This window comes from Phocaeicola massiliensis B84634 = Timone 84634 = DSM 17679 = JCM 13223 (assembly GCF_000382445.1).
Classification (GTDB): Bacteria; Bacteroidota; Bacteroidia; order Bacteroidales; family Bacteroidaceae; genus Phocaeicola; species Phocaeicola massiliensis.
Genome location: NZ_KB905472.1, coordinates 60,983 through 118,653 on the forward strand (window position 1 = coordinate 60,983; position 57,671 = coordinate 118,653).

Consider the following 57,671-nt stretch of genomic DNA (forward strand, 5'->3'; position numbering starts at 1 on the left):
AGTCTTGCACTTCTATTTCCGGGAAGAAACCTTTGGAATGTAGATGTAAATGGGAATGCTCTTGAGGAATGGAAGGCTTTTCCTCAAGAAAAAAAATGAAGCAAGTCTCTTGAGAGACATGGTTAACCAGGTCAAAATAGTCAAGCAGGCCTGCAGGAAGGAACAAGCTCAACATCTCCAGTGGAGTGGCAGGGGGGTGAAGGTTCTGTTTCATGCCACAAAGATAGTGTTTTTAACTAATTCCCCCAAGTTTTCAAACTGAGCCCTAAGTTATCCGAAAGTGCCCCCAAAGTGTAACAAAAAGTAATTGCTATAAATGAAAAGGAGCTAAGTCATTGACTTAACTCCTTGATATTTACCAGTCGGGGTGACTGGATTCGAACCAGCGACCACACGCCCCCCAGACGCGTACTCTAACCGGGCTGAGCTACACCCCGAATTGCGGATGCAAAGGTACGGCTTTCTTTTAAAATAGCAAATCTTTCGGCACTTTTTTTTAGAATAAAAAGCATTTTGTTTTATTGAATCCTATGTATCAGTTAGTTATTGTTTAGCTTTAAATCATACTTGATTACATGGATTCACGGTAAAAATCGAGCATGTCCATGATTTCTTCCTTTGTGGCCGACTGGTTGATTTGAATGTCGCCCACGTCGGACAATAAAGTAAAGTTGATTCTGTCGGCAATATTCTTCTTGTCATGTGTCATGAACTCATAAAGTCGGTCATAATGTTTGCAGTCGAATTCCAGTTTGCCATAATGCTCTTTGATGAATTGGAGGGTCTGGCGCAACTTGTCTTTGGGAAAACCTGTCTTGACGTGCGAGAAATATAGTTCGCAGACCATTCCCCAGGCAACAGCATAGCCGTGTAATACCGGATGATTGATTTCCAAAGCAAAACTTTCAAAAGCATGCCCCACTGTATGTCCCAAATTCAAAGCCTTGCGTATTCCGGTTTCATATGGATCGCATTCGACAATCTTCTCTTTGATTTGAACGGATTTGGCAACCAGTTTTTGCAATGCTTTATAATCTGTTTTGTTGAAGTCGAAATTCAATAATTCAGCCCAATGTTCCGGGGTGCTGATAAGTCCGTGTTTCAACATTTCTGCATAACCGGAAAGCAGATTGTGTAAATCCAACGACTTTAAGAATTCACTGTCTATCAGTACAGATTCAGCCGGAGAGAAGACACCGATTTCATTTTTTAACCCATTGAAATTAATGCCGGTTTTTCCTCCCACGGAGGCATCTACCATGGCAAGTAAAGTGGTGGGGACATTGATATATTTAATGCCGCGCTTGAATGTTGAGGCTGCAAAACCACCCAAATCAGTCACCATTCCTCCGCCCAGGTTGACAAGCAGTGAATGGCGTGTAGCTCCTCGGTCGCCTAATTGTTTCCACACATAGGCCAAGGTGTCGAGGTTCTTATGGACATCTTCTGCGCCGATGCAAATCAGTTGCGCATCTTTCATGAAGCCGGCTTCTTGAATGAGCGGTATGCAGAGTTTGCGGGTATGCTCGTCAACCAGAATGAATAATTTGTCATACGTGCATTGGCTGATGGCATCAGCTAAATTCTCGTTTATACTGTGGCAGATAATAACCTTTTGTTTACTCATAACTTTTATATTTGCCTGCAAATTTAGGTAAAAAAGCAAAAAGATAGGCGTAGTTTGCTTGCAAATAATTACTTTTGTACGTTAAATGCTAAAATAATGAAAGGAATTCTACCCACTTATTGCAGAACCATGGGATATACTCTTTTAATCCTGTGTGTGTTCCTGCCATTGATGATGTTTATGTTTGGAATGATAAACGACAGTAACTTGTTGTTTACCAAAGCTTCTGTGAAGTTACTTATCTGGTTTTCTCTTTTCATGATATTTCTGGCAAAGGTGAAAAACGAGAATGAGGAAACAGCTAAAATCCGTGTTAAGGCCATTTGTTATGCCATTTATCTTTTAGGCATTTATTATATAGTGATGCTTGTCAGGGGAGTCTATGATGGAAACCTTGAAGAAGCCGATAATTCTATTGCTATTGTTTATATGGCTTTCAATGTACTTTGTCTGGAGTTTGGCATTCAAAAGAGTAAGGTAGACAAGCTTTTTAAAAAATAATCTTCTTTTCCGTTAAACCTTTTGAGTGTGGAAGTGTCCAAAGGACATTAGGCATTAAATCTCATTAGGAAAATAGAAAGATGAAGAAATTGATACTTTTGTTGCTACTGGTGTGTACCGGTACAACTCTCTCTTGGGCCCAGGGCAGCAAACGGGTCACGGTAAGCGGAACTGTAGTTGATGGAGATGACAAGAGTCCGATAGCACAGGCTACCGTACAGTTACTTTCTTTGCCGGATAGTACAATGGCAGTAGGAAATGTTACCAATAATAATGGTGTCTTCTCTGTGGCGGCTCGCCCCGGAAAATATGTTTTGAAGATTTCCTTTGTCGGTTATCTGACTCAGGAGAAGCCGTTGCAATTGACTGCCGGCAAGCCTTCTGTTAATGTAGGCACGGTGACTTTGCCCACAGATGATATTATGTTGGGTGAGGCGATTGTGGTGGCTGAGGCTCCTCAAGTTACCATTTCGGAAGATACAATCGGGTATAATGCATCCGCATATCGAACTCCCGAAGGAGCTATGCTGGAAGAATTGGTGAAGAAACTGCCCGGAGCCGAGGTTGATGAAGATGGAAATATCAAAATCAATGGTAAGGAGGTGAAGAAAATCATGGTGGATGGTAAGGAGTTCTTTGGCGGTGATGTGAAGACCGGATTGAAGAACTTGCCTGTCGATATGGTTGATAAATTGAAGACATATGATAAGAAATCTGATTTGGCACGTATTACCGGTATTGATGATGGTGAAGAGGAAACGGTACTGGACTTGACTGTCAAGAAGGGAATGAACCAGGGTTGGTTTGGAAATGTCGATTTGGCAGGAGGTACCGAAGACCGCTATATGGGACGTGCTATGATAAACCGTTTTTATGATAAAACTCAATTTTCTATTATCGGTTCTGCCAATAATGTGAACGACCAAGGATTTTCGGGTGGAGGCGGCGGTCCTCGCTGGAGACGTAATAACGGGCTGAATGCCACAAAAATGTTGGGCGCAAACTTTGCTACGGAAACGTCCAAATTGGAATTGGGGGGTAGTATGCGCTATAACTATCGTGATGCAGATATCATCAGCAGCGGTTATTCTCAACGTTTCTTGCAGAGCGGCAATTCTTATTCAAACACGAATTCAAACAATCGTAACAAAGTAAGTGATTTTAATGCGGATTTCCGTATGGAATGGAAACCCGATTCAATGACGAATATCATCTTTCGTCCTAACGTCTCTTATAATAAGACCGATGGGGCTACAATGAAAGAATCAGGTACTTTCAATGATGACCCTTATAATTATATTGCCAATCCAAACGATTATCTTAATTTTAATGATATGGATGGCAGTGATCCGTTACGCGACATTCGCGTCAATGCGACCAATGAACATGGCTTGTCGGATACTAAGAGTCTGTCTGCCAATGCGACTTTACAGGTGAACCGCAAGCTGAACAATAAAGGACGTAACATCACTTTCCGGGGGTCGTTTGGTTATGGCGATAACGACAATGATCAATATACCCAGTCGGAGACTCGTTATTATCAAATACATAATTATTTGGGAGGAGACTCTATCCAATATCGTAATCAATATATAACGATGCCGACCAAGAATTACAACTATACGGCACAGTTGACGTATAGCGAACCGATTGCTCGGGCTACTTTTCTGCAGTTCAGTTATCGTTTTCAATACAAAAATACTACGAGCGATAAGTCTACTTATGATTTGCAAGGTTTTCCTTGGGAAATCGGTGACGGACTGCCCGAAGGGTATGAAGCTGCGTATGTGGATAGTTTAAGCAAGGATGCCGAGTATAAATACTTTAACCATGATGTTTCTTTGGGTTTGCGTTTCATCCGCGAAAAGTATCAGATGAGTGTGGGAATGTCTTTGCAGCCGCAGAATACCAAACTTTCTTATAAAAAAGGAGCGTATATGGTAGATACCACTCGTACGGTCTTTAATTTTGCTCCGAATCTGGACTTCCGCTATCGTTTCTCTAAAGTGAGTCAGTTGCGTATCACTTATCGCGGACGCAGCAGTCAGCCGAGTATGGAAAACTTGTTGCCGATTGTTGATAACTCAAATCCGCTGAATATCCGTGTCGGTAACCCCGGCTTGAAACCTTCGTTTGCACATACCATGCGCGCATTTTATAATACATATAATGCTGAAAGACAACGTGGAATGGTGGCACACTTGATGTTTACCGCTACGCAGAACAGTATCAGTAACAGTACGCAGTATGATATGGAAACCGGTCGGACCATTGTTACTCCGCAGAACATTAATGGTAACTGGAATGCTTTCGGTATGTTCGGCTTCAATACCGCGCTGAAGAACAAGAAATTCACTATCAACTCTTTTGCACGTGCCAATTACCAGAATCAGGTGGCTTATCTTTATAATAAGGATACAAAGATGGATGACAAGAACACGACTACCGGTTTAACTCTGGCAGAGAATCTGAACGGTTCGTATCGTAACGACTGGTTTGAATTTTCTTTGAACGGTTCTATCGAATATACGGCAGAGCGCAGCAAATTACGCCCGGAAAACAATCAGAACCCTTATACATTTTCTTATGGAGCAAGTACTAATGTCACTCTTCCCTGGCAAATGACTTTGTCCACCAATATCACTAATCAGTCAAGAAGAGGATATAATGATGCCAGTTATAATAATAATGAGTTGATATGGAACGCTCAGATAGCACAAAACTTGCTTAAAGGGGCTGCAACTATTAGTTTTGAAATGTATGACATTTTGAAACAACAGAGCAATATCAGCCGTTCATTGTCTGCCGATATGCGTTCGGTTACAGAATACAATAGTATCAATAGCTACTGTATGCTTCATTTTATTTATCGTTTGAATATCTTTGGAAGTAAGGGGGCACGCGATAAAATGATGAACAGCAGACGAGGCTTCGGAGGTCCGGGATTTGGTCCCGGCGGACATAGAGGACGCCCATTCTAAAATAAGCATGGAAGAATCTTTTCCCAATCTATATTGTTATAGGTTGGGATTTTTTTTATATGTTTGCTGACGTGTAAATTAGAGTTATGATAGAATGGAGCATATTTAATGAAATATTTACTGTTGCTTTTAACCTGCTTTACTTCTTGATTATTATTGGCACTATTATGATAGTGGTGCTTGATAATCGTAATCCGGTTAAAACAATGGCGTGGGTACTTGTGCTTTTTTTCCTTCCGATTGTCGGACTTATCTTCTATTTCTTTTTTGGTCGGAGCACACGTAAGGAAAAGCTGATTGGCCGTAAAGGGTTTACCCGTCTGATTAAGCGTCCGATGGCAGAATATCAGGCTCAGAAAGCTTTTAAATGTCCTGAAGATCAGCACCAATTGATGCACTTCTTCAGAAATGTGAATAATGCCTTGCCCTTTGAAGGTAACAAAACGGAGGTCTATACAGACGGGTTGTCTATGCTGCAATCATTGATGAAAGCAATCAGTAAGGCAAAGCATCATATTCATTTAGAGTTCTATATATTCGAAGATGACCCTGTGGGCAGGTTGTTGCGTGATTTATTGATTGATAAGGCTCGTGAAGGAGTTGAAATCCGTCTGTTGTATGATGATGTAGGCTGCTGGAAAGTTCCTCATCTCTTTTATGATGAGATGAGAGGTGCCGGTATTGAGGCACGTGGTTTTCTGAAGGTTCGCTTCCCTGTTTTTACGAGCAAGGTGAATTATCGTAATCACCGTAAGATAGTGGTGATTGACGGGAAAGTTGCCTTTACGGGAGGAATGAACATTGCTTTGCGTTACATGAAGGGTTTTCAATGGGGGATTTGGCGTGATACACATATTAAGATAGAGGGGAAAGCTGTGTATGGGTTGCAAACGGCTTTTTTGACAGACTGGTATGTGGTGGATCGTACCCTGATTACTTCTTCCCGCTATTTTCCCGAGATGGATAGTTATGGCAATGCTTTGATGCAGATTGTGACTTCCGATCCGGTAGGGGAGTGGCGGGACATTATGCAGGGACTGTTGATAGCCATCAGCAGTTCACGCAAATATTTTTATATCCAGACTCCTTATCTGCTGCCTACCGAACCTATATTGATGGCTCTGAAAACGGCTGCCCTTGCCGGTGTGGACATTCGCATCATGATACCGGAGCGTGCTGATACGCGCTTGACTCATTTGGCTTCTCTTTCTTATTTGGACGATATGATGTGTGCCGGTGTGAAGATATATCTCTATCAGAAGGGTTTTCTTCATTCCAAATTGATAGTGAGTGACGATACTCTTTCTACAGTTGGCTCTACCAATATGGACTTCCGAAGCTTTGAACATAACTTTGAGGTCAATGCTTTTATGTATGATCGTATCTCTGCACTAATTCTGAAAGAGATTTTCTTGAAAGACCAAAAGGACGCCTTCCTATTGCAGAGAAAACAATGGATAAAGCGTCCGTGGTATCAAAAGGTACAAGAATCTACTATTCGGCTTCTGGCACCGTTGCTCTAAAAAAGGAGAAATTGACGCTGCCGTATATGCGGCGTTCAATGAAATGAGGATCATCCTCAAAGTTTTGATCTTTTCCGTGTTCCAATACCAACAAGCCGTTTTCCTTTAGCAGACCGTTTTCGAAAATATGGCTGGGAATACTTTGCAAGTCTTTTAATGCATAGGGGGGATCGGCAAAGATGAAGTCAAATTGTTCACTGCATTTCTCTATGAACTTAAAGGCATCTGCACGGACAGGAAAACACTTATCGGTTTTTACTTCACGCATGACTTGAGAAATGAAAGACAGGTGTTGAGGGTCTTTTTCTACCGAGATTACTTTGTCGCAACCGCGAGAGACTAACTCGATGCTGATACTTCCTGTCCCGGCGAAAAGATCAAGTGCAGTTACTCCATCTTCAAAGTCAAAATAGTTATTACTTAGTACGTTAAACAGATTCTCTTTTGCGAAGTCTGTTGTAGGGCGTGCTTTGAAACTGTTGGGCACGTCAAATCGGCGTCGTTTGTATATTCCACTAATTACTCGCATAAAATTAGAGTTTGCATATCAAAAGGTATATCTTCAATTTTGCTTATCTCAGAACGGTTGAACTCAGCTTTCGGATTAATGATAAATACTTGGCGCAGATACTTGCGCAATCCGGTCAACAATCCTTCTTTGTCTTTAAATTTTCCGGTCAGTTGCAATTCATCTTTTTCTTGATTGTAGCCCAACTGTTGCCATATGTATAATAGGTAATATATACAGTCGGCTGTTTGTTTGCAAGGAAATGAGTTTATTAATAATAGTTTGCTTTTGTCATAGCAGTATACTTCTACCAAATGTTTGCGGACGTGAGCATAGAGCTTTTTACTATTGCCCAATCTGCTTTTTTGCGCAAAGTATTCTGTCAGCGGACTGACCGTTGAGAAGAAACGTGCGGTGGGGAAGTGTTCTGTCAACAATTGATGGGCATGTTTGTCCATGGCAAACAGAATCACTACATTGCTTTTGCCCAATACATTGCATAGCACAATCTCATTATTAACCTTTGGAAAATTATGATAAAATAATGTATCTATCTGTTCGTCTTCGAATAAATCAAAAGGAACAGGAGTGAATCGGGGAGAGTCTACCAAAATGTTTATCCGTTTATAAGGATACTTTAATGCTTCTGTACTTGTTAGCATCTCTTTGATATTGGCAGTCATGGAACAGGAAGCATTGACCGTATAAGAGTCGAAACAGAAGCTGTTCTCTCCCAACGGATTGTAGATAGAAAAAGAAAATCCATCCGCACTGAGGCGGATGGATAATGTATATTGTTCCGATTTGGTAAAATCGATACGTTCAGTCATTCTTATTCCCAGTTACCTGCGTTGTTGTTAGGCTGTTCGATATCACCAACTCTCAAACCGCAGTATTTGCCAAGTTTGCTCTGAAGGTCTTTCAAGTTAGCCAATTCCTGTGCATTCAAACCGCTTAGATATGTTTCATATGGAGTTTGTGCCTGGAATAAGTGCAAAGGAGCACCTGATTTGGTAGTATCGTTGCGGATAGCCATTTCAAATTGTGCACCGTTTCCGAAAGGTACATATCTCATAGAGTCTGCGTTGAAGCCTGCACCATAAATAGTGTCGGTTACAGCCACCCACATCGTATCACGTTTGAAGTTCATCAAACCTTCTTTTTCTACTTCTTTCCAGTTACCTGTTTTCTTTGCCTTGTTGATAATAGCCATAGCTTTCTTTTCAGTCATACCGGCTTCCAATTGAGCATCAGATAAAACTCCTTCTTTCTTTACGAATGGAAGTTTTGCTGTTTTAACAAAATCAATCAAAGTATCAAAGCTGGCAGTATATGCGCCTGCATGTAAATTACGGTATTCCAACTGTGCTTTACGGATGTCGATCAAGCGGGCAATAACTTGTTTTTCTCTAGCTTTTTTAGTGTTGTCAAAGTTGATCGGTCCCACGATGCTACCATAGCATACATAGATTAAACCGATAACGCAGGCAGCCAATACAATATTAATAACTGTTTTCATGATAAATATGTGTTTTTTTTAGTTTATATTCGCATCGCAAAAATAAAATAAATAAATCTAATAACGCACAGTTCGGAGAACTTTTTATTACGCAATTATGATTAATAATTATTTAGTGCAGCAAATTAAGGGAAATTTTCTATATAAACCAACTTTAGAACAAGAAAAAGCTGTTAAATCTTTAGCAGATTTTCTTTTTTCCCGCCAACAGGATTCGGTTTTTCTTTTAAAAGGGTATGCCGGAACCGGAAAGACGTCTCTCATCGGGGCATTGGTCAAGACTTTGGATCAGTTGCAACAGAAGTGTGTTTTGCTGGCTCCCACCGGTAGAGCCGCAAAAGTATTTTCACATTATGCTAAACATTCTGCTTTCACGATTCATAAGAAGATTTACCGTCAGCGCAACTATTCTAATGACATGGACAACTTCTCTTTGGATGACAATCTGCATCAGCAAACTTTGTTCATTGTCGATGAGGCGTCGATGATAGCTAATGATGGTTTGTCGGGGGCAGCTTTCGGAACGGGACGTCTTTTGGACGACCTTATCCAATATGTATATGCCGGTACAGGGTGCCGGTTGATGCTGATTGGCGATACGGCACAGCTTCCTCCGGTGGGCGAAGAACAAAGTCCGGCGCTTTCTCCGGATGTGTTGAAAGGTTATGGTTTGGAGGTGTATGAAGCGCAACTCACTGAGGTGGTTCGCCAGATGCACGATTCAGGTATTTTGTGGAATGCCACGGAGTTACGTCGTTATATTTCGGAAGAAGTGTTCTTTGCGCTTCCTTCCATCCGTGTCGATGGCTTCCCGGATATTCGTATTATTCCGGGGAATGAACTGATAGAGGCTATCAATGACAGTTATGACCATGCTGGGATGGACGAAACCATTGTGGTATGTCGCTCTAATAAGCGGGCTAATATTTATAACAGGGGGATTCGTAACATGATTCTCTATCGTGAGGATGAATTGAACAGTGGTGATTTATTGATGGTGGCAAAGAATAATTATTTCTGGACGGAGCAGTGCAAGGAGATAGACTTTATTGCGAATGGCGATATTGCCGTAGTGCGTCGGGTACGTCGGGTGCGTGAAGCATACGGTTTTCGTTTTGCAGATGTTGTGTTGGCGTTTCCTGATTATGGTGATGTGGAATTGGAGGTTAAGCTATTGCTCGATACTCTCCATACCGATACTCCGGCGTTGCCTAAAGAACAGAACGACAAGCTTTTCTATGCGGTGCTGGAGGATTATGCCGATATCACCGTCAAGCGGGAGCGGATGAAGAAGATGAAGGCTGACCCTCATTACAATGCCCTGCAAGTGAAATATGCTTATGCGGTGACATGCCATAAAGCGCAAGGCGGACAGTGGAAACGTGTCTTCCTCGACCAAGGGTATATGACGGAGGATATGTTGACGCCCGATTATTTTCGTTGGCTTTACACAGCCTTTACCCGTGCCACCGAAACCCTTTATCTGGTGAACTGGCCGAAGGAGCAGATGGAATAGGGAAGGGAACGAAGTGAAGGACCTGGTTACATCTACTTTATGCTTCCGGATTCTTCATTTCATTCAGAATGACAATAACACCAGACTGGTGAAAAGCCTCCCCGCTATTGTCAACATTTATGAATTTATCAATATCCCGTATTTTGCGTAATGCCGGGTGTCTCGGTTATTATTAATGAAGGCAACGGCAACAGGAGCTGATAATCTTTTATGTTCAGTAGTTCTTTGGCTGCTCCCATGCGCTTGAGGAAAGAGAAGCATCCGAAAGTCTGCCCCATTATATTGACTCCTTTTTCCAGCAGACGCGCTCTTATTTCATCGGCTTTATCACTGCCTTTCCATTCTCTGTCCAGCTTCTTCATGGCATCGGAAGCCTTTGCCACCTGATTGTTTGCCAGTAATAGTTCCACCCGCAATGCGTTTTGGTTGGCAATGCGATAGATGAGATGATAAGGTCCTTCAAAGTATTTCTTGTAAAGCGGCTTGTCAAGCATCGGAGATTCGTTATTGCTGATTTTCCACAGATAAGCACTGAGGTATGTATTGCTGTCTATTTTAGCAAAATGCTTGGATGCGTTGGTGTAGTCCTTTATCTCCGCATACATGGTTGCCATGAGCAGTTGGGCGGCGACAAAGGAAACCGGATGGCTCTCCGGCTTGGTTTGTGCGGCATCCGGTGGCAGTGCGTCTGCATATTTTTCCAAAGCTTCTAATTGCTTGGCATAGATAAATTTGACCGGGGTGCGTGTTACATGGTTGCCGTAATCGATATCATTGAAATTGTCGGGAGTGACGTATGGCACGTCTCCAAACAATTGCGTGAGACTTTGATATATCAGCGACTGAATGGTATAGGCAGTTCCCACGTATGGTTTCACGTCATAATCATAGGTTTTGCTTGTCAATATATGAATCATATAATTGCATTGACGGATAGTAGCGTAGGCGGCAGTCCATATTTCGTACACTTCGCTGTCTGTGGGAACCAGCGTAGTGGGATAGTCGGGAATGGGGCCGATGGCACCACAGAAGTTGGCTTCCCATACGCACTCCGTTTGCAGGAAGTCGCGCAGATATTTATTAACCTGCTCCAACAGCTGGATGCATTGTTGTTTGGATGGGGTAAGTTCTTCTTCTGTAATTTCGAAGTCATCCGGTTTGTCTTGTTTGTCGAGTATGCCGTCTCCATTCCGGTCTACAAACTTCCAAAATTCCGGGAAATCGGATTTGAAGTCATATGCTTTGTAGAAAGAATCCAATTGTTTGTAGACATTGGTGTATTTCAGGCTCTGCTGTCCGTCGCGGATGCTTTCTTTGATATCTTCATTATCAATGCGGCCGTCCGGAGCGAAATCTTTGTCCCATTCCGTGAAGAAAGTATCTAATAATTCTTCGTCTACGGAAGTTAAGAGGATGTTGGAAACGGCAGCCATCATGGAGGCCGGGGCATTGTATTGGCTGAAAGAAGCCCGAGTGGGGTCAATGCTGAGCATGGACACATATATATCGCTGATGCTGAAAGCGGTCAATACTTCTTTCAGGGCTTGTTCCGATGCATTCCGGTAGATATCGGTTATCGTGTGGCTCATTTCGTTATAGCCCGCAGCTTTTTTCAGCAGGGTGCAGATGCGGGCTGCTGTCAGTTGGGTGAATATATTGACATTAGTAGCCGGAAGTTTTATGTATCGGTTGATGGAGCGTTCCTCGTCATCGTGATTAATCACATGGTTGATGGCGCGCAAAGTGGTTTTGTGTTCCGAGCGCCTTCCCTTGGTCCCGTTAAAGAAGTTGCCGGTGACTTGTACTTCGAAGTAAAGACTTTCTTGGAACTTCATATTGCCGCTTGCAGAGAAAAGGCCATAGTCGGTTTCCACTTTACCGCCATATGCTTGTTCTTCTATGTGAGCCAAACTTTTATCTAGCGGAAATACTGTTAGAGTGCTGTTGTGGTCGAAAGCTCCTAATTCGGCATAGCCTTCCACATGATAGGTGATGGAAGGAGGTAGCGGGTCGGGGTCGATACTGTCTTCATTTTTACTGTCGTTGCAAGCGGTGAGGGTGCAAAGTGAGAGGAATAGGACTAAGTGTGAGTACTGTTTTTTCATCATATTGTTTAATGTTTTGTGTTGCTGGTAAATGAATATTTTCAAAAGTAGTAAGTTTTGGGCATATATCAAGAGAAATATTGGATTTTCTTTTGTATAAAAAAAGGTCCCGGTATTGACTTTTTAGTCAAATACCAGGACTGTTCATCATATTTAATATGGATGGATTTTTATTGGATTACAGTGCGGCCAATTCAATGACTTTGTCAACAGCTGTATTCAAGCCATCGGCATTTTTACCGCCGGCTGTTGCAAAGTGAGGCTGACCACCGCCACCGCCTTGGATTAACTTGGCAGCTTCGCGAACCAACTTGCCTGCGTTCTGTCCGGCTTTCACCAGATCATCACTAATCATTACTGTCAGCATTGGTTTGTTATTGTCGACACTACCGATAACCACAAACAAGTTGGCGGGAATTTCACCTTTCAACTGGAATGCAATATCTTTCACTACATCGGCAGACATCGGGATAACAGCTTTTACCACTTTTACACCGTTCACTTCTTTGGCATTAGCTACTAATCTGGCTTTCACTTCAGCAGCTTTTTCTTTCATGAACTCGTCTACCTGCTTCTTTAAACCGGCGTTTTCGTCAATATACTTACGGATAGCAACTTTCAGGTCGGGAGCATTGTTGAACAATGCTTTCAGGTCGTTCAGTGTATCTTGAACGGCATCCATCAACTCTTCTACTTTGGCACCGGTAATAGCTTCGATGCGGCGCACTCCGGCAGCGACCGAGCTTTCGCTGATGATACGGACCATACCAATTTTGCCGGTGGCTGATACGTGTGTACCTCCACAGAACTCGATAGAATTGCCAAACTGAACAACGCGAACTTCGTCACCATACTTTTCACCAAACAAGGCGATTGCTCCCAGTTCTTTAGCCTTTTCGATTGGTAGGTTGCGGTATTCGGTCAAAGGAATATTTTCACGAATCTTGGTATTGACCAAATGTTCTACTTCACGGAGCTGTTCGTCTGTCACCTTCTGGAAGTGAGAGAAGTCGAAACGCAAAGATTCGGGAGTTACCAAAGAACCTTTCTGTTCTACATGCGTACCCAATACTTGGCGCAATGCTTCATCCAGCAAGTGAGTACAAGAGTGGTTGGCTGCTGAAGCGGCACGTTTCTCTGTGTCTACACACGCCATCATAGGAGCCTCGATATGTTCAGGCAATTTTTTGGTAATATGAATCGGAAGATTATTTTCCTTCTTAGTATCGATTATTTCGATAGTCTCGAATTCGCTTACGATAACACCTGTGTCGCCTACCTGACCACCACTTTCTGCATAGAACGGAGTATCACTTAATACAATCTGATAAAGTGTCTGGTTTTTCTGTTTTACCTGGCGGTAGCGCAAAATGCTGGTTTCGTATTCGGTAAAATCGTAACCTACAAAATTGGTTTCACCTTCTTTTACAGTAATCCAGTCACCTGTTTCAACGGCAGCAGCATTACGTGCACGTTCTTTCTGTTTCTGCATTTCTGCATTGAATTCCTCTTCGTTTACAGTCATGCCATTTTCGCGAAGAATAAGTTCAGTTAAGTCAAGTGGAAAGCCAAAAGTGTCATACAAGGTGAAGGCATCCACACCACTAATTTCTTTTTTTCCGGAAGCCTGGGTGTCAGCCATGGTTTTGTCGAGCAGGCGGATACCGGTTTCCAATGTGCGTAGGAATGATTCTTCTTCTTCTTTGATTACTTTTTCTATTAGTGTTTTTTGAGCATTTAATTCGGGATAAGCTTCGCCCATGTTCTCAATCAGGACGGGCAACAGCTTGTACATAAATGCTTGTTTCTGACCTAAGAAAGTATAACCATAACGAACGGCACGGCGGAGGATACGGCGGATCACATAACCTGCCTTGGCATTGCTCGGTAATTGACCGTCGGTGATAGAGAATGCAATGGTACGGATGTGGTCGGCGATAACCCGCATGGCGATATCCTTTTGGTTATCCTGACCGTAAGCAGTGCCTGCCATTTCAGCAATTGCTTTGATGATAGGCTGGAATACATCAGTGTCATAGTTTGAAGTCTTGCCCTGAAGGGTACGGACCAAACGTTCGAATCCCATACCGGTATCAATCACCTTTGCGGGAAGGCCTTCCAATGAACCGTCAGCCTTACGGTTGAACTGCATGAATACAAGGTTCCAAATTTCAATCACTTGTGGATGATCCTTGTTTACCAGTTGATTGCCGGGAAGTTGAGCTTTTTCTTCTTCCGAACGTGAATCGATATGAATTTCGGAACAGGGGCCGCAAGGTCCGGTATCACCCATTTCCCAAAAGTTATCGTGCTTGTTTCCATTCAGAATATGATCTTTCGGTAAGAACTGTTCCCAATATCCGGCCGCTTCGTTATCACGCTCCAATCCTTCTTCGGGGCTTCCTTCGAATACGGTAGCATACAAATCTTTAGGGTCTATTTTCAATACATCTACCAAATATTCCCATGCCCAACTGATAGCTTCTTTCTTGAAGTAATCTCCGAAAGACCAGTTACCCAGCATTTCGAACATGGTGTGATGATAGGTGTCGTGTCCAACTTCTTCCAGGTCATTGTGTTTTCCGCTTACGCGCAAACATTTTTGTGAGTCCGCCACTCTTTTGTTCTTGGCAGGGTGGTTGCCCAAAATAATGTCTTTGAACTGGTTCATACCTGCATTGGTGAACATTAATGTGGGGTCATCTTTAATGACCATTGGAGCCGATGGGACGATTTGGTGTCCTTTCGACTCGAAAAAGCTTTTGAAAGAATCTCTAATTTCTTTAGCTGTCATCATGTCGCTATATAGTCTTCTAGTTAATATTCTCAAAAAGGATTTGCAAAGATAATTGGTTTTATTATTTTTGTCGACAAGAATTGTGCAAAATATTGATGTGTTGTGCATTAAAAACTTCAAAAAGCAGAAATAGATGCGTAAAGTCTACTATATTTATAATCCTAAAACCAGAACTTACGACCGTATTTACCCCACAGTGAGGCAACGTGCCATAAGCATCTTGCGCCGTTTGTTTGTGGGGATGGGTCTGGGGGCAGGCAGTTTTATCATTCTATTGTTCATTTTTGGTTCACCTTCCGAAAAGGAACTTCGTATAGAGAATGCACGTTTGCTGGCGCAGTATAATGTATTGTCTCATCGTTTGGACGAGGCGCTGGGAGTGATGCAGGATATCCAGCAGCGTGATGACAACTTGTATCGGGTGGTGTTGCAGGCCGATCCTGTTTCGGATGCGATTCGTAAAGCAGGTTATGGAGGAACGAATCGTTATGAGCAGTTGATGGATATGGCAAATGCCGAGCTGGTAATGAATACCACTCAAAAGATGGATATGTTGAATCGCCAACTTTATATTCAGTCGAAATCTTTTGATGAGGTGGTGGATTTGTGTAAAGGACACGATGAAATGTTAAAGTGTATTCCGGCTATTATGCCGGTATCCAATAAGAATTTAAAGAAAACAGCTTCGGGGTATGGTACACGTATCGACCCTATTTACAATACGCCTAAGTTTCATGCCGGAATGGACTTTTCTGCCAATATCGGTACACCCGTATATGCCACCGGAGACGGTAAAGTGATAAAGGCAGGGTGGGAGACCGGTTATGGAAATTTGATTCAGGTCGATCACGGATTCGGCTATGTGACTTGGTATGCACATCTGAGTAAATATAAAGTTCGTCCGGGCCAGAAAGTGGTGCGTGGCGAAGTAATTGGCGAAGTGGGGAATACAGGAAAGAGCACGGGACCTCATTTGCATTATGAGGTGCATGTGAAGGGTAAAGTGCAGAATCCGGTGAATTATTATTTCATGGATTTGAGTGCGGAAGATTATGATAAGATGGTGCAGATAGCTGCTAATCATGGTAAGGTTTTCGACTGATTTATGATTTGCAGTGTGTGCTAAATAAATTCTTGATAAAATGGCATATAATCCGAATAAAGAGCTAAAGCTTTACTACTCAATAGGTGAGGTGGCAAAGATGTTTAATGTTAACGAATCGCTATTGCGTTTTTGGGAGAAAGAATTTCCATTCATTACTCCCAAAAAAGCAGGGGGGAATGTGCGTCAGTATCGTAAAGAGGATATTGAGAATATTCGTTTAGTGTATCATTTGGTGAAGGAGAAAGGACTTACGCTTCAGGGAGCTAAGCAGAAATTGAAGGTAAGCAAAGATACATCTATCCGTACAACGGAGATTATCGACCGTTTGTTGCTTGTGCGCGAGGAACTGGCAAGTATGCGAAAAGAATTAGATTATCTGACATAATACTCCTGCCATTTATCAAACAGCCATTATTATCCATACACCGTAGGGAAGCCGGTTTAGTTTCCCTACAGTGACGAAATATGATATTATACACAATACCTAATTAGGTAGATCTTCAAATTTCTCGATGCGTGTGACTGTCTTCACTTCACTGATTTTCCGTAAGTTTGTAGAGATGGTTCTTACATCATCTACATCATGCACAAACAATTGGATTCTTCCTTCAAAAATACCATCGTTTGTTTCTATAGTCAACTTATGAATATTTACATTCAGTTGCTGGGAAATTATTTCTGTGACTTTATTTAGTAGTCCTATGTGGTCTATTCCTTTGATATATAGATTGACGGGGAAATATAGAGACTTGCCTGTTTCCCATTGAACAGCCAAAAGTCTGTTACCATAGCTGCTTTTTAGTTTGGTAGCTAAAGGACATTGACGTTTGTGAATGATGATTCGATTATTGTCATCAATATATCCCAATACGTCATCTCCCGGAATAGGCTTACAACATTCGGCTATTACATAGTTCTTTTGAATAGCTTCAGGAGTAAGCTTCAGGATTTTTTTACTGTCAATCTTTTGTATCGGCTCTTTTTCTTCGGACTTATCCTTATTACTCTTGTTGCCACCGAAAGCAAAAGAAATGTATTTTTTCCAATTGCTTGTGGCAGGCTTGTCTTTTAACTCGTTTTTATCGTTATCGCCTGGAATAATGGTTTTGAAACCAATGGCGGAGAACAACTCTTCCTGTGTTCTTAGGTTGTGTAAAGTGCAGAGTTTCTGTATATTGTCGGGAGTAAATTCCAATCCTTCTTTATTGAAGAAGTCACGTAGTATTTCTTCTCCGCTTTGTTGCATGCCGCGTTGCTCACGCTTCAATATGGCCATAATTTTGGCTTTAGCCTTAGCTGTGGTAGCAAAGTTAATCCATGACGGTTGGACGTGCTGTGACTTAGAAGTCAGAATTTCCACCTGGTCTCCACTTTGCAGCTTGTGGCTGAGGGGTACCAGTTTATGATTCACTTTAGCACCGATGCAGTGGCTTCCCAGAAAAGTATGGATAGAGAATGCAAAATCCAGTGCCGTACAGTTTTGCGGCATCGTTTTTATTTCTCCTTTCGGAGTAAAAACAAAGATTTCGGATGCGAATAGATTTAATTTGATGGTGTCTAGAAAATCCATAGCGTCCGGTTGCGGGTCATCTAGAATTTCTTTGATGGTACGTAACCATTTTTCTAGTTCACCTTCGTCTTCGCTGCCTCCTCCTTCTTTATATTTCCAATGTGCGGCAAAGCCTTGTTCGGCAACGTCGTTCATACGTTCGCTGCGTATCTGCACTTCAATCCACTGCCCTTTATTGCTCATCAGCGTGACGTGTAGAGCTTGATATCCGTTGGATTTTGGGTGGCTTACCCAATCACGCAGGCGGTCGGGGTGTGGCTTGTAAATTTTGGAAACCGACACATATATATTAAAGCACTCATTGAGTTCTTCTTCGGGATCTTTGGGGGTGAAGATAATGCGGACAGCGAGTATATCATAAATTTCTTCGAACGTGATATGCTTAGTCTGCATTTTGTTCCAAATGGAGTAAGGAGACTTGACTCGCGCCATCAGTCGGTAACTGATGCCCATTTTGTCCAGTCGCTCACGGATAGGAGCCGTAAATTCACGAAAAACCTCTTCACGTTCCGCCTGTGTTTCTTGCAGTTTCGCTTCAATTTGAGCGTATTCTTCGGGATGTTCATATCGGAAACTGAGATCTTCCAATTCTGTCTTTATTTTGTTAAGACCCAAACGGTTGGCAAGCGGAGCATAGATATATAAGGTCTCACCGGCTATTTTATATTGCTTGTTGGGTAACATTGACCCCAATGTGCGCATATTATGGAGTCGGTCGGCTATCTTGATAAGGATGACACGGATGTCATCACTCATGGTCAACAGCAGTTTTTTGAAATTCTCTGCTTGAGCCGAAGCTCTGTCACCGAATATGCCGCCGGATATTTTAGTTAGTCCATCTACGATTTGGGCAATCTTCGAGCCGAACAGGTTCTCAATATCTTCTACTGTGTAGTCGGTATCTTCAACTACATCATGTAACAAGGCCGAACAAATAGAGGTGGAACCTAGTCCGATTTCAGTACACACAATTTTGGCAACTGCTATCGGGTGCATGATATAAGGTTCACCCGAACGTCGTTTTACTCCTTTGTGGGCTTGCTTGGCAAAATTGAATGCCTTTGTGATGATTTCTACCTTCTTTCTATGTTTGGTTGCGAGATAACTGTCCAAAAGTTCTTGAAAACCTTGGTTTATCATCTCTTCGTCAGCTTGTTCCTGAAGTTGTTTTTCATCCGTCATATCTGCCTCCTATATAATCTATAATGCAAAAATATACAAAAAACATCTTTATGCAAGCGATTTCGGTAAATCTATCGTGTTAAATCGTTCTTTTTTACTAATTAGCGTATTCTCAATGATTTTCCAGCTCTGATATTATTGCCTTTTATATTGTTAAGACGTCTCAGTTGGTTGACGGAAACATGGTATTTGGCTGCAATTCCTCCCAACGTATCACCGGATTTGATTTTATGATACACAGCTCCTTTGGATGAAGTGCGGATGCCGGTGTTGTCTTTGATGGCTACGGCTTTCCTCTTTTTTAGATATTCGTTTGCCTTATATGCAAAGATGCTGTCCTGACGGTCAATAAAACTACTGACTGTATTGTTGGGCAGACGCAGTACGCATAATTCGCTGTTGCCGGGAATGATATCCTTTTTATATTGTGGATTCAGGCTGCGTAATTGGTCAATGTTGAGGTTGCAGACTTCTGCTACTTGTTGCAGATGAAGGTCTTTATGGATATGGATAGTATCTGTTGCCGATGGGAGCTGAGTTTCCATCGGGCAAATATCATGTTCGCAATAATAGGTCATAATATAGTTGGCTGCAATAAAAGCAGGTACATATCCTCTGGTTTCTTTAGGTAAGTAATTATAGATAGTCCAATAGTCTGTTGCACCGCCGGCACGTCGTATTGCTTTGTTGATGGTACCCGGACCGCAATTGTAGGCAGCTAATACGAGGTTCCAGTCCTGATAGATGGCATAAAGATCTTTTAGATAACGTGCGGCAGCCCAAGTCGATTTGATAGGATCGCGCCTTTCATCTATCAAGCTATTGTTTTTCAGTCCGTATATTTTTCCTGTTCCCAACATGAACTGCCACAAGCCGGTAGCTCCCTGCCGGGAAACTGCTACGGGATTTAGTGCAGATTCAATAATTGGAAGATATTTTAATTCCATGGGAAGATCATATAAATCAAGTGCTTCTTCAAAAATAGGCATATAGAAGTTTGCCGCTGCCAGCATAAAAGAGACTTTATTGCGCAGACGGCTGGCATACATATCTATAAATTTTCTAACGGCTTCATTGTAAGGCATTTCTATGATAGACGGAATACGAGACAAACGATCCATATAAATAGAATCGCTGACAATGGGGTTGACTGAAGTCATTTTACAGTTCTCGCCCATACTGATGTAATTCTTTGACTGCCAATCCCAAAAGAGGCTGTCCATTTCTGACTGCATACTTTCAGGAATGTCGATTACTTCTTCTTTTCCTGTTGTTTGTGAGTGAACAGTGATACTTTGTGTTTGTGCACTGATTCCTGTCGTTCCTATAAGTGCGAATAAGCCAATTAAAAAGTTTTTCATGCAATTTAAAATTTGAGGCTGCATTGTAAACCGATTGCATTACCACCGATTTTATTGCGACCATCGTTAAAAATAACAGGTTCAATCTTGAGACCCAAGTCTTTTGAAATATCAAAATCCGAAAGTTCGGCATCTACATAAGCGTCTATCACAGACAATAGGTATACACCGATAAACGCGAATATACTTAAGTCGCGTTGGCGGCGATATAGGTCTTTCCTTTTTCTGAAAATTTCCTTGTATCGTTCTTCCTGACCGGAAATATCCGCATTGGGCGGAAGAAAATCTTCATAGCTTTTTGTATTGGGATCATCGTCCATGATATCAAGATATGCCTGTGAGTAATCTTTGTACATTTTGCCATTCCAACTCAGCGCATAGGCACAGCCCATAAACCCGCCGTATACGATAGGCAGTTTCCAATATTTCCTATTGTAAATCTGTCCTCCTCCCGGGATAATCAAAGCCAACCATGTAGCACGGTTCGAATTGGGAATAAATCTTTTCTTTTCCGTTGGAAGTGCGTTCTGTATGGAGTCGTTTTTCTTTGCCAGCAGTGCGGTGTCGACCGGAGCTTCCAACTTCTCTATTTCTTTTTGGTTCAGTATAGCCAAACTGTCGGTCGTTATACTATCTGTAGCCAGACTGTCTGTGATTGCTTGCTGTTTGAGAGCCAGCGAATCTACACGTACTCCCATTCGGCGTTGACGTGCTTTTTGTCCGTAAACATCCGTACTCCCGGTCCATAACAGACACAAGAGCAAAAGAGACAGTAGTTTATATGTAGATATTCTTTTTTCCAATGTCGTAATAACGCTTTATTCTTTCTTCTTTAGCAAATCAAATATTTCCATGATACGCTCCAAATCTTCTTCATTATTAAAAGGAATGCTGATTTTGCCTTTTCCTTTAGTTGTACATGATAACTGTACTTTTGAACCGAAGAAACCGCATAAATGGTTTTGCAGGATAACATACTCCTCCGAAAGTTTACTGCCTTTCGGCTTTATTTTCTTGCCACCGCTGTCTATGGTCTCACCGCTTGTCAGTGCTTTTACTATTTCTTCCACTTTGCGTACCGAATACCCCTGTGTCTGTATTTCATTAAATATTCGTATTTGGGTTTTAGGGTCATCTAATGCCAGCAATGCGCGGGCGTGTCCCATGTCTATTTCGCGGTTCTTTAACGCTACCTGAATCTGTGCCGGTAGTTTTAACAGGCGAAGATAGTTGGCTATCGTAGTACGTTTCTTGCCGACACGCTCACTCAGCCGTTCCTGTGTCAGCTCATATTGTTCCAATAAATGCTGATAAGCCAAGGCTATTTCCAATGAATTCAAATCCTCCCGCTGGATATTTTCAATTAATGCCATTTCCATCACATTTTCGTCATCGGCTGTGCGGATATAGGCAGGAATGGTTTTTAGTCCGGCTTGGACAGAGGCACGGTAACGACGCTCCCCGGCTATGATTTGATAAGAGTCTTCACTTAGTTGACGTAACGTTATAGGTTGAATAATACCAATTTCCGCGATAGAGTCTGCCAACTCTTGAAGTGCTACCGGGTCAAATTCACGACGCGGCTGATTCGGGTTGACGGAGATTTTGCTCAGTTCTATTTCATTAATAGAAGAAGAACCGGAGGTCTTTACTTCTTCGGTTGAAATCAGTGCGTCAAGTCCGCGTCCTAAAGCAAATTTCTTCTGTACTGCCATCGTTTACTTATTGTTACGTGTTATAATTTCTTGTGCTAACGCTAAATGGTTCTTGGCTCCGGTTGAGTCGGCATCATATAGAATGACAGGTATGCCGTGGCTGGGAGCTTCGCTTAGTTTAACGTTTCGCTGTATAATCGTCTTGAATACTAGTTCCTGAAAGTGTCTTTTCACTTCATCGTAAATTTGGTTGGCCAGACGAAGACGTGAATCGAACATAGTCAGCAAGAAACCTTCTATTTCCAGTGACGGGTTCAGTTTCGATTTTATAATTTTAATGGTGTTCAGCAATTTGCTGATGCCTTCCAAGGCAAAATATTCACACTGCACAGGAATGATTACAGAATCTGCTGCTGTCAGTGCGTTTATTGTGATGAGTCCCAATGAAGGCGAACAATCTATCAGAATATAGTCATATTCGTTTTTCATTGGACCAAGCACTCTTTTCATTATCTTTTCACGGTCTTCCAGGTTCAGCATTTCTATTTCCGCCCCTACCAGGTCAATGTGAGAAGAAACAATGTCGAGTCCGTCGATGTCGGTGGTATAAATTGCTTCCCGTATATCGGCTTTGTTGATAAGACATTCATAGATAGAACACTCTACCTCTTTAATGTTCACGCCCAATCCAGATGATGCATTGGCCTGTGGGTCAGCATCAATAACCAATACTTTTTTCTCTAGTGTAGCTAGAGAAGCAGCCAGGTTGATAGTGGTGGTAGTTTTACCTACTCCACCTTTTTGATTGGCTAAAGCAATAATTTTTCCCATATTAATCAGTTTTTTCTCGCTGCGAAGTAACTAATAATAGATGAGCACACCTATTAAAATCAGCAGACATTAGCAAAACTGTTGATAACTCATTGGTTTTGTTAATAACTCAACTGGGACAAAGATAATTATTTCTTGCTAATTCTATTTCAATTTTAGCATTGGGTTGTAGAAGATTAAGATAATTTTCTATTCTCAGGGGGGATAGTTCGGCTAAAGAGTTGTATCTTTACACTCCAAGAAAAAATAGAGATTTAATGAGTATGAAGAAAGAAAAACCATTGATATTGTTGTCTAATGATGACGGAGTGAATGCTAAAGGGTTGAATGAACTGATTCGTGCATTGCGCGGATTGGGGGAGATTATTGTGATGGCTCCGGACGGACCGCGTTCCGGTGCATCCGGCTCAATCACTTCTGAGCATCCTGTCAGATATTATAAAGTACGCGAAGAAGAAGATCTGACTGTATATAAATGTAGTGGTACTCCGGTTGATTGTGTGAAGTTGGCTTTGCATGCTGTTGTTCCCCATCGTCCTGATGTGGTGATAGGTGGAATCAATCATGGTGACAATTCGGCTGTGAATGTACATTACTCCGGCACAATGGGAGTGGTGATCGAAGGTTGTTTGAAAGGGATTCCCTCTATAGGCTATTCTTTGTGTAATCATTTGGCTGATGCTGATTTTTCAGCATTATTGCCTTATATCCGCAGAATAACAGAAGAGGTGCTTGAACATGGTTTGCCGGCCGGTATTTGTCTGAACGTGAATTTCCCGGATGTCGCTGAGTTTAAGGGAGTACGTATTTGCCGTCAGACGAACGGTACTTGGGAAAAGGAATGGAAAGTTTGCACACACCCCAGAGGCGGAGAATATTATTGGCTGACAGGGCAGTTTGTGAATCATGAGCCTGAAGCTGTTGATTCTGATCATTGGGCATTGAATCACGGTTATGTTGCCATTACGCCTACACAGATAGATGTTACGGCTTATAGCATAATAAAGGACTTGAAAAACTGGAAATTAGACGTATGAAATACTATTTGATAGTAGGCGAGGCATCAGGGGACTTACATGCATCCAATTTGATGCGTGCTTTGCAGCAAGAGGATTCTCAGGCAGATTTCCGTTTCTTTGGAGGTGATAAAATGAGTGCTGTCGGGGGAAGCAGGGTGAAGCATTATAAAGAGCTGGCTTATATGGGATTTATACCTGTATTATTGCATTTGCGAACCATTCTTCGTAATATGCGACAATGTCAGGAGGATATTGTCGCATGGCAGCCTGATGTGGTTATTTTGGTGGATTATCCCGGGTTTAATTTAAAAATCGCCGAGTATATCAAGAAGAACACTCAAATACCTGTCTACTATTATATTTCTCCCAAGATTTGGGCATGGAAAGAATATAGAATAAAGAACATTAAGCGGGATGTGGATGAACTGTTTTCCATTCTTCCGTTTGAAATCGATTTTTTTGCAGGATATCGTTATCCTATTCATTACGTGGGAAATCCGTGTGTGGATGCGGTCGATGAATATTGCAAAGGAAATGTGGAAACTTTCGGTGCTTTTGCAGCCGAAAACGGTTTGAATGACAAGCCGGTAATTGCCTTGCTTGCCGGCAGCCGTAAACAGGAGATTAAGGATAATCTTCCTAAAATGTTGGAGGCGGCTGCACCTTTTACAAAGGATTATCAATTGGTGCTTGCCGGTGCACCGGGCATGGAATCTTCTTATTATTCAGGATACTTGAATCCGAAAGTTCCTGTTAAGATAGTCTTTGGACAAACTTATAGATTGTTGCGGCAGGCACAGGCGGCGTTGGTGACTTCGGGAACAGCCACATTGGAAACGGCATTGTTCCGGGTTCCACAGGTGGTGTGCTATCATACTCCTCTTGGAAAGTTTATTGCATTTTTGCGCCGGCATATTCTGAAGGTGAAATATATTTCATTAGTTAATCTGATTGCCGATAAAGAAGTTGTCCGTGAGTTGGTTGCTGATACAATGACTGTTGCGAATATCCGTTCGGAACTTGAGTCTGTTTTATATAATAAGGTGTATAGAGAACAAATGATGGTTGAGTACGAGCGTATTATCCAGATATTGGGACCGGCAGGAGCTTCCCGGCAGGCGGCACGACAGATGGTGTCTTTATTGAAGAAATAAACTTTTTAAGGGATATTTTTGTCGTTTCGGGAATAATGAACCAAAATCCCGGAGTATATGAAATATAACTTAAAAAGTTTTTTGGCGACAGGATTTCTTGTTGGGATATCTGTCTTTTATGGTTGTAGGAATGGCAACGGTAGAACGTCCTCTGACGGATGAGACTTCCCCCTCATTTACTCCATTCGATTTACCGGAATTAAAATAGAGATACCACATATAAATAAACTACTGCTGCCGGGATAGCGAGGATGGCACTGTCAAAACGGTCAAGTATTCCACCATGTCCCGGCAGAATGTTTCCGGAATCTTTCAATCCCAGATAACGCTTGAACAGTGACTCACTCAAGTCACCCCATGTACCGAATACGACGATAGTCAATCCTAGTCCTACCCACACTCCTGTTGACATAAATGGGAAAAAATAAGCCATGACAAAAGCAGCGATAATGCTGAATACACCGCCACCGATAGAACCTTCCCATGACTTCTTGGGTGAGATGCGTTCAAATAGGCGGTGCTTTCCGAAGAGCATTCCGGTACAATAAGCACCGGTGTCATTCACCCAGTTAAAGATAAAGATGGAGAGAGGAAGAATAGGGTTATATTGTGAAACACTGATTGTTTCATCAGAATGGAATGCCAATACATTTAATAAGGCAAACGGTAATGCAAGATAAATTTGGCTGAACATGGCGTAAGCCCAATTGTTCAACGGATTTTTCTTCTTGAGATACAGCTCGCTTACCATTAGGTAGATGATTAGTGCCAAATAGGGAACGAATATACCTGTTTGAGCGGGGTTGATGCCATAATAGAAAAAGCATAGAAATAAGAATATACCTCCTAATATGCAGATACGCTTATTCATCTGCACGTCTTCTTGCTTGTTGATTAAATTGCCAAATTCATTAATGGCTGCTGCACTGATGATAGCAAACAAGATGCCGAATGAGACGGGACCTCCTAGTATGCAGCCGATTAATACAGCTACAAAAATAATCCCGGTAATGGCACGTTGCATGAAATTGTTTTTCATGGTAATTTTATTATGTAAATATACTAATGCCATCCCATATTTTCTTTGTCTGTCTTGACTTGAAAATATAGAATGGCAATACTTTTTTATTTATGCTTCTTCTTTTTTTTCTTCTATTTCCTTTTCATCAAAGTTTTCAGTTTCTTTTATGGTTTTAGAAGCACCTTCTTCGGCTGCCATAATTTCTTCTGAGCGTGAGGCCCAAGGGCGTTTGCCAAATATGCGTTCGACATCTTCGGCAAAAATAACTTCTTTTTCAACCAAAAGGCGGGCTAGCTTGTTGTGTCCGTCTTTGTGCTCGGACAAGATTGCTTTGGCACGGTCATATTGTTCGTTAATCATGCGTTTAACTTCTTCATCAATAAGTTCGGCTGTGCGATCGCTATATGGTTTGCTGAAAGAATATTCTTCATTACTGTAATAACATAAGTTCGGCAGCTTGTCGCTCATTCCGGCGTATGCAATCATGCCGTAAGATTGTTTGGTCACTCTTTCCAAGTCGTTCATTGCTCCGGTTGAGATATGTCCGGTGAATAACTCTTCGGCAGCACGCCCGCCTAAAGTAGCACACATTTCGTCCAACATCTGCTCTTTAGTGGTGATTTGCCTTTCTTCGGGCAAATACCACGCAGCACCCAAAGCGCGGCCACGCGGAACAATGGTGACCTTGATTAATGGATTGGCATGTTCCAGGAACCATGAAAGAGTGGCATGACCGGCCTCGTGTAAAGCAATCGTATTTTTCTCGGCAGCGGTCATAATTTTGGTTTTCTTTTCCAAACCACCGATGATACGGTCTACTGCATCCAGAAAATCCTGTTTTCCCACGGCAGGTCTGCCATGACGGGCAGCAATCAGGGCGGCCTCATTACATACATTGGCAATATCTGCGCCGCTGAATCCGGGAGTCTGACGGGCTAATAAATCGATGTCTACCGAATGATCCAGCTTCAAAGGCTTTAAATGTACGCCAAACACTTCTTTGCGTTCATTCAAGTCGGGTAAATCGACATGAATTTGACGGTCAAAACGTCCGGCACGAAGCAATGCTTTATCGAGGATATCTACACGGTTGGTAGCGGCCAAAATAATGACGCCACTGTTAGAGCCGAAGCCATCCATTTCGGTTAATAATTGGTTCAGTGTGTTTTCGCGTTCGTCATTTCCACCCATACTCGGGTTTTTACCGCGTGCACGTCCTACTGCGTCAATTTCGTCAATGAAAATTATACAAGGAGCTTTTTCCTTGGCCTGACGGAAAAGGTCACGAACACGTGAAGCGCCTACACCCACAAACATTTCAACGAAATCAGAGCCGGATAATGAGAAGAACGGAACATCTGCTTCACCTGCCACAGCTTTTGCAAGCAGGGTTTTACCTGTTCCCGGAGGGCCTACAAGCAAAGCGCCTTTAGGTATTTTACCTCCAAGTTCCGTATATTTCTGTGGTTGTTTCAGAAACTCTACAATTTCTTCTACCTCCTGCTTTGCTTCTGCCTGACCGGCTACATCCTTAAATGTAATTCGGTTGGTCTTGTCTCCCTTTTCATATACTTGGGCTTTACTTTTACCTACATTAAAAGGATTGGCGCCACCCGAACCTCCGCCTCCGCTCATACGGCGCATGGCAAACATCCAAATACCGATTAGAAGTAGGAAAGGAGCGATATTCCAAAACAGAGCGCCGAAATAGTCACGTTTTTTCTCGTAACTGATCGAGCCCGTAAAATGACCCTCTTCCTGAGCTTTTTCCAAAAATTTGTCCAATGATTCTATCGAACCGATTTCTACACTCAGTGAGGGACTTCTTCCTACTCTCTTATAATCATTCTTGAATACATCTTTGATATACTCAGGTTTGATAAACATTTCAACTGTATTATTGTCATAGGCAATGATTTTATTCGCATACCCCTTATTCACCATGTCTTTAAACTCGGTATAAGTGATTTGCTTATCTATTCCTCCTTCCTGATTGGAAAAATAGAGGATACCAAAGCTCATTGCGATGATAACATATAACCAGCTTAAATTAAAGCGTGGCATATTTATTTTAGGCTTGTTGTTATTATTAGTTTCACTCATTTTTTTTCTATCAAATGTTTAATCTAAATCGGGTAAGTAGGTAAGCTTGGCATCTGCCCATAGGTGCTCCAGATTATAGAAATCTCTGACCTCGGGTAGGAATACATGTACTAAGACATCACTATAGTCCATTGCTACCCATTGTGCATTTTGGAGTCCGTCTATTGCAGTCGGCTTATTATCTGTTGCTATACGGACATAATCTTTTACCGAGTCGACAATCGCTGTGACTTGGCTGGGAGAATTTCCCTGACAGATAACAAAATAATTGCAAATCGTATCGTCAATGGAACTAAGGTCTGCTATAACAATGTTTTTACCTTTTTTTTCTTGAATACCTTCTGTTATTTTTTTTACTAAATACTTTGCTTCGTTCATTCTATTTAATACTAATTTTACTCAATAGTCTACATTTACAACAAAGTACAAAGATACTTGGTTTTCTAATTACAACGAAAAAATGTGCTTGAAATATGCGCTCTTTTTGTTTTTTTTAGTTAGAGAACCTTTTAATATTAGGTTAATCCCTTAGATAAGTTTTGATTTACCTCTGTTTTTACCTCAAATATATTAAAGGATGAAAGATAGGGTGGTCGTACCGGACAAACAGAATGGCTCTTTGAATGTTTTGCCGGAGTTGGATGTGTTTGTTTCGGATGTCAGATTGGATATTTATGAATATATTCTGATTATTAATAAATTAGATGGATTTGTTGACTTTGGTTTTACTTGTGAAGAAGTATGTTGGATGATGATAATACTTCTATGCCAATTCACTTTACAGTAAAATAATGGAGTTTTTTTAGAAAAAAGTTATATAAAAGTTTGTAGGTTTCAGAAAAAGCGGTATCTTTGCACCGTCAAAAACGAAATGAGGCTTTTGATAAAGGACATTGGGATATGGTGTAATGGTAACACAACAGATTCTGGTCCTGTTTTTCCAGGTTCGAATCCTGGTATCCCAACAAAGAAATTACTTGTTAAAGTTTAAAAAGCTCCTAAATATATTGTTTTAGGAGCTTTTTTATTGCTCTCATTTTGTCTTTCGAAAAAAGTGGGACATTGATTCGGGGGCAAATCGGGATTGCCAATTCTCCCAAAGAAACATCCTTTCCGAGTCTATTGAACAGATGTATTTAAAAAGGGACATTCATTAAATATTACAAAATCAGCCAACTAATTCATACACAAATTATTGCGAATTAGTTGGCTTTTTTGTATCTTTAGGTATTCCCCCGAAAATAAGGTTTGACGGCCAAAACGGGGGAAATATCCAAACTAATAAGATATGGCAAAGATAGTGAATATTTCAGAAATTCACCCTACTTTGGGTTTTACAGAATTTGATATTCTGGAAAAATACCGCAAGAGTTTTAATGAGAGTGAGCTTGGCAAGCTTCATTCAGTCTTTCCGTTTGAATGTATGGCAAAAGCCGCAGGCCTGTCGGACCGGCGCCTGGGACGCAGGAACAGATTCAGTCCTTCCGCAAAGATCGCCCTTATGGTCCTGAAGGCATACACCGGATTCTCCGACAGGCAACTGGTGGAACATCTGAACGGGAACATACACTACCAGATTTTCTGTGGAATTATGATTCCCCCGTCCCTTCCCATAACCAACTTCAAGATAGTCAGTGCCATCCGTAATGAGATAGCATCCCGCCTTGACATTGATTCTTTCCAGGAGCTCCTGGCTTCACACTGGAAACCTTATCTTGATAACCTTCACGTCTGCATGACCGATGCCACATGCTATGAAAGCCACATGCGTTTTCCTACGGACATGAAACTCCTTTGGGAAAGCCTCGAATGGCTCTACAGGCATATATGCCGGCATTGCAAGGAGCTGGGCATAAGGCGTCCGCGCAACAAATACAGGAATGTGGCGGAATCCTATCTGTCCTACTGCAAGAAAAGAAAGAGGAGAGCTTCAAGGACAAGAATGCTTAAGCGCCGTATGATCAAGCTTCTTGAAAAGCTCCTCAGTCAAAGGGATGGAATCCATAGCGAGTACGGTGCTTTACTCCGATATACCCAGGATTATCATAAGCGTCTTTCCATCATCAGAAAGGTGCTTGTACAAGAAAAGGAAATGTTTGAAGGGCGGAAAGTCAGTGACCGCATCGTCAGCATTGACCGTCATTATGTACGTCCCATCGTCAGAGGCAAGGAAACCAAGTCCGTCGAGTTTGGTGCAAAGGTCAATAATATACAGATAGACGGCATATCGTTCATAGAACACCTCTCGTTCAAGGCATTCAATGAGGGTATACGCTTGAAGGACTGTATCCGTATGCAGCAGAAGCTTATGAATGTAAGGGTAAGATGTGTGGCTGCCGATTCCATATATGCCAATAATGCCAACAGAAAGTTCTGTACAAAATATGGGATATCCACATCCTTTGTGCGCAAGGGAAGGGCGGCCAAAGATGAGCCTTTGAGGAAGATGCTTAGAAGCGAACTCTCAAAAGAAAGGGCAACACGGCTTGAAGGAAGCTTCGGCACTCAAAAGCAACATTACTCGCTCTCAAGGATAAAGGCCGGAAACAGGAAGACGGAAATACTGTGGATTTTCTTTGGAATACATACGGCAAATGCCATACTGATGATAGAAAAAATCAGAAACAAAACAGCTAAAGCAGCATGATATGATTTTACTCACAGAATCAGAAGAGGTCATCAGACTTCTTCCGGAACGTCATGTCCTGTCGGATAGAATTATGTGAGAAAGCACGGAAAAATGGCAATAAGAATGGCATATGAAGTGATCATGCCCTATCATCTTCATATGCCATCTTATTTTTTAGAGACATTTACTGAATATCCCTAAAAAACCGCCATCTCAATATAAAAGGATGCTCCTTCTGATTAAGACGGCGGAATCAAGATATAAGAATATTTTTTTATTCTTTACTCATTGATTGGTCAATGATTTCGATTTTCTTCAGTATTAATTCTAAATCTGCTTTTAACTTTTCAACTTTACGATTCATTTCTGTTACCAGGTTACTGCCTTTCTTTGACGAACTGGTCAGGAATCCCAAGTTATTTTCGTACGTTTGAATTTCGTTTTTCATATTTTCATACGCACGAACCAGCTTTTCACGTTCACGGTATATATTACCTTCTTTACCGATGTTTGACTTGAAGTTGCTCAACTTCTTCTGAGAAGCAGACAGGTTCAGTTTATCGAACAACTTATCAATTATTGCGTGATATTGTTTGTATAACTTATCTTTTTCCTTGAAAGGGACATGGCCGATTGTATTCCATTCTTTCATCAGCTCACGAATGGTATTATCGGCATCTTCTTCAGGAGTTTCTTGAGCGTTGATTGCATTCAGCTTTTCGATAATCTCTTTTTTCAGCACCATATTTTCCTGTTCAACAGAACGTTGTGAAGAAGTAGCCTTGTTCTTTTGGTCAAAGAAATAGTCACAAGCCCCGATGAAACGCTTCCATATCATTTCCGAATATTTCTTTGGGACCGGGCCGATGGTTTTCCATTCCTTTTGCAATTTGCTCAATACTTCGGCGGTAGTCTTCCAGTCTGTGCTGTCTTTCAGCGCTTCAGCCTTTTCACATAATTCTTTCTTTTTCTCCAAATTACCGGACATGTTTTCCTTGACAGACTTGAAGAATTCGGCTTTGCGTTTAAAGAATTCATCACATGCCGAACGGAAACGCTCGAATATTTTCACATTCATTTTCTGCGGAGCATAGCCGATGGTTTTCCATTTGGCCTGCAAAGCAATGACTTCCTGTGTTTTATTTTCCCAATCCTGGAAGGTGGTAAATGTGTCATACTCCATTGTTTCCACAATTTCGCAAATAACGGTCTTTTCATCCAAGTTGCGTTGCTCTTTTTCTTTTAGGGCTTCGAAGTGCTGCTGGTGACGGCGGTTTACGGTTGTTGAAGCAGTTTTAAAACGTGTCCAGATTTCTTCGCGCAATTCTTTGGCTACGGGACCTGTATCACGGAATTCCTGATGCAGTTTCTGTAATTGGTGGAAAGCGGAAATGATGTCTTCTTCGTTTGCCAGTTTTTCGGCTGCTTCACAGAGATGCAGTTTAATTTCGAGGTTTTTCTTGAAATCATATTCGCGGAATTCATTGTTCAGCTTAATCAGATCGTAGAACTTTTCAGCATAAAGCTGGTAATTCTTCCATAGTTCATTGATTTTGGCTGCCGGAACTTGCTTGATTTCATTCCATTCTTGCTGTAGTTTTTTGAATTCATTGTAGGCTTTGTTGGCGTCATCGTGAGATTCAGACAGCTCTTTCAGCTTTTCAATGATGGCCAGTTTCTTCTGCAAGTTCTCTTCTTTTTCTTTCTCCTGCTCCGCAAGCATGGCGCTTCTTTTCTCTTTGATGGAACTCATGGCTTCCTTGAAGCGGCTTTCAGAGTCGTCTGAAGGCATTACAAATGCTTCGGGTGCTCCACCGGCCTCTATAAATGTTTTACGAGCCGTTTCCTGTTCTGCTTTGTGTAACTTATAGAAAGTTTGTTTCAGCAAATCCAACTCTTGTTTGTCGGCATTGCAAGCATCTTCGTTGAGTTCTTTTAGACGTTTAATGACCTCTTCTTTGGTTTGTTTAGGTACATACATAGTGTTATTCTCTTCCGCTTGGGCGGGGGATGATACCAAAGTTTCGGGCGTCTTGTCCATCGGAACTTCGGTTAAAGGGCGATTAGTTTCATTCGAGTCCATCGTATAGATTTTTAAAGTGAGCTTTCTTATTATAGCAACAGTTTACAAATTAAAAGAAATAAATTAGAACTTCATACTATTTTGCCTGTTTTTTTTATTTTAGGTCGATAAATGTTGTATTTCGGGCACGAATCTCATCCTTTGTCACACTTAATATGGTGATACAGAATATGAAATCCGTGCCCGAAACACATTATGAAGAAAGAGAATTACGATAGTAATACCGTAATGCCCATATAAAGCATCATGCCTATGATATCGTTGGTAATGGAGATAAACGGTCCCGTGGCAATGGCGGGATCTATTTTTAGCTTTTCGAGTGTCATGGGGACCAAGGTACCGAAGATGGAAGCAAACATGACAACAGCGAACAGGCTGACTGATACCGAGTAAGATACGGTGGCAGTTGCTCCGAAGCGGATAAAGTTATAAATATAAACCAACATGGAAATGATAGTCGCATTGATAACGGCTACTACGGATTCTTTAACGATTTGTTTCCATGTATTGTGGGCATCCAGCGAACTGTTGGCAAGCCCCTGTACTACTAGTGCGGAAGATTGTGTTCCCACATTTCCTCCCGTACCGCCGATAAGCGGGATATAGAGTGCCATTTCGGGATGGGCTGCAAAGGTGCTGTCGAAGTTTCCCAGTATCATGGAGTTGCCGATACCGCCAATCATTCCAATCAGCAGCCATGGCAGACGTGCTGTGGTCTGGCGGAATACGCTATCGTCCGTTTCTACGTCTTGAGACAAACCGGATGCCAACTGGTAATCGCGTTCGGCCTGTTCACGGACTTCGTCCATTACATCGTCTACAGTGATACGCCCCACTAAACGACCGATGCTGTCTACTACGGGGACTGCCACCAAGTCGTATTTTTCAATTAACTGAACCACTTCGTCTATCGGAGTGTCTACATGTACTGAGATCGGGTCCTTCTTCATCACATGCTTCACTTTGGAAACAGAAGGACTGGTAATCATCTTTTTTAAGGGGAATACACCACGCAGGCGTTCGTCGTCATCCACTACATATACATAATAGATTTCATCCATGTCTTCTGCCTGAATACGCATTTCTTTCAGACATTCGGGCATACTCCAGTTTTCATTTACGATGACCATTTCGGTTCCCATCAAACCGCCGGCGGTGTCTTCATCGTATTTCAGCAAGTCGACAATGTCGCCTGCCTGTTCTATATCTTCGATGTGCGAAAGGACTTCTTCCTGTTTGTCTTCGTCCATTTCACGGATGATGTCAACGGCGTCATCCGAGTCCATGTAGTCTACAAATCGCTTGGCAATTGTTTCGGAAGGAAGTATCTCTAAGAAATCCTTACGTGCGTCCTCGTCCATTTCGATGAGGACATCGGCAGCTGTTTCATTATCCAATAACAGATAAATAAACCGGGCTTCTTCGGCATCCAGTTCATTGCACAGTTCGGCAATGTCGGCAGGATGTAAGCCGGAGAGCAGTCCTTTCAGTTCTTCGGAGTTCTTTTGCTCGATGAGCTGCTCTACTTTTTCTAATTCCTCTTTATTCATCCTATTCTTCTTCCGTTAATATAAAATAAATAGGTTATTCCTTTTGGCTTGTTGCACCTTTGCGGGCGATGTCGTTGCCGCAGTCTATGTCTGCTTTGTCTTTCAGAGCGGTTTCCACCCGGTTGGTCAGTTCGATAAATTCCTGTACCGATAACTGTTCCGGGCGTTTGTTGAATACCGGATCATTGCTCAGCGGATTTCCTTTTTCTAAAATTGAAGAGATGGAATTCCGCAAAGTCTTTCGCCGTTGGTTGAAAGTGGTTTTCACGATAAGTTTGAACAACCTCTCGTTGCACCCCAGTTCTTTTGTTTCGTTGCGTGTCATGCGGATGACGGCACTTTTTACTTTGGGGGGCGGGTTGAACACATGTTCGTGTACGGTAAACAGATATTCCACCTTATACCATGCTTGAATCAGAATGCTCAGGATGCCGTATGTCTTGCTGCCCGGACCGGCGGCAATACGTTCGGCCACTTCTTTCTGAATCATTCCGGTGCAACAGGGAATCAGGTCTTTGTAGTCCAGCATTTTAAAAAAGATTTGGCTGGATATATTATAAGGATAGTTACCGGTGAGGACAAAAGGTCTGCCGTCAAACAGCTTCTCCAGTTTCAGCTTCAGAAAGTCATCTTCTATGATGTTTCCTTCCAAAGCGGGGAAGTTCTCACGCAGATAGGCAACCGATTCAAAATCAAGCTCTACCACTTTCACTTCACGTCCTTTTTCCATCAGGAATTGGGTTAATACTCCCATGCCCGGTCCTACTTCGAGAATAGGTAAACCGGGACATTCGTCCACTGTATCGGCTATGTCTTTTGCAATACTCAGGTCTTTAAGGAAGTGTTGTCCCAGAAATTTTTTTGGTTTGACTAATCCCATTCCGTTATTTTTCTATCGTTAATAAATAGGTTTATTTCGCTAAGATAGTATCTTTGCATCGTGCAAAGGTAAACATTATAAATTTAAAATACGCTGATTTTGGAAGGAACTCATATAAAAAAGATTGTAAAAAAGAGCCTGCAAATACTACTTCCGTTGGTTTTGGGAGCTGCGATAATGATATGGATGTACCGCGGATTTAATTTCGGGCATGTGTGGGAAGTATTGGATGGCGGGATGGATTATAGTTGGATGCTGCTTTCGCTGGTGTTTGGTGTGTTTAGTCACATCTTCCGGGGATGGAGGTGGAAACTTACATTGGCTCCGTTGGGTGAGTATCCCAAAACATCAGACTGCGTGTATGCTGTTTTTGTGTCGTATGCCGCTAATCTGATTGTCCCTCGTGTGGGTGAAATTTCCCGTTGCGGCATTTTGGCAAAGTATGACGGCACTTCTTTTCCCAAGTCTTTGGGGACAGTGGTGACGGAGCGTCTGATCGATACTCTCTGTGTAGCTTTGATAACAGGAGTGACCTTGTTGCTGCAAGCCGGTGTGTTTGCCACTTTTTTCAAAGAAACCGGAACTGATACGCGGGCGCTGACCGATGTGTTGACTTCTGCCCATTTTTACATTATTATAATATGTGTTTCGGCTGTTTGTGTGCTGGCCTTTTTTCTGATAAGGAATGTGGCGGTTTTTGCAAAGGTGAGAGGCATTCTGCATAATGTGTGGGTGGGTATCCTTTCGTTGAAAGATGTGAAGCAGATGCCGCTTTTCATCTTTTACACCGTTGCCATTTGGATCTGTTATTTCCTGCAATTTTACGTATCCTTCTTTTGTTTTGGTTTCTCGGCCGATCTGAGCATTATGGCGGCATTGGTGATGTTTGTTGTGGGTAGCATTGCGGTCGTTGTCCCCACCCCTAATGGGGCAGGTCCGTGGCATTTTGCTGTCATAACAATGATGATGCTCTATGGAGTGGGTAAAGAAGATGCAGGAATTTTTGCACTATTAGTGCATGGAATACAAACCTTTTTATTAATTTTGTTGGGAATATATGGATTAGCGGCTTTGCCGTTCACTAATAAAACTAAGAAGTTATGAGTACAATTCTCTCTCTTGCTCCGCAGAACGTGTGGAAGCATTTCTATTCATTGACTCAGGTTCCCCGTCCTTCGGGTCATCTGAAGAAGATTCAAGAGTTCTTGCTGAACTTTGGAAAGAGCATCGGTGTAGAAACATTTCAAGATGAAGCAGGTAACATCATCTATCGTAAACCTGCTACTCCCGGTATGGAAAACCGTAAGAAAGTAATTCTTCAGTCACATATGGACATGGTGCCCCAGAAGAATAACGATACAGTACATGATTTTGAAAACGATCCCATCCAGACTTATATCGACGGCGATTGGGTGAAAGCCAAAGGCACCACATTGGGAGCTGACAACGGTATGGGTGTAGCTGCTATTATGGCTGTTTTAGAGGACAACACACTGAAGCACGGACCGTTGGAAGCATTGATTACCGCTGATGAGGAAACCGGAATGTTTGGTGCATTCGGCTTGAAACCGGGTACGGTAGATGGAGATATTTTGTTGAATCTTGATTCGGAAGAAGAAGGTGAACTATATATCGGTTGTGCAGGCGGTGAAGATCTGACTGCTACTTTGGAATACAAAGAAGTGGAAACCGACCCTGATGATATCGCTTTGAAAGTGACTTTGAAAGGACTTCGCGGCGGTCACTCCGGTCTTGAAATCAACGAAGGCCGTGCCAATGCCAATAAGTTGATGGCACGCTTTATGAATCAGGTGATTGCTTACGATGAGGCATGCTTGGTTTCATGGCAGGGTGGAAATATGCGTAATGCCATTCCCCGTGAGTGCGAAGTGGTGATTACCATTCCGGCTGAAGAAGAAGCAGATGTGATGGAATATGTACAAGAATGCGAGACTTTGTGGAACGAAGAATATCATGTGCACGAAACTCCGATCAGCTTTAAGGCAGAGCGTGTCGAACTGCCTGCAATGATGGTTCCCGATGAAATCAGAGACAATCTGGTTGATGCCATCTATGCTTGTCAGAACGGTGTGTCACGCATGATTCCGACCATTCCCGATACAGTGGAGACATCTTCCAATCTGGCTATTGTCACTATCGGTGGCGGTAAAGCGGAAATAAAGATTCTGACCCGTAGTTCGCGCGACTCCATGAAGGATTATCTGAATACTTCTTTGGAAAGCTGTTTCTCTATGGCAGGCATGGAAGTGACACGCACCGGCGGTTATTCCGGTTGGGAACCGAATGTTGATTCTCCTATCTTGAAAGCAATGAAGGAATCGTATAAGGCACAGTTCGGCAAGGAACCGGAAGTGAAAGTGATTCATGCCGGTTTGGAATGTGGCATCATCGGTGCCGTTGTTCCGGGCTTGGATATGATTTCTTTCGGACCTACCTTGCGTTCTCCTCATTCACCCGACGAACGTTGTTATATTCCTTCGGTTGCCAAGTTCTATGATTTTGTAGTGGCAACATTGGGCAATACGCCTGTCAAAGAATAAAGAATATAAATTCATTAAAATAGTTGCAGATAAGGCTGGATTCTTAGAGTCCGGCCTTATTTGATATTAAGTCCATGCTTATTCCTTCGTAGTCGGTTGTTTCCGAAAGGCTGTTTTCGTTGAATAATAAAAGAGCGTCCGATAGAGCGCACCAACCTGTGAAATGTATGTGTATTTATTGGTCATCAAAGGTATGAGATATCGCTTAAAGTTCCAAATCTATTTGTGTCTTGTTTTTTGTTACTTAAGACAACGGACGTACTGCGCTTGCTTTGGATAAATGAATTACACCTTTTCGGGTATATTTTAAAAAGAAGCACGAACAATTATACCCATTTGGGTGTAATTGTGGAATCTTTTGTTATATTTGCACCTTAAAGGGTATAATTATGAGCGATTCATTACCATTGTTTATAAAGGATATGCGTAAAAAATTTGGGCTTACGCAGGTGGATTTGGCAGCTAAGTCGGGTGTCGGATTGCGTTTTGTACGTGAATTGGAGCAAGGTAAGGAAACTTTGCGGATGGATAAAGTCAATCAGGTACTTGCTCTTTTCGGGCATAAAGTAGGGGCAGTGCCCATAAGAAAGGAGGATGAAGAATGAAAAGAGGGAAGATATTTCTTTATGATACCTATGCCGGTCTGCTCACGGAAGATGAAAATGGTTTCACTTTTGTTTATGACGCTGATTTCTTGAACTCCGATAAGGCGGAAGCCATTAGCTTGACACTCCCCTTGACGGATAAGCCGTATCATGACACTGTGTTGTTTCCTTTCTTTGATGGCTTGATTCCCGAAGGATGGCTTCTGAATATTGCAGAAAACAGTTGGAAGATAAACCAGCGCGATCGTATGTCGTTATTGCTGGTGTGTTGTAAAGACTGCATAGGGGCAGTAAGTGTGATACTTGATGAACCGGTTTAATTGAGATGCGATGGGAAAATGTTTATATTGCTATAAGGAGTTGAAAGAAGGTCAGGTGGATTATCATCCGGCTTGTGCTCAAAAACTGTATGGTACACGGCAGGTTCCTCATCTGCCTTATGTGAGAAGCGAAATAGGGGATTTGGCCAAGCAAGTGGTCAGAGCCCGGACTACATTGACCGGTGCACAGGCCAAATTGTCGCTTGATGTTCGCCCCGGTGGAAAGAATGAACCTGATCGTTTTACGATTGTCGGGTTGTGGGGACGGTTTATCCTGAAGCCACAAACGGACATTTACCGCTCTTTGCCTGAGCTGGAGGATCTCACAATGCACATGGCGGAAGCAGCCAAAATAGCTGTTGTGCCTCATGGATTGGTGCGTTTTGCCGATGGAGAGCTATGTTATATCACCCGACGTATAGACAGGAAGGCAGATGGCAGTAAGATAGCGATGGAGGATATGTGTCAGTTGACCGAACGGTTGACCGAATATAAATATAAAGGTTCGTATGAGCAGATAGCCAAGGCTATCAAGAAGTATTCCGCTGTTCCGCAACTCGACTTGGTGAACTTTTGGGAGTTGGTGATATTCTCGTGGATAACAGGAAACTCGGATATGCATTTGAAAAACTTCTCATTATATAATGTAGGACTTGGTTATTGTCTGACACCTGCATACGATTTACTCTCTACCGTCCTTGTTATGCCCGAAGATACTGAAGAATTGGCATTGACACTCAATGGAAAGAAGCGGAAAATATGTCGGAAGGATTTCGAGTCGTCTATTGTCGCTTCGGGGGTCAGTGGCAAGGTGATAGAGAATATCGCCAAAAAGTTTCGACGGTCTGTTATTAAATGGATGGATTTGATTGACAATTCGTTTTTGGCGGATGATTTGAAGAAGCAGTATAAGCGTCTTATCTTGAAGCGTTTGCTTCTGCTTCGTTGAGAAAAGCAGAAATTCCGTATCCCTTGTTTTGTTAATTTAACCAATTAGGATGCAGTGCTGAACTACATAATGCGTTTCTTTGTTAAAGGAACAATTAAAGACGAAGCTTATGAATACTCGTTATTATTTTCTGATAGTGCTCTGGGCAATGAGTTTATTTGCTCCATTGCATGCACAAACTTACGATAAAATGTGGAAAGAGGTAGAACAACTTCAAAAGAAAGACCTTCCTCAGTCTGTGGTGTCCGCATCGATGAAAATCTATGATAAGGCAAAGGCTGAGCGTGATGTGCCGCAAATGATGAAGGCATATCTGACTGCCATGCAATATCGCACTCTTGTCACTCCCGATAGTCTGGAGACGGATATGAAGGGATTGGAAAACTGGGCAAAGCAAACGGAAAAAGCGGAAGACAGGGCGGTGCTCTATTCCATTTTGGGTGAGTTGACTATCTCGAAAGATGTAAAGCAAGGTTTCAATTTCTTGCAGTCTTCACTGAAGGACAAAGACCTGTTGGCATCCTGTCCGGTGGAGAAACTGAAGCCGATGGTAAGAGTCGGGGAAATGAGCAAACGCTATTTTCATGATAATCTGTATGATTTGCTGGCGCGTCGTGCCCTCTTGCTGATGAAGCAAAACAGGTGGGAAGCTGCTTCTGTCGGGAACCAGACCAACAGTCTGCCGGCGCAGGTGAAGGATATAAAAAGCTTTATGGCATATACGGCAGTACCGGTGTCCGAATGTGATTTCGTGGCAGCAATTCTTCAGAATTATCGTTCGCTTTTGACACTGTATGATACTCCTGCGTATCGTTCGGCATGGATGGTGACCGGCATCGGAGCGTTGGATTATCTGTTCAACACGTTCAATCAGAACTTTTCCAATGAGGATTGCCAAAAGGAATTACGCTCTTGGATAGCCGGATATCCCGATGAGGAAGCCGGAGCTGAGGTTTATCTGGCCCTGTCGGATTACTTGCAGAAGCAAAATAATCAGGTGGAACGCCTGAAAGTGGTACGTGAGGGGATTTCCAAATACCCTCGTTATGTCGGTGTCAACAGGCTGAGAAACATAGAAAAGGAGATATTGAATCCTTCTCTGTCATTGGAAGTGTCTGCGGCTTATCCGGGCAAGATGCAGGAGGTAAGAGTGAACTATAAGAATTTGAACGGCTTTACGTTGCAACTGTATAAGATAAACTTACCCGTCACTTCCGTGATGTGGGCAAGTAAGATGAAGAATTTTGTTGCAAAGTATGGTAAGTTGCAAAAGGAGGAAAACTTCTCGCTGAAAGGAACTGCCGATTATTTGCCGGTCGATACTACGCTTCAGATTCAGGCTCCGCAGCCGGGTATCTATTATTTGAAAGCTGTACCGGAAGGAAAAGTCGGCGAACCGGGTGGAACATTGATGTATGTCACTGCGTTGAGGGTGATTTATCGTCCCTTGCCTGACGATGACCTGGAACTGGTTGTGGTGGATGCCGAAAGCGGACATCCTGTGCCCGATGCCGAGGTGGTGATTTATACCGGTACGGACGGACGTTTCATGCCTTCGCAAACCTATACGGCCGATAAAGAAGGTACGCTGAAACTCGGGTTTCCCGATAAGAAAAGAACTATCATGTATAATGCCCGCACTATGAGCGATACGGCTATGCCGATTGCAGACTTGTGGAAACAAATCTATTACGCTCCTTCGGAGAATCGCGAACAGGAGGTGTTGAGTCTGTTTACAGACCGTTCCATCTATCGTCCGGGACAAACGGTTTATGTTTCGGGCATTGCGTACAGGCAGCAACAGGATGATACTCAGGTGTTGGCCGATAAAGAATATACGGTGACTCTGTATGATGTCAATAACAATAAGGTGGGCGAGGTGAAGGTGACAACCAACTCGTTCGGCTCTTTCAGCGGTCAGTTCACGCTGCCTTCTCCCTGCCTGACCGGTTACTTCAGGTTGCAGGCCGGTTCTGCTTCCGGTGGCTTCAGGGTAGAGGAGTATAAACGTCCTACCTTCGATGTTGCTTTTGAACCGGTCAAGACCGAATATCAAATAGGCGACTCTGTGCTTCTCACCGGTGTGGCGAGGACATTTGCCGGTGCTCCGGTGCAGAATGCAAAGGTGAATTATCATATCACCCGTTCTTTCTCTTGGTTCTGGCGCTTCCGGGGGGGCCGTTCTGCCGCTTGGGATGGGGAAACGATGACCGATGCCGAAGGCAAATTCACCGTCACGGTGCGTCTGGAGGCCGATTCCGATGTGAAGGATTTGCCGACATGGTATTATACTTATCGGGTACAGGCGGATGTGACTGACGGTGCGGGTGAAACGCAACAAGCCAACCTGTCGTTGCCCTTGGGTAAAACTTCCGTTGTGCTCGCTATTGAGGGATTATCCGCACAGATGGTGAAAGAGAAAGCCCGGGAATTGACCTTCTCTGTTACTAATTTATCGGGCGAACCGGTAGATACAGAGGTGATTTATCAGGTGTTTAAACCAAATAAAAGTAACCATGAACCCGGTGAGAAAGTGTTGCAGGCTACAGTTGCATCCAATAATAAGTTTGTGCCCGAAGCATTATACCGGCTTCCTTCCGGCTCTTATATCCTGAAGATTTCGGCTAAAGATGCGCAGGGCAGGGAATGTACGGAATCTCAAGGTTTCCTGTTGTTCTCGCTCGGCGATAAACGTCCGCCGATTGCCACCACCGATTGGTTCTATCAGGACGGAGAGAAATTTGAGGGAGATTCTCCGGCTACTATCTATGTCGGCAGCAGTGAAAAGAATATCTATCTTCTTTATGATGTCTTTTCCGGCAATAAGCGGGTGGAAAGCAGACGTGTGCAGTTCTCCGATTCCATCGTCAGTTTCCCGCTTACTTATAAACAGGAGTATGGAAACGGGGTAATGGTAAGTGTTGCCTTTGTGAAAGACGGACAGCTCTATGGTCACTATGCACGGATTACCAAACCCGAACCGGATAAAGAGTTGCAGTTGAAGTGGACTACGTTCCGTGATAAGCTTCGCCCCGGTCAGCAGGAAGAATGGAAGCTGAGCGTGCTCTATCCCGATGGCCGTCCGGCTGACGCCGAACTGCTGGCGATGATGTATGATGCCTCTTTGGACCGCTTCTATACGCACGACCTTTTCTTCCGCGTGAACTTCACCCGTAACATTCCACATTCCTTATGGAACAAATGGTATACACGGACTGAATATATCTATCTCAATTTCCCCTTCAAGAGCCTGAACACCTCTTCGTACTCTTATAGTGAATTGCTGGTTCCGTCCGTGGGTGTACGGCATTGTGTCTTGGAGAGTTTGCCTGCCGGTTGGGGAATGAATTCGCGTGCTGCCCGACCGAAAATGGCAGATGATGTCCAAGATGTGGCGATTACAAATGTGGTGTTTGAGGAAGAAATAATTCCTGTGTTGAGAGCGGAAGCAATGGATGCGGGTGCTTTGAAAGAAACAGGGAATGTGCAGGTGCGTCAGAACTTTGCCGAAACAGCTTTCTTCTATCCGCAGTTGCGTACCAACGGGCAGGGCGAAGTCAGCATTTCGTTTATCCTGCCCGAGAGCCTGACGAAATGGAAGTTTATGGGGCTGGCACATACCAAGGAGGTGGATTACGGCCGGATAGAGGCAACCGCTACTGCCTCCAAAGAGTTTATGCTTCAACCCAATATGCCTCGTTTTGTCCGTGTGGGTGATAAGGCAAATATTGCCGCTTCACTGATTAACCTGTCGGATAAGGCTGTTGCCGGAACTGTCAGAATGGAACTTTTCAATCCTGAAACAGAGAAGGTCTTCTATACTCAGAAGCAGAAGTTCGGAGTGAAAGCGGGAGAAACGGGCAATGTGAGCTTTACCTTTGACGTCACTGATAAGTATACTGTATTGGCATGCCGCATGGTGGCTGAAGGAGATACGTTCAGTGATGGCGAACAGCGTTACATCCCGGTGTTGACGGATAAGCAGTGGGTGACGGAGAGTGTGCCGTTGGATGTAAACGGCAAAGGAAGTTATACCTTCTCATTGGAGCATCTGTTTAATAACCACAGTCGTACGGCATCCGGCCGGAAGATGACAGTGGAATTTACGAGCAATCCCGTATGGTATGCTGTCATGGCATTGCCGGTGGTTGCGGTTCCGCAGGGAGAGGATGCGCTGTCATGGGCTTCTGCTTATTATGCGAATGCGTTGGCCGAGTTCATTGTGAGTTCAAATCCGCGTATCAAACAGATATTTGACAGTTGGCTGGCACAGGGAGGCACTAAAGAAACTTTCATGAGCCGGTTGCAAAAGAATGAGGAGTTGAAGAACATATTGCTGGCAGAGACACCGTGGCTGACTGAAGCCGTGAATGAAGAAGAACAACGTCAACGTATTGCCACCTTGTTTGATTTGAACACGATGAGTAATAAATTGTCTGTCTGTGTGGCACATTTGAATGAGCTGCAAAATGGGGATGGTGCATGGAGCTGGTACAAGGGTATGCCGGGCAATCGTTATATGACTACGCAGATAACGGAAATGCTGACCCGCCTGCAAGTGATGACCGGTGGAAAACTGAATCAGGCTCTCTCTGCCATGTATCAGAAAGCATTAAACTATCTTACCGTGCAGGCAGGGAAAGAATACAAGGCAATGAAGGAAGCCGAAAAGAAAGGCGTGACGAATGTCAGTCCTTCAGAACAGACGCTTCAATATCTGTATATATGTGCTTTGAATGGCAAAGCCGGAGCAAATGCCGATATGAACCGTTATTTTATCAGTAAGCTGAGTGCACAGGCGACCGATCTGACTGTTTACGGAAAGGCGTTATCTGCCATTGTTTTGCAACAGGCCGGAGAGACGGTAAAGGCGAAAGAGTTTGTGCAGTCTGTTATGGAGTATTCGGTGGTGACAGACAAGATGGGGCGTTATTTTGATACTCCCAAGGCACATTATTCTTGGTTCGGTTATAAGATTCCGACCGAAGTGGCTGCAATGGAGGCGGTGCAATACGTTACCAAAGACGAGCAGGCGTTGAGCCAGATGAAACGCTGGCTTTTGAAAGAGAAGCAAACGCAGGTTTGGGATACTCCTGTTGCTACGGTGAATGCTGTATATGCCTTACTGAATTCGGGAACGGACTTATTGGCAAACTCTGATGCCGTGAAGATTACCTTGGGAAAAGAGGTGATTCAGACGTCGGCGGAAGAGCCGGTGGGTTATCTCAAGAAGGTGGTTGAAGGCAATGTCCTGAATCTGAAGAAGGTGACAGTGGATTGTGAAGGCAGCGGTATGGGTTGGGGAGCTGTGTATGCCCAATATCTGGAGAATATGGATAAGATGGGTGAGCAAAGTAGCGGTTTGTCTGTCAGCCGTAGCCTTTATAAAGGAGAGACGCTCATAGAGGAAGGCACTGTATTGAATATAGGTGATAAGATTACTGTCCGTCTGACGGTAAAGGCAGACCGGGATATGGATTTTGTACAGATTAAAGATGAGCGTGCCGCTTGTATGGAGCCGTTGGCAGCATTGTCAGGTTATCGCCTGAGCGCAAACCTGGGATATTATCAGGCAACGAAAGATGCTTCCACTTCTTTCTTTGTCAATCAAATGCGTAAAGGAATGTATGTGATAGAGTATCAGGTGTATGTGACCCGTTCGGGAGAATACCGGTCCGGGATAGCAACGATTCAGTCGGCTTATGCACCCGAGTTCGGCGGGCATACAGGAGGATATAAAGTAGTGGTGAAATAGAATTGTAAAGGGAGTGTGTCAAAACTAAACCGGGCTATTCCATAGCCCCTACGAACTAAACGATAGTTTTGACATACCCCCTTACAACTTAATGACAGGTTATTTTCATTTGGAGATATCCGCTTGTCTTTTGACGCTGCGGCCTCCATCGTATTCCAACCGGAAATCAAAGTTTCCTATTGTTCCGTAGAAGTAGTTTCCATTGACATGCGGATAATCTATAATGATGGATTCCCCGGTATCATAGTCTATATATAACCGTCCGTTCTCAATAAACCAGTCGAATTTATAGGTATCGTAATACTCGAAGGGAGGAGTGGTATAATAGAGGTCTTCCGTTCCTACACCGTGGTCGGGGCGAGAGCCGGATGTGAATGTGATATAGCTGTCCAAAGGTTCACCCCAAGAATCACCGGCACCCATATCGCCGAACCATGTCACTCCATACAATCCCGATAAATCAAAACCGATGTCTTCATCGCTCTCACAGGAAGTGAAACCGAGCGTGACAACCAGTGCGGCCAGCATACATAGATAATTCTTCCATGTTCTCATAATATTCCAGTTTATAGTTTTAATCTTTTTGTTTTAACACCTTCTAATGCAAAGATAATGCTTTTTTTCCTTACCTTTGTTACTTTAAACGAAGAATTTAGTTTGGTATGAAATACATAATGTTGATAATAAGTATGTTGCTGGGATCGGGGCTTTCAGTCTTTGCGCAGCCAAAAGCCTCTTTTGATAAGACAATGCACGAATTTGGAACCATTTTATGGAAGAACCCGGTAACGGCTACCTTTAAAATAACAAATAAGGGCGATAAGCCGTTAGTGATATCCAATGTCACCACTTCCTGCGGGTGCACTGTTACCGACTGGACCAAATCTCCTATCCTGCCGGGGAAAACGGGTGAAGTCAGTTCTACGTTTGATGCCAAGGCTCTCGGTCGTTTCCGGAAAAGCATCGGTGTTTATTGCAATGCGTCAGACAAGCCTGTTTATTTGTCTTTTCGCGGAGAAGTGACCGCCGACCCCAAGAACTATACCTTTACCCATCCTTATCAAATCGGTGCAATCCGCCTGAATAAAGAGGAAATAGAGTTTGACGATGCGAACATGGGAGATAAACCGACCATCGAACTGCTGATAGCCAATACTTCGGACCGGGTCTATACACCTGTGTTGATGCATCTGCCTCCTTATTTGAGTGCGGTGGCCACTCCCGACAAGCTGGGGCGTAACCGCACCGGAAAGATTAAGGTGACTCTTGATACCGAAAAACTTCCCAAGCTGGGGTTGACCACTGCTTCGGTATACTTGTCACGGTTCCCCGGAGACAAGGTGGGTGAGGAAAATGAAATTCCGGTTTCGGCTGTGCTGTTGCCTGATTTCTCTCGCATCAGTCAGCAGGAACGCCTGAATCCGCCTGCCATCCATCTTTCTGCCAAGGAACTGGTCATGGGAGAATTGGCAGATGACGAGAAACGTTCGCAGACGATTATAGTGAAGAATGTGGGTAAATCCAATCTGGAAATACGTGATTTGCAAGTGTTCAACTCTGCTTTGGGAGTGCAGTTGAAGAAACGTGTCTTGAAGCCGGGGGCAACGACCAAGATGAAGATTACGGCTTATGGGCATAACCTCAGAAGAGTGAAAGGCTCACCTCGTGTATTGATGATAACGAATGACTCGAACAGCCCGAAAATAATTATCAATGTGAAAGTAACCTCAAAGAAATAGCTATGGAACATCCTGAAAATAGTGAAGAATATAAGGGATTGGTCGTCAATGCGGGCATTGAACAACCATCCATTGTGAATCCTTATTTGAAATTCCGCAAGAAACCGCGTCGCCGTGAGTTTTCTGTGGGAGAGTATGTGGAAGGTATTGTGAAAGGTAACGTGACCGTCTTGAGTCAGGCCGTGACACTGGTGGAGAGTGTGAAACCCGAACATCAGGCCATCGCTCAGGAGGTTATAGAGAAATGTCTCCCTTATTCCGGCAGGTCGATTCGTATCGGAATCAGCGGAGTGCCGGGTGCCGGCAAGAGTACCTCCATTGATGTTTTCGGGCTGCATGTGCTCCGACAAGGAGGAAAGTTGGCTGTCTTGGCCATCGACCCCAGCAGTGAGCGTTCCAAAGGCAGTATCTTGGGCGATAAGACCCGCATGGAGAAACTGTCCGTCCATCCCAATGCTTTTATCCGCCCCAGCCCCTCGGCAGGTTCGTTGGGCGGAGTGGCACGAAAGACCCGTGAGACGATTATCCTGTGCGAGGCAGGAGGGTTTGATAAGATATTCGTCGAAACGGTGGGAGTGGGGCAGAGTGAAACTGCGGTACACTCCATGGTGGATTTCTTTCTGCTGATTCAACTGGCGGGCACGGGAGATGAATTGCAAGGTATCAAACGGGGTATCATGGAGATGGCGGATGGCATTGTCATCAACAAGGCCGACGGCAACAACATAGAGAAAGCGAAACTGGCAGCGAGCCATTTTCGGAATGCGCTGCACCTGTTTCCGGCACCCGATTCGGGATGGTCTCCCAAAGTCCTGACTTATTCGGGCTTTTATGGCTTGGGCATCAAGGAGATATGGGACATGGTTGATGAGTATTTTGCTTTTGTGAAAGCCAATGGCTATTTTGAACAGCGCCGTAACGAACAGGCAAAATACTGGATGTACGAGTCCATCAACGAGCACCTGCGCGACAGTTTTTATAATAATGAGACAATAGCTTCCATGCTGGCTGTGAAGGAAGAGGAAGTGTTGAACGGAAAGCTGACTTCTTTTGTTGCGGCAAAGAAGTTGCTGGACGCTTATTATGATACGTTGAAGTAAAAAGGGAGTGTGTCAAAACTCAATCGGCCTATCCCATCGTCAGCTGGAGGGGCAGGGTTTGCCTGCCCGAATGCATAAAGCAAACTGTTTTCGGGCGAGAGAACCTCGCCCCTGCGAACTAAGCGACAGCATTATCCATGTTTTGACACATTTCCTTATCTTATGCAGTATACCGTTTTTTTTTATTTATCAACCACAACAATACCGGCAGCTTTTTCCGACAAAGAAGTGAGGCGAATAGTCATAATGCATCCGTTATTAGCCTGCAAATTTGTAGGTAAAGAGAACCGATAAGTTACTTTTTTACCACATTGCAGTGTTTGAGTATCATGAGAGGAGGTCACAAGTTTCCCATCTGCTTCCAGTTTGAAGCCGGAAATTTTTATCGTTCCGTTTCCTTTTATTGTTTCTAATGAAAATCCATTCATCTGTTTCAGCATGCGGGCAGAAATATTCAGTTTAACCTCTTTCCATTCTTTATCTCCTATATTCCATGTACCTATCATATCCGGCCGATTCAATTTTAAATCCTTTTCCGAAATATCCTTTGACAAAGCCATCATTCTTTTGGAAAAATCAATAAGGTCAATCGTTCCCCATTCGTAATCTGTCTTTTTACTATTCTCTACCCAATTACGTTCCCAGGCAGCCATATTAAAATCAATTCCTTTGGTACGGCTGGCATAATAGTTTTTCCAACGTTCCAGATAATAACTTCCAATCAGCCCACTCCATATACGAGCTGCATAGTCATCTACCGGAGGTCCCCAAACAGTAACAATACGCCGCGCATTCATTTCATACTGTTTTTTCTGTTGGGCTGTTTCGGCAACTTTTGAGGCAAAATCCAGCCACCGATTCAAACGAAGTGTAGGGTGTTTGCTTAAAAGGGCATCCATTCCCAACATCAGCGTTTCGAAACGGCTCTGAAGCAAAACAGCCTGTAAAGTATCTCCCAGCAGATACTCCTGGTCAATCATCTTTGTCAGAATTTCAACTTTTCCACCTAGATATTGAGCGGTCATCTCTGCCATATCGATTTGATACATCGGGTTGTTTCCTAAATCGTCCGCTGCATTCACAAAGCATTCCAAGCCTTTGAAATAGTCTTCGCAAATGTTGATGGAACCGTTCTTCACCATACTCGGCCGAAGCTGCCAGTTAAAACGAGGATGATCGGTAAATGTGCCATATACCGACTTGAGCAAATAATCCCAGGCACTCATTATATCGGCAGATGTCTTTCCGTAACGATTTTCCGAATAGTCTTTCAGCCACTCACGTATTTCTATTTTATGATTACTCCACCCTGCATCCGTAACCAATTCATATAAAACCTCATTGTTTTCAATGCCTTCCGGAGCTAATCCATGCGCAATCAGATTCCCTTTATTGGGAGAAGACAATGCCTCAAGATGACCGTTGGCATAAAAATCAAGTATGCCGGTCATACCTACCTTACCTCCCATATTAGGTATCACACTATATACCCATTGCTTATTATAGAAGCCTTTGTAATATTCCCAGTTAACTTCCGAATGCCAGAAATGCTTATTATAATCAACCGCTAAATCGAGCAGAAGTATTTTATCATCAGGTACTTTCGAAACCAGCGCGCCTAAAGTCTTATAATCCCATATATGTCGCTGATATCCGAACATCCATCCCTGCATTACCCAAACAGCTCCGGCATTGGCTTTTCGGATAGATTCATAAACACTTTTTCCATAAGATGCTGCCATTTCATAACGTTTCGGATTCCCTTTTTCAGGAAAAGGTATATCCATTTCGTTAAAGCTGTCTACCAAATAATAGTCACATTTACCAAATTCTTTCTCCCATTCACGAATAAAAGCTGTGCCTATTTTTTTGAATAAAGGCTCTTGAGGAGAAATCATCCAGTTAGAAAAAGCCCCACCCCATTGGGTTTCGACAATTTCCAACTCCGGATGGATACGTTTAAATGCCCGGGGGATAAATCCCGGAAATCCCGGACAGATGGGTTTCATATCCAATGACCTCATTCTATCCAAAATCTGATGCTGAAGAGCAATCTGTTTCTTATGCCAATCCTCATTCAAAGGGCCGTCTATACCACTTATATTTCCCATACGCATCCATGGCAAATGAGCCGGACCGACAAAGTAATGGTTGATTTCTTCGTCTGTCAGCCCCATTTTCTTCCATACTCTTGCTATGATGGCTTCATAACCGACCAAAGCCAGAGGCATATTAATACCATGCAGAGCCATCCAGTCTATCTCTTGTTCCCAACGTTCCCAGTCCCAATAAGGCATAGAATAACCGTAAGTGCAAACATTAAAATAGTAGTGATTAGCAAAAGGAGATATTGTTTTCTTTACAGACAAATCCGGCAATTCCTTTGAAGGCATGGCAATACTATTACCTGTCCAAGTATACATGCCTAAATGATTATCTTTTATGTAATCATAAAAACCGCGACACAACGAAACATTATCCGAGGCTTGAATACGCAATATTCCTTTCTGCACCTCATACTGATAATATGTAGAGTTCTTTTCCGGTTTCAGTTTTAATGAGACAGGAATTTCTGATTGCCGGGAAACACGCTGAATTAACTCACGTACTGCAATTGTTCCTTGTGCATGTGCTAAGGTGGATTCTATGAAGAGATAACAAAGTAATAAAAAAAAGATGTTTTTTTTCATGTTTAAGAACTGTTTGAAAATGAAAGTTTAAAATGAAAAGCGTGTTTCCTCTTTCCTCGGAAATGATTATTTTGGGTTAACAAGTTTAAAATAATTGTATGTTCGACGGATTTGGAAGAAATACTACGGCAAGTTATCAATAAAATCCTGAATGTGCAAGAGAGAAAACGAAAATATGATTTGATAATTATAGGAGTTTCTGCCGAAAACATACATGCAACAATCGGGTTTGGCAGAGGAAATGTTCGGATTAGCTGTTGTAAAAGAGCTTTCGAATGAAACTTGAACAGGCTCTGAAAGACTAAAGTGTTTTATCAAAAGAGCAAGGAGTTTTTAGCAAAGACCTTAGTCTTTTTTTTTAACTCCAAGGTCTTTTTTGAGGGGTGTTATAGTGCTGAAAAATGAACTTAATGTATTGATAAGCAATGCTTTGGGTGCTTGTTTCTACCTGGTTGGAAAATGGTGTTGGGTTTGCAAGGTGGTAATATGGTCAAAGTGCTGAATAACAGTGTATTGACTATTTTGTTTGGGACCACTGGGACCAGGGCCCATCTTTATGCTTTGGTGGCCCCGGAATTGTGCTCTTGTAAGATGTTATTTGATTGTTTATCAATGTGTTATGTCTGTTTAAAACGGACAAGCAATGGCTTTATGAGAAATAAGTATACATTTTAATCACATTATCATGTTTCTCGCATTTGTTTTGATATACTCCCCTGCCGGTAAAGTGACAGCATTATCTACAGTTTGGCACACCCTCTACTTGTGTTATCGGACTCTTTTCTCCACAGAAGGTGAATTAATTTACTTTTTAGCTGTTGGATATTCCATGCCTCCATCTTTCATTTCCCCCTGTTTAAGCCTGTTTTCATCCTTCGGTGAAGTGAAAAATACAGTATCTGGGCTTGTACGCTTTATTAGTCTGATAATCAATGTGTTGATGTGTTTTTATGGGGCCGGGAAAGCATAAAGGTGGGCCCTGGACCCAGTGGTCCCAAAGATAATGCTTATTTGCCTGATAATAAGCATATTATGTAAAACCAAACAACCTGTTCCGGAGTTCGTTATCTCTGAGACAGGTTGTGTTGGAATATTTTAAATCCTGTAGGGAGTTGTATTCTCTTTAAATGGAGAGTTCGTGAAGCACGTTCACCAGTTCTCTGTCGATGGGCTTGTCGTTTTTGATGGCTTTGACAAAAGGCACATACACAATCTTATCGTCATCAATGCCAATCATCACGTTACGCTGACCTTCGAGCAGTGCCTGGATGCTGGCTACTCCCATGCGGCTGGCAATGATGCGGTCGTGTGCAGTAGGACGTCCTCCGCGTTGCAAGTGTCCCAAGATGGTGACACGCACATCGTACTGGGGATATTCGTTTTTCACACGTTCTGCATAATGCATAGCCCCTCCGGTAAGTTCACTTTCGGCCACCAACACGATGCTGCTGCTTTTTGACTTGCGGAATCCGTGTTCGATGAATTCTTCCAGTTGGTCCACCTCCGTACTGAATTCGGGGATGATGGCTGCTTCTGCTCCTGCGGCAATAGCGCCGTTCAATGCCAGAAAACCTGCATCGCGTCCCATTACCTCGACAAAGAACAGACGTTCGTGAGAGGTGGCGGTATCGCGAATCTTATCCACAGCATCGAGAATGGTATTCAAGGCAGTGTCATATCCGATGGTGGTGTCGGTACCGTATAAGTCATTGTCAATCGTTCCCGGAAGTCCGATACACGGTACATCGAACTCTTGTGCAAATATACGTGCGCCGGTCAGTGAACCGTCACCGCCGATGATGACCAAAGCATCGATTTCGTGCTTTTTCATGTTCTCGTATGCTTGTGCACGTCCTTCGGGTGTTGTGAATTCCTTGCAGCGGGCGGTTTTTAGGATAGTACCTCCCATTTGTATGATGTTGCTGACATTTTGGCTTTTGAATTCCTGAATTTCATCTGTTACCAAGCCCTTGTATCCTCTATAAATGCCATATACTTTCAGGCCGTTATAGATGGCAGAGCGTGTCACTGCGCGAATGGCGGCGTTCATTCCCGGAGCATCACCTCCGGATGTTAAAATACCGATACTTTTAATCGTTCCCATAAATACCCATTTTAATGTTTTTATGATGCAAAGTTAGCAATTTATCACTTGGACAGCGATAAAATATTATTTTTTATTGGTCTGTTTTTCGTTTAGGATAACCTTTTTACACTCTTCCATCAACCATTTGGGAGTAGAAGTGGCTCCGCAAATGCCGATGGAATGGACATCCTTCAGCAGGTTGCGGTCTATTTCCTCCGGTTGGTCGATGAGGTAGGAGTTGGGGTTTACCTTTTTACATTCCTGAAACAAGATTTTCCCATTGGAGCTTTTGCGGCCGCAAACGAAGAAAATGAGATCGTGTGCTGCCGCAAATTTACGGATGTTCGGCATACGGTTGGCTACTTGCCGGCAAATGGTGTCGAAGTATTCAAAGGAGGCTTCGGGCGATATGTGTTCCTTGATATATTCCACAATCTGCCAGAACTCTTCCAAAGATTTCGTGGTCTGTGAATACAGCCGGATATCTTTGTTGAAGTCCAGCTGCACCACTTCCTCCGGTTTTTCTATGACAATCGCTTTCCCGTGTGTCTGTCCCACCAGTCCGAGCACTTCGGCGTGTCCGTTTTTCCCGTAAATCACGATTTGTGTGTCGTGGCTGTCGGGGGTGTTGTCAAATTCCTGTTTGATGCGTTTTTGCAGCCGCAATACCACGGGGCAGGTTGCATCGATGATTTCGATATGGTTGGCTTTTGCCAGTGCGTATGTTTCAGGCGGTTCTCCATGAGCGCGGAGCAGCACCTTGGCGTTATGCAGCCGGGCGAATTCTTCGTGGTTGATGGTGATGAGGCCCATCTTTTTCAGACGTTCGCATTCTTGTCCGTTGTGCACAATGTCTCCCAGGCAATAGAGCGTGGTGCCCTTTGCCAATTCCTCTTCTGCTTTTTTGATGGCGGTGGTTACGCCGAAGCAGAAGCCCGAACCTTCGTCTATCTCTACATTAACCATTGGTTGCTTTTTGGAATTGTTCTGCCAGCCATTGTTTCTGTTCGGCAATGGTCATGTGGCTGTTGTCCAACAAAATAGCATCTTCGGCTTTCCTCAAGGGACCGACTTCCCGGTTTTGGTCGATATAATCACGCTCTTCCACGTTTTTCAATATTTCGTCGTAAGAAGCCGGCCGGCCTTTTGCTTTCAGTTCGTCGTATCGGCGCCGGGCGCGGATGTCGGCAGAGGCGGTTACGAAAATCTTCAGTTCGGCATCAGGAAAAACCACGGTTCCGATATCGCGTCCGTCCATCACAATTCCTTTCTGCCTGCCCATTTCCTGTTGCTGTTTCACCAATGCCTCCCGAACAAATCCGAGGGCGGCAACCGGGCTTACGTGTGAAGAAACTTCCATGGTCCGGATGCGTTCTTCCACCTCTTCGCCGTTCAGCAAGGTGACAGGACGCTGGGTTTCCGGGTTCAGCCGGAAAGAAATCCTGATGTCGGGCAGGCTGTTTCGGAGCTCCTCCTCCCGGATGCCGCTGTCTGTAAACAACCCGTTGTCGAGGCAGTATAAAGTAACGGCACGATACATGGCACCGCTATCTATATATATGTATCCTATTTCACGTGCCAAATCTTTGGCCATTGTGCTTTTTCCGCAAGACGAGTAACCGTCGATGGCTATTGTTATTTTTTTCATATATAATTAATGTATAGATGAGTATATTGCTATATGCGGTTCAAAGATAGGGAAAAGTTAGGTGCCCTTCCATGAAAAAGAATTAAAATATAATGAATTAGCAAATTTTTACGGTGAAAATACTTTTTGTTTAAAAGAAAAGTACTACATTTGCCTTGAATGAGAAACACTTAATTTTAAACAACAATTTATGGAAGTTAAAAAATCGCCCAAAGCAGATCTTGAAGGTAAAAAAAGTACCTGGCTGCTAATCGGTTATGTGTTTATCTTAGCTCTTATGTTTGTCGCTTTCGAATGGACTGAACGCGATAAGCAGGTGACTACAGATACAGGTATGGCCGCAGTTGTATTTGAAGAAGAAATGGTTCCTATCACAGAACAGGAAGAACAGCAACAAGCTCCTCCTCCCGAAGTACCTAAAGCGGAAGAAATTATTGAAATCGTAGAAAATGATGCTAAAGTAGAAGAAACCGTTATTCAGGCATCAGATGATACGGAAAAAGCTGTGGAAGTTAAATATACACCGGTTGTAGTAGAAGAGGAAGAACCGGAAGAACAACAGATTTTCCAGATTGTAGAAGAAATGCCCGAATTCCCCGGCGGTATGGGAGAATGTTTGAAGTTCTTGATGAAGAATGCAAAATATCCGACCATCTCTCAGGAAAACGGTGTGCAGGGTAAAGTATCAGTGAAGTTCGTTATCGAAAAAGACGGTTCTATTGCTGATCCGGTTGTTGTTCGCGGTGTAGACCCTTACTTGGATAAAGAGGCTCTGCGTGTAGTGAAGTCAATGCCGAAATGGAAACCCGGTAAACAACGTGGTAAACCGGTACGTGTAAGTTATACCGTGCCCGTAATCTTTAAATTACAGTAATCTTTGGATAAAAATCATGAAGAGGCTGCTCATTGGGTAGCCTCTTTTTTTAGTAATATATTTAATTCTTTTTCTTATGGCTTTTTTAGCAACCGAATTGTCGGATAAGATCAACGGCTATCTTTCTGAAATGCCTTATATGCGTGAACCGAAAGGGCTGTATGCTCCTATTGAATATGTATTATCGTTGGGTGGAAAGCGGATTCGTCCTGTCTTGATGTTGCTTGCTTATAATATGTATAAGGAAGATGTGGACTGTATTTTGCCGCAGGCGGCAGGTATCGAGACTTATCATAATTATACTTTATTGCATGACGACCTGATGGACAAGGCTGATATGCGCCGCAATAAACCTACTGTTCATAAAGTATGGGATGACAACACGGCAATCTTGTCGGGAGACGCTATGTTGGTATTGGCTTACCGCCTGATGGCTGATTGTCAGGAAAAGTATTTGAAGCGGGTGATGGATATCTTTACACAGACGGCTTTGGAAATATGCGAAGGACAGCAATGGGATATGGAATTTGAAACACGTACGGATGTGACTGTACCGGAATATATAGAAATGATTCGTCTGAAAACGTCTGTCTTGTTATCGGCGGCATTGAAAATCGGTGCCGTTTTGGGGGATGCTTCCGAGGAGGATGCCCGCAAACTTTATGATTTCGGCATTCAGATGGGACTGGCCTTCCAGTTGCAAGACGATTATCTGGATGTGTATGGTGATCCCAAGGTGTTTGGAAAGAATATCGGGGGGGATATCTTATGTAATAAGAAAACCTTTATGCTGATAAACGCATTGGCCTTGGGCAATCCGCGGCAGAAGGAAGAGCTGGACCGATGGATTTCGTGTGCGGAGTATTGCCCGGAAGAAAAGATTAAAGCTGTGACGGGAATCTATAATGAGATTGGCATTGATAAAATCTGCGATGAAAAAATCAATGAATATTACGCAAAAGGGCTGGCTTTGCTGGATGGTGTGAGTCTGCCGGCAGAGAGAAAAGAAGAGTTAAAGTCTTTTGTTTGTCGTTTAATGAATAGAAAAGTGTGATGATTGATACCCATTCCCATCTTTTTGCAGAAGAGTTTGCCGATGATTTGCCGCAAGTGATAGAACGCGCCAAGGCTGCCGGTGTCAGGAAGGTTTTTATGCCCAACATTGATGATACAACCATCCGTGAGTTGTTGGAGGTATGTGAGGTATATAAAGGTTTTTGTTATCCGATGCTGGGGTTTCACCCGACATCGGTGGACGGTGATTATAAAGCCCGCCTGATGCCGATGAAAAAGTTGTTGACCGAAGGACACCCTTATATCGCCATCGGAGAGGTGGGGATGGATTTGTATTGGGATAAGACCTACCTCAAAGAGCAGCAAGCTGCCTTGGACGAACAGATACATTGGGCACTGGAGTATGACTTACCCTTGATTATTCACTGCCGTGAAGCCTTCCCCGAGTTGTTTGAAGTGCTCTCTCCTTATAAGAATACGAATTTGAGCGGCATCTTTCATAGTTTTACGGGAAATGCGGAAGAGGCGGAGCAATTGTCGGACTATCCTGCTTTCAGAATTGGAATCAACGGGGTGGTCACATTCAGGAAAAGTACGTTGCCCGAAACACTGAAGAATGTCCCGTTGAGTAAAATCGTGCTCGAAACCGATTCTCCCTATTTGGCTCCCGTGCCCAACAGAGGGAAAAGAAATGAGACTTCCTATATAAAAGAGGTGGCGTTAAAGCTGGCGGAAATTTATGGCATGAGTTTGTCAGAAATAGATGCCATAACGACCGATAACGCTTTAAAAGTGTTCAAAATGGCCAAATAAGTTTTTAAAGTTTATTAAATTTGAGGGGATATGCCAATATTGAGGCGCCGAATTCTGTGTAAGACGAAAAAAAAGGATACATTTGTGACTGAAATCGCTTGCTATTCCCAAATTTCTTTGTAATTTGCACCCGATTTCAAAACGAGGATGTAAATGTGTCCCCTAAAAGGAGAGATGCTCGAGTGGTTGAAGAGGCACGCCTGGAAAGCGTGTATACGCCAAAAGTGTATCGCGGGTTCGAATCCCGCTCTCTCCGCATTGCTGTGAAAGGGCAAAAAGTGGAAAACAATTAAAACA

General features: G+C 43.1%; 44 protein-coding genes and 3 tRNA genes. 23 read left to right on the top strand and 24 right to left on the bottom strand.

Annotated features, from left to right (window positions below):
• From HMPREF1534_RS20820 to aroB, 3 genes are all read right to left on the bottom strand, one after another.
• Positions 1-214, bottom strand: a 214-nt coding sequence (locus HMPREF1534_RS20820) for an ISAon1 family transposase N-terminal region protein (protein WP_005935502.1), incomplete at its 3' end; no start/stop codon positions are given.
• 148 nt (positions 215-362) lie between these two features.
• Positions 363-437 (bottom strand) — tRNA-Pro (locus HMPREF1534_RS18520).
• A gap of 134 nt (positions 438-571) precedes the next feature.
• Complete coding sequence (gene aroB, locus HMPREF1534_RS18515) at positions 572-1,627, bottom strand: 3-dehydroquinate synthase (RefSeq protein ID WP_005935504.1); 1,056 nt, start codon at positions 1,625-1,627, stop codon at positions 572-574.
• 96 nt (positions 1,628-1,723) lie between these two features.
• Here aroB and HMPREF1534_RS18510 point away from each other — a divergent pair, with 96 nt between their 5' ends.
• The 3 genes from HMPREF1534_RS18510 to cls all read left to right on the top strand — a co-directional run bounded on the left by HMPREF1534_RS18510 (position 1,724) and on the right by cls (position 6,632).
• Positions 1,724-2,128, top strand: a complete 405-nt coding sequence (locus HMPREF1534_RS18510; RefSeq protein WP_018452554.1) for a hypothetical protein — start codon at positions 1,724-1,726, stop codon at positions 2,126-2,128.
• 80 nt (positions 2,129-2,208) lie between these two features.
• Positions 2,209-5,109 carry a TonB-dependent receptor gene (locus tag HMPREF1534_RS18505; RefSeq protein ID WP_005935508.1) on the top strand — a complete coding sequence of 967 codons (2,901 nt, stop codon included), beginning with the start codon at positions 2,209-2,211 and terminating at the stop codon, positions 5,107-5,109.
• An 86-nt stretch (positions 5,110-5,195) separates the two neighbouring features.
• Positions 5,196-6,632: a cardiolipin synthase gene (cls, locus tag HMPREF1534_RS18500; protein ID WP_005935510.1), complete on the top strand. Its 1,437-nt coding sequence runs from the start codon at positions 5,196-5,198 to the stop codon at positions 6,630-6,632.
• Here the strand turns inward: cls and HMPREF1534_RS18495 are convergent.
• The 3 genes from HMPREF1534_RS18495 to HMPREF1534_RS18485 are packed head-to-tail and all read right to left on the bottom strand — an operon-like array spanning position 6,604 to position 8,659.
• Positions 6,604-7,161, bottom strand: coding sequence for an RsmD family RNA methyltransferase (locus HMPREF1534_RS18495; RefSeq protein WP_005935512.1), 558 nt, complete (start codon positions 7,159-7,161; stop codon positions 6,604-6,606). The two genes, cls and HMPREF1534_RS18495, sit on opposite strands and share 29 nt — an antisense overlap.
• Positions 7,152-7,970, bottom strand: coding sequence for a DUF3822 family protein (locus HMPREF1534_RS18490; RefSeq protein WP_005935514.1), 819 nt, complete (start codon positions 7,968-7,970; stop codon positions 7,152-7,154). The genes HMPREF1534_RS18495 and HMPREF1534_RS18490 overlap by 10 nt, the downstream gene beginning before the upstream one ends.
• Positions 7,971-7,972: 2 nt before the next feature.
• Positions 7,973-8,659, bottom strand: coding sequence for a hypothetical protein (locus tag HMPREF1534_RS18485; RefSeq protein ID WP_005935516.1), 687 nt, complete (start codon positions 8,657-8,659; stop codon positions 7,973-7,975).
• Positions 8,660-8,756: 97 nt separating this feature from the next.
• On the opposite strand from HMPREF1534_RS18485, the gene HMPREF1534_RS18480 reads away from it, so the two are divergent.
• A complete protein-coding gene (locus tag HMPREF1534_RS18480) occupies positions 8,757-10,175 on the top strand; it encodes an ATP-dependent DNA helicase (RefSeq protein ID WP_005935518.1) in 1,419 nt (472 codons plus the stop codon).
• A gap of 128 nt (positions 10,176-10,303) precedes the next feature.
• On the opposite strand, the gene HMPREF1534_RS18475 is transcribed toward HMPREF1534_RS18480, so the two are convergent.
• The gene (locus HMPREF1534_RS18475; RefSeq protein WP_005935520.1) at positions 10,304-12,283 is read right to left on the bottom strand and encodes a RagB/SusD family nutrient uptake outer membrane protein; all 1,980 of its coding nucleotides are present in this window, start codon (positions 12,281-12,283) and stop codon (positions 10,304-10,306) included.
• Positions 12,284-12,458: 175 nt separating this feature from the next.
• Positions 12,459-15,077: an alanine--tRNA ligase gene (gene alaS, locus HMPREF1534_RS18470; protein WP_005935522.1), complete on the bottom strand. Its 2,619-nt coding sequence runs from the start codon at positions 15,075-15,077 to the stop codon at positions 12,459-12,461.
• A 133-nt stretch (positions 15,078-15,210) separates the two neighbouring features.
• Between alaS and HMPREF1534_RS18465 the strand changes: the two genes are divergently transcribed.
• On the top strand, positions 15,211-16,179 hold the full coding sequence (locus HMPREF1534_RS18465; RefSeq protein ID WP_005935524.1) for a M23 family metallopeptidase: 969 nt from the start codon (positions 15,211-15,213) through the stop codon (positions 16,177-16,179).
• Positions 16,180-16,219: 40 nt separating this feature from the next.
• A complete protein-coding gene (locus HMPREF1534_RS18460) occupies positions 16,220-16,567 on the top strand; it encodes a MerR family transcriptional regulator (protein ID WP_005935526.1) in 348 nt (115 codons plus the stop codon).
• Between the two features lie 99 nt (positions 16,568-16,666).
• Here HMPREF1534_RS18460 and HMPREF1534_RS18455 read toward each other — a convergent pair whose 3' ends face one another.
• The 5 genes from HMPREF1534_RS18455 to HMPREF1534_RS18435 all read right to left on the bottom strand — a co-directional run bounded on the left by HMPREF1534_RS18455 (position 16,667) and on the right by HMPREF1534_RS18435 (position 22,781).
• Entirely contained in the window at positions 16,667-18,934 is a 2,268-nt protein-coding gene (locus tag HMPREF1534_RS18455) for a RelA/SpoT family protein (protein ID WP_005935528.1), read from the bottom strand.
• A gap of 101 nt (positions 18,935-19,035) precedes the next feature.
• Positions 19,036-20,295: a lytic transglycosylase domain-containing protein gene (locus tag HMPREF1534_RS18450; RefSeq protein WP_018452555.1), complete on the bottom strand. Its 1,260-nt coding sequence runs from the start codon at positions 20,293-20,295 to the stop codon at positions 19,036-19,038.
• A gap of 5 nt (positions 20,296-20,300) precedes the next feature.
• Entirely contained in the window at positions 20,301-21,098 is a 798-nt protein-coding gene (locus HMPREF1534_RS18445; RefSeq protein ID WP_018452556.1) for a DUF5683 domain-containing protein, read from the bottom strand.
• A gap of 15 nt (positions 21,099-21,113) precedes the next feature.
• Entirely contained in the window at positions 21,114-22,010 is an 897-nt protein-coding gene (locus HMPREF1534_RS18440) for a ParB/RepB/Spo0J family partition protein (RefSeq protein ID WP_005935538.1), read from the bottom strand.
• A gap of 3 nt (positions 22,011-22,013) precedes the next feature.
• Positions 22,014-22,781, bottom strand: a complete 768-nt coding sequence (locus tag HMPREF1534_RS18435; protein WP_005935540.1) for a ParA family protein — start codon at positions 22,779-22,781, stop codon at positions 22,014-22,016.
• 263 nt (positions 22,782-23,044) lie between these two features.
• On the opposite strand from HMPREF1534_RS18435, the gene surE reads away from it, so the two are divergent.
• Together surE and lpxB are read left to right on the top strand one after the other, a co-directional pair.
• A complete protein-coding gene (surE, locus tag HMPREF1534_RS18430) occupies positions 23,045-23,818 on the top strand; it encodes a 5'/3'-nucleotidase SurE (RefSeq protein WP_025066906.1) in 774 nt (257 codons plus the stop codon).
• Entirely contained in the window at positions 23,815-24,954 is a 1,140-nt protein-coding gene (gene lpxB / locus HMPREF1534_RS18425; protein ID WP_005935545.1) for a lipid-A-disaccharide synthase, read from the top strand. The genes surE and lpxB overlap by 4 nt, the downstream gene beginning before the upstream one ends.
• A 199-nt stretch (positions 24,955-25,153) precedes the next feature.
• On the opposite strand, the gene HMPREF1534_RS18420 is transcribed toward lpxB, so the two are convergent.
• From HMPREF1534_RS18420 to rsfS, 3 genes are all read right to left on the bottom strand, one after another.
• On the bottom strand, positions 25,154-25,993 hold the full coding sequence (locus tag HMPREF1534_RS18420) for a phosphatidate cytidylyltransferase (RefSeq protein WP_005935548.1): 840 nt from the start codon (positions 25,991-25,993) through the stop codon (positions 25,154-25,156).
• A 90-nt stretch (positions 25,994-26,083) separates the two neighbouring features.
• Positions 26,084-28,078, bottom strand: a complete 1,995-nt coding sequence (ftsH, locus tag HMPREF1534_RS18415; protein WP_005935551.1) for an ATP-dependent zinc metalloprotease FtsH — start codon at positions 28,076-28,078, stop codon at positions 26,084-26,086.
• Positions 28,079-28,096: 18 nt separating this feature from the next.
• Positions 28,097-28,456 carry a ribosome silencing factor gene (gene rsfS / locus HMPREF1534_RS18410; RefSeq protein WP_005935554.1) on the bottom strand — a complete coding sequence of 120 codons (360 nt, stop codon included), beginning with the start codon at positions 28,454-28,456 and terminating at the stop codon, positions 28,097-28,099.
• Positions 28,457-28,655: 199 nt separating this feature from the next.
• On the opposite strand from rsfS, the gene HMPREF1534_RS18405 reads away from it, so the two are divergent.
• From HMPREF1534_RS18405 to HMPREF1534_RS18395, 3 genes are all read left to right on the top strand, one after another.
• On the top strand, positions 28,656-28,865 hold the full coding sequence (locus HMPREF1534_RS18405; RefSeq protein ID WP_005935557.1) for a hypothetical protein: 210 nt from the start codon (positions 28,656-28,658) through the stop codon (positions 28,863-28,865).
• Positions 28,866-28,972: 107 nt separating this feature from the next.
• A tRNA-Gln gene (locus tag HMPREF1534_RS18400) sits at positions 28,973-29,043 on the top strand.
• A 323-nt stretch (positions 29,044-29,366) separates the two neighbouring features.
• A complete protein-coding gene (locus HMPREF1534_RS18395; protein ID WP_005935559.1) occupies positions 29,367-30,725 on the top strand; it encodes a transposase in 1,359 nt (452 codons plus the stop codon).
• 256 nt (positions 30,726-30,981) lie between these two features.
• Here the strand turns inward: HMPREF1534_RS18395 and HMPREF1534_RS18390 are convergent, their stop codons facing one another.
• From HMPREF1534_RS18390 to rsmA, 3 genes are all read right to left on the bottom strand, one after another.
• Complete coding sequence (locus HMPREF1534_RS18390; RefSeq protein ID WP_005935562.1) at positions 30,982-32,790, bottom strand: DUF349 domain-containing protein; 1,809 nt, start codon at positions 32,788-32,790, stop codon at positions 30,982-30,984.
• A gap of 209 nt (positions 32,791-32,999) precedes the next feature.
• Entirely contained in the window at positions 33,000-34,340 is a 1,341-nt protein-coding gene (mgtE, locus tag HMPREF1534_RS18385; protein ID WP_005935565.1) for a magnesium transporter, read from the bottom strand.
• 34 nt (positions 34,341-34,374) lie between these two features.
• Positions 34,375-35,220: a 16S rRNA (adenine(1518)-N(6)/adenine(1519)-N(6))-dimethyltransferase RsmA gene (rsmA, locus tag HMPREF1534_RS18380; RefSeq protein ID WP_005935568.1), complete on the bottom strand. Its 846-nt coding sequence runs from the start codon at positions 35,218-35,220 to the stop codon at positions 34,375-34,377.
• A 99-nt stretch (positions 35,221-35,319) separates the two neighbouring features.
• On the opposite strand from rsmA, the gene HMPREF1534_RS18375 reads away from it, so the two are divergent.
• The 6 genes from HMPREF1534_RS18375 to HMPREF1534_RS18350 all read left to right on the top strand — a co-directional run bounded on the left by HMPREF1534_RS18375 (position 35,320) and on the right by HMPREF1534_RS18350 (position 45,410).
• Positions 35,320-36,324, top strand: a complete 1,005-nt coding sequence (locus HMPREF1534_RS18375) for a lysylphosphatidylglycerol synthase transmembrane domain-containing protein (protein WP_005935570.1) — start codon at positions 35,320-35,322, stop codon at positions 36,322-36,324.
• On the top strand, positions 36,321-37,781 hold the full coding sequence (locus HMPREF1534_RS18370) for an aminoacyl-histidine dipeptidase (RefSeq protein ID WP_005935572.1): 1,461 nt from the start codon (positions 36,321-36,323) through the stop codon (positions 37,779-37,781). Before HMPREF1534_RS18375 ends, HMPREF1534_RS18370 begins: the two co-directional genes overlap by 4 nt.
• Positions 37,782-38,170: 389 nt before the next feature.
• Positions 38,171-38,386 (top strand): helix-turn-helix transcriptional regulator, encoded by a 216-nt coding sequence (locus tag HMPREF1534_RS18365; protein WP_005935575.1) that lies wholly within the window; start codon positions 38,171-38,173, stop codon positions 38,384-38,386.
• Positions 38,383-38,706, top strand: coding sequence for a HipA N-terminal domain-containing protein (locus HMPREF1534_RS18360; protein ID WP_005935578.1), 324 nt, complete (start codon positions 38,383-38,385; stop codon positions 38,704-38,706). The genes HMPREF1534_RS18365 and HMPREF1534_RS18360 overlap by 4 nt, the downstream gene beginning before the upstream one ends.
• A 10-nt stretch (positions 38,707-38,716) precedes the next feature.
• A complete protein-coding gene (locus HMPREF1534_RS18355; protein ID WP_005935581.1) occupies positions 38,717-39,655 on the top strand; it encodes a HipA domain-containing protein in 939 nt (312 codons plus the stop codon).
• A gap of 109 nt (positions 39,656-39,764) precedes the next feature.
• The gene (locus tag HMPREF1534_RS18350; protein WP_005935584.1) at positions 39,765-45,410 is read left to right on the top strand and encodes an alpha-2-macroglobulin family protein; all 5,646 of its coding nucleotides are present in this window, start codon (positions 39,765-39,767) and stop codon (positions 45,408-45,410) included.
• A 105-nt stretch (positions 45,411-45,515) separates the two neighbouring features.
• Here the strand turns inward: HMPREF1534_RS18350 and HMPREF1534_RS18345 are convergent, their stop codons facing one another.
• Positions 45,516-45,965, bottom strand: coding sequence for a hypothetical protein (locus HMPREF1534_RS18345; RefSeq protein ID WP_005935586.1), 450 nt, complete (start codon positions 45,963-45,965; stop codon positions 45,516-45,518).
• 107 nt (positions 45,966-46,072) lie between these two features.
• On the opposite strand from HMPREF1534_RS18345, the gene HMPREF1534_RS18340 reads away from it, so the two are divergent.
• Both HMPREF1534_RS18340 and meaB read left to right on the top strand, forming a co-directional pair.
• The gene (locus tag HMPREF1534_RS18340) at positions 46,073-47,149 is read left to right on the top strand and encodes a DUF1573 domain-containing protein (RefSeq protein ID WP_018452003.1); all 1,077 of its coding nucleotides are present in this window, start codon (positions 46,073-46,075) and stop codon (positions 47,147-47,149) included.
• Positions 47,150-47,151: 2 nt separating this feature from the next.
• Entirely contained in the window at positions 47,152-48,249 is a 1,098-nt protein-coding gene (gene meaB, locus HMPREF1534_RS18335) for a methylmalonyl Co-A mutase-associated GTPase MeaB (RefSeq protein WP_005935593.1), read from the top strand.
• A 182-nt stretch (positions 48,250-48,431) separates the two neighbouring features.
• On the opposite strand, the gene HMPREF1534_RS18330 is transcribed toward meaB, so the two are convergent.
• The 4 genes from HMPREF1534_RS18330 to cmk form a co-directional block, all read right to left on the bottom strand.
• A complete protein-coding gene (locus HMPREF1534_RS18330) occupies positions 48,432-50,939 on the bottom strand; it encodes an alpha-N-acetylglucosaminidase (protein ID WP_005935596.1) in 2,508 nt (835 codons plus the stop codon).
• Positions 50,940-52,062: 1,123 nt separating this feature from the next.
• Positions 52,063-53,043, bottom strand: a complete 981-nt coding sequence (pfkA, locus tag HMPREF1534_RS18325) for a 6-phosphofructokinase (RefSeq protein WP_005935602.1) — start codon at positions 53,041-53,043, stop codon at positions 52,063-52,065.
• A gap of 66 nt (positions 53,044-53,109) precedes the next feature.
• The gene (locus HMPREF1534_RS18320; RefSeq protein WP_005935605.1) at positions 53,110-53,991 is read right to left on the bottom strand and encodes a 4-hydroxy-3-methylbut-2-enyl diphosphate reductase; all 882 of its coding nucleotides are present in this window, start codon (positions 53,989-53,991) and stop codon (positions 53,110-53,112) included.
• Positions 53,984-54,673, bottom strand: coding sequence for a (d)CMP kinase (cmk, locus tag HMPREF1534_RS18315; RefSeq protein WP_005935608.1), 690 nt, complete (start codon positions 54,671-54,673; stop codon positions 53,984-53,986). The genes HMPREF1534_RS18320 and cmk overlap by 8 nt, the downstream gene beginning before the upstream one ends.
• Before the next feature lie 190 nt (positions 54,674-54,863).
• Between cmk and HMPREF1534_RS18310 the strand changes: the two genes are divergently transcribed.
• The 4 genes from HMPREF1534_RS18310 to HMPREF1534_RS18295 all read left to right on the top strand — a co-directional run bounded on the left by HMPREF1534_RS18310 (position 54,864) and on the right by HMPREF1534_RS18295 (position 57,630).
• Positions 54,864-55,547, top strand: a complete 684-nt coding sequence (locus HMPREF1534_RS18310; protein ID WP_005935612.1) for an energy transducer TonB — start codon at positions 54,864-54,866, stop codon at positions 55,545-55,547.
• Positions 55,548-55,623: 76 nt separating this feature from the next.
• Complete coding sequence (locus HMPREF1534_RS18305) at positions 55,624-56,601, top strand: polyprenyl synthetase family protein (RefSeq protein ID WP_005935615.1); 978 nt, start codon at positions 55,624-55,626, stop codon at positions 56,599-56,601.
• The gene (locus HMPREF1534_RS18300; RefSeq protein WP_005935618.1) at positions 56,601-57,374 is read left to right on the top strand and encodes a TatD family hydrolase; all 774 of its coding nucleotides are present in this window, start codon (positions 56,601-56,603) and stop codon (positions 57,372-57,374) included. Before HMPREF1534_RS18305 ends, HMPREF1534_RS18300 begins: the two co-directional genes overlap by 1 nt.
• Positions 57,375-57,542: 168 nt before the next feature.
• Positions 57,543-57,630: transfer RNA gene (locus HMPREF1534_RS18295), tRNA-Ser, on the top strand.
• The last annotated feature ends 41 nt before the right edge of the window (positions 57,631-57,671 follow it).

What these genes read in the sequence shown, in the direction of transcription:
- aroB (WP_005935504.1), bottom strand. Translation starts at nt 1,627, where the DNA reads ATGAGTAAACAAAAGGTTATTATCTGCCACAGTATAAACGAGAATTTA.
- HMPREF1534_RS18510 (WP_018452554.1), top strand. Translation starts at nt 1,724, where the DNA reads ATGAAAGGAATTCTACCCACTTATTGCAGAACCATGGGATATACTCTT.
- HMPREF1534_RS18505 (WP_005935508.1), top strand. Translation starts at nt 2,209, where the DNA reads ATGAAGAAATTGATACTTTTGTTGCTACTGGTGTGTACCGGTACAACT.
- cls (WP_005935510.1), top strand. Translation starts at nt 5,196, where the DNA reads ATGATAGAATGGAGCATATTTAATGAAATATTTACTGTTGCTTTTAAC.
- HMPREF1534_RS18495 (WP_005935512.1), bottom strand. Translation starts at nt 7,161, where the DNA reads ATGCGAGTAATTAGTGGAATATACAAACGACGCCGATTTGACGTGCCC.
- HMPREF1534_RS18490 (WP_005935514.1), bottom strand. Translation starts at nt 7,970, where the DNA reads ATGACTGAACGTATCGATTTTACCAAATCGGAACAATATACATTATCC.
- HMPREF1534_RS18485 (WP_005935516.1), bottom strand. Translation starts at nt 8,659, where the DNA reads ATGAAAACAGTTATTAATATTGTATTGGCTGCCTGCGTTATCGGTTTA.
- HMPREF1534_RS18480 (WP_005935518.1), top strand. Translation starts at nt 8,757, where the DNA reads ATGATTAATAATTATTTAGTGCAGCAAATTAAGGGAAATTTTCTATAT.
- HMPREF1534_RS18475 (WP_005935520.1), bottom strand. Translation starts at nt 12,283, where the DNA reads ATGATGAAAAAACAGTACTCACACTTAGTCCTATTCCTCTCACTTTGC.
- alaS (WP_005935522.1), bottom strand. Translation starts at nt 15,077, where the DNA reads ATGATGACAGCTAAAGAAATTAGAGATTCTTTCAAAAGCTTTTTCGAG.
- HMPREF1534_RS18465 (WP_005935524.1), top strand. Translation starts at nt 15,211, where the DNA reads ATGCGTAAAGTCTACTATATTTATAATCCTAAAACCAGAACTTACGAC.
- HMPREF1534_RS18460 (WP_005935526.1), top strand. Translation starts at nt 16,220, where the DNA reads ATGGCATATAATCCGAATAAAGAGCTAAAGCTTTACTACTCAATAGGT.
- HMPREF1534_RS18455 (WP_005935528.1), bottom strand. Translation starts at nt 18,934, where the DNA reads ATGACGGATGAAAAACAACTTCAGGAACAAGCTGACGAAGAGATGATA.
- HMPREF1534_RS18450 (WP_018452555.1), bottom strand. Translation starts at nt 20,295, where the DNA reads ATGAAAAACTTTTTAATTGGCTTATTCGCACTTATAGGAACGACAGGA.
- HMPREF1534_RS18440 (WP_005935538.1), bottom strand. Translation starts at nt 22,010, where the DNA reads ATGGCAGTACAGAAGAAATTTGCTTTAGGACGCGGACTTGACGCACTG.
- HMPREF1534_RS18435 (WP_005935540.1), bottom strand. Translation starts at nt 22,781, where the DNA reads ATGGGAAAAATTATTGCTTTAGCCAATCAAAAAGGTGGAGTAGGTAAA.
- surE (WP_025066906.1), top strand. Translation starts at nt 23,045, where the DNA reads ATGAAGAAAGAAAAACCATTGATATTGTTGTCTAATGATGACGGAGTG.
- lpxB (WP_005935545.1), top strand. Translation starts at nt 23,815, where the DNA reads ATGAAATACTATTTGATAGTAGGCGAGGCATCAGGGGACTTACATGCA.
- HMPREF1534_RS18420 (WP_005935548.1), bottom strand. Translation starts at nt 25,993, where the DNA reads ATGAAAAACAATTTCATGCAACGTGCCATTACCGGGATTATTTTTGTA.
- ftsH (WP_005935551.1), bottom strand. Translation starts at nt 28,078, where the DNA reads ATGAGTGAAACTAATAATAACAACAAGCCTAAAATAAATATGCCACGC.
- rsfS (WP_005935554.1), bottom strand. Translation starts at nt 28,456, where the DNA reads ATGAACGAAGCAAAGTATTTAGTAAAAAAAATAACAGAAGGTATTCAA.
- HMPREF1534_RS18405 (WP_005935557.1), top strand. Translation starts at nt 28,656, where the DNA reads ATGAAAGATAGGGTGGTCGTACCGGACAAACAGAATGGCTCTTTGAAT.
- HMPREF1534_RS18395 (WP_005935559.1), top strand. Translation starts at nt 29,367, where the DNA reads ATGGCAAAGATAGTGAATATTTCAGAAATTCACCCTACTTTGGGTTTT.
- HMPREF1534_RS18390 (WP_005935562.1), bottom strand. Translation starts at nt 32,790, where the DNA reads ATGGACTCGAATGAAACTAATCGCCCTTTAACCGAAGTTCCGATGGAC.
- mgtE (WP_005935565.1), bottom strand. Translation starts at nt 34,340, where the DNA reads ATGAATAAAGAGGAATTAGAAAAAGTAGAGCAGCTCATCGAGCAAAAG.
- rsmA (WP_005935568.1), bottom strand. Translation starts at nt 35,220, where the DNA reads ATGGGATTAGTCAAACCAAAAAAATTTCTGGGACAACACTTCCTTAAA.
- HMPREF1534_RS18370 (WP_005935572.1), top strand. Translation starts at nt 36,321, where the DNA reads ATGAGTACAATTCTCTCTCTTGCTCCGCAGAACGTGTGGAAGCATTTC.
- HMPREF1534_RS18365 (WP_005935575.1), top strand. Translation starts at nt 38,171, where the DNA reads ATGAGCGATTCATTACCATTGTTTATAAAGGATATGCGTAAAAAATTT.
- HMPREF1534_RS18360 (WP_005935578.1), top strand. Translation starts at nt 38,383, where the DNA reads ATGAAAAGAGGGAAGATATTTCTTTATGATACCTATGCCGGTCTGCTC.
- HMPREF1534_RS18355 (WP_005935581.1), top strand. Translation starts at nt 38,717, where the DNA reads ATGGGAAAATGTTTATATTGCTATAAGGAGTTGAAAGAAGGTCAGGTG.
- HMPREF1534_RS18350 (WP_005935584.1), top strand. Translation starts at nt 39,765, where the DNA reads ATGAATACTCGTTATTATTTTCTGATAGTGCTCTGGGCAATGAGTTTA.
- HMPREF1534_RS18345 (WP_005935586.1), bottom strand. Translation starts at nt 45,965, where the DNA reads ATGAGAACATGGAAGAATTATCTATGTATGCTGGCCGCACTGGTTGTC.
- HMPREF1534_RS18340 (WP_018452003.1), top strand. Translation starts at nt 46,073, where the DNA reads ATGAAATACATAATGTTGATAATAAGTATGTTGCTGGGATCGGGGCTT.
- meaB (WP_005935593.1), top strand. Translation starts at nt 47,152, where the DNA reads ATGGAACATCCTGAAAATAGTGAAGAATATAAGGGATTGGTCGTCAAT.
- HMPREF1534_RS18330 (WP_005935596.1), bottom strand. Translation starts at nt 50,939, where the DNA reads ATGAAAAAAAACATCTTTTTTTTATTACTTTGTTATCTCTTCATAGAA.
- pfkA (WP_005935602.1), bottom strand. Translation starts at nt 53,043, where the DNA reads ATGGGAACGATTAAAAGTATCGGTATTTTAACATCCGGAGGTGATGCT.
- HMPREF1534_RS18320 (WP_005935605.1), bottom strand. Translation starts at nt 53,991, where the DNA reads ATGGTTAATGTAGAGATAGACGAAGGTTCGGGCTTCTGCTTCGGCGTA.
- cmk (WP_005935608.1), bottom strand. Translation starts at nt 54,673, where the DNA reads ATGAAAAAAATAACAATAGCCATCGACGGTTACTCGTCTTGCGGAAAA.
- HMPREF1534_RS18310 (WP_005935612.1), top strand. Translation starts at nt 54,864, where the DNA reads ATGGAAGTTAAAAAATCGCCCAAAGCAGATCTTGAAGGTAAAAAAAGT.
- HMPREF1534_RS18305 (WP_005935615.1), top strand. Translation starts at nt 55,624, where the DNA reads ATGGCTTTTTTAGCAACCGAATTGTCGGATAAGATCAACGGCTATCTT.
- HMPREF1534_RS18300 (WP_005935618.1), top strand. Translation starts at nt 56,601, where the DNA reads ATGATTGATACCCATTCCCATCTTTTTGCAGAAGAGTTTGCCGATGAT.